Source organism: Streptococcus sp. VT 162, assembly GCA_000688775.2.
Lineage (GTDB): Bacteria > Bacillota > Bacilli > Lactobacillales > Streptococcaceae > Streptococcus.
On sequence record CP007628.2, the window covers coordinates 1903160 to 1960830 of the forward strand.

48 protein-coding genes and 1 pseudogene (2 of these 49 running past the window's edge) are annotated in these 57671 nt (G+C 42.8%); 8 read left to right on the forward strand and 41 right to left on the reverse strand.

Features of this window, described 5'->3' with window-relative positions:
• On the reverse strand, nt 1-2464 hold the 5' portion of the coding sequence (locus V470_09455) for an alpha-mannosidase (GenBank protein ID AHZ48632.1). 182 nt of this gene lie to the left of the window's left edge; only the first 2464 of its 2646 coding nucleotides appear in the window; the start codon lies at nt 2462-2464; its stop codon lies off the left edge, out of view.
• Nucleotides 2465-2564: 100 nt separating this feature from the next.
• Between V470_09455 and V470_10765 the strand changes: the two genes are divergently transcribed.
• Nucleotides 2565-2747, forward strand: a complete 183-nt coding sequence (locus V470_10765; GenBank protein AJZ74460.1) for a lysyl-tRNA synthetase — start codon at nt 2565-2567, stop codon at nt 2745-2747.
• A gap of 18 nt (nt 2748-2765) precedes the next feature.
• On the opposite strand, the gene V470_09465 is transcribed toward V470_10765, so the two are convergent.
• Entirely contained in the window at nt 2766-4046 is a 1281-nt protein-coding gene (locus tag V470_09465; protein ID AHZ48633.1) for a glycosyl hydrolase, read from the reverse strand.
• A 170-nt stretch (nt 4047-4216) separates the two neighbouring features.
• Between V470_09465 and V470_09470 the strand changes: the two genes are divergently transcribed.
• A complete protein-coding gene (locus tag V470_09470) occupies nt 4217-6304 on the forward strand; it encodes an alpha-mannosidase (protein AHZ48634.1) in 2088 nt (695 codons plus the stop codon).
• 36 nt (nt 6305-6340) lie between these two features.
• On the opposite strand, the gene V470_09475 is transcribed toward V470_09470, so the two are convergent.
• From V470_09475 to V470_09540, 14 genes are all read right to left on the reverse strand, one after another.
• On the reverse strand, nt 6341-8020 hold the full coding sequence (locus tag V470_09475) for an alpha-L-fucosidase (protein AHZ48635.1): 1680 nt from the start codon (nt 8018-8020) through the stop codon (nt 6341-6343).
• 524 nt (nt 8021-8544) lie between these two features.
• Entirely contained in the window at nt 8545-10050 is a 1506-nt protein-coding gene (locus V470_09480; GenBank protein AHZ48636.1) for a zinc-binding protein, read from the reverse strand.
• 9 nt (nt 10051-10059) lie between these two features.
• Nucleotides 10060-10866: a zinc ABC transporter permease gene (locus V470_09485; GenBank protein ID AHZ48637.1), complete on the reverse strand. Its 807-nt coding sequence runs from the start codon at nt 10864-10866 to the stop codon at nt 10060-10062.
• The gene (locus V470_09490) at nt 10859-11563 is read right to left on the reverse strand and encodes a zinc ABC transporter ATP-binding protein (protein ID AHZ48638.1); all 705 of its coding nucleotides are present in this window, start codon (nt 11561-11563) and stop codon (nt 10859-10861) included. Before V470_09490 ends, V470_09485 begins: the two co-directional genes overlap by 8 nt.
• Nucleotides 11563-12003 carry a MarR family transcriptional regulator gene (locus V470_09495; GenBank protein ID AHZ48639.1) on the reverse strand — a complete coding sequence of 147 codons (441 nt, stop codon included), beginning with the start codon at nt 12001-12003 and terminating at the stop codon, nt 11563-11565. The genes V470_09490 and V470_09495 overlap by 1 nt, the downstream gene beginning before the upstream one ends.
• A 150-nt stretch (nt 12004-12153) precedes the next feature.
• Entirely contained in the window at nt 12154-14205 is a 2052-nt protein-coding gene (locus V470_09500) for a metallophosphatase (GenBank protein ID AHZ48640.1), read from the reverse strand.
• 142 nt (nt 14206-14347) lie between these two features.
• A complete protein-coding gene (locus V470_09505) occupies nt 14348-15616 on the reverse strand; it encodes a D-alanyl-lipoteichoic acid biosynthesis protein (protein AHZ48641.1) in 1269 nt (422 codons plus the stop codon).
• Nucleotides 15609-15848, reverse strand: a complete 240-nt coding sequence (locus tag V470_09510) for an alanine-phosphoribitol ligase (GenBank protein ID AHZ48642.1) — start codon at nt 15846-15848, stop codon at nt 15609-15611. The genes V470_09505 and V470_09510 overlap by 8 nt, the downstream gene beginning before the upstream one ends.
• A 13-nt stretch (nt 15849-15861) precedes the next feature.
• On the reverse strand, nt 15862-17106 hold the full coding sequence (locus V470_09515; protein ID AHZ48643.1) for a hypothetical protein: 1245 nt from the start codon (nt 17104-17106) through the stop codon (nt 15862-15864).
• Nucleotides 17103-18653 carry an alanine-phosphoribitol ligase gene (locus V470_09520; protein ID AHZ48644.1) on the reverse strand — a complete coding sequence of 517 codons (1551 nt, stop codon included), beginning with the start codon at nt 18651-18653 and terminating at the stop codon, nt 17103-17105. Before V470_09520 ends, V470_09515 begins: the two co-directional genes overlap by 4 nt.
• Nucleotides 18654-19029: 376 nt before the next feature.
• Nucleotides 19030-19734 (reverse strand): glycerol transporter, encoded by a 705-nt coding sequence (locus V470_09525; protein AHZ48645.1) that lies wholly within the window; start codon nt 19732-19734, stop codon nt 19030-19032.
• A gap of 70 nt (nt 19735-19804) precedes the next feature.
• The gene (locus V470_09530; GenBank protein ID AHZ48646.1) at nt 19805-21631 is read right to left on the reverse strand and encodes an alpha-glycerophosphate oxidase; all 1827 of its coding nucleotides are present in this window, start codon (nt 21629-21631) and stop codon (nt 19805-19807) included.
• 41 nt (nt 21632-21672) lie between these two features.
• Nucleotides 21673-23181 (reverse strand): glycerol kinase, encoded by a 1509-nt coding sequence (gene glpK / locus V470_09535; protein ID AHZ48647.1) that lies wholly within the window; start codon nt 23179-23181, stop codon nt 21673-21675.
• A gap of 156 nt (nt 23182-23337) precedes the next feature.
• Nucleotides 23338-24765 carry a regulatory protein gene (locus V470_09540; GenBank protein ID AHZ48648.1) on the reverse strand — a complete coding sequence of 476 codons (1428 nt, stop codon included), beginning with the start codon at nt 24763-24765 and terminating at the stop codon, nt 23338-23340.
• A gap of 164 nt (nt 24766-24929) precedes the next feature.
• Between V470_09540 and V470_09545 the strand changes: the two genes are divergently transcribed.
• A complete protein-coding gene (locus V470_09545) occupies nt 24930-25802 on the forward strand; it encodes a molecular chaperone Hsp33 (protein ID AHZ48649.1) in 873 nt (290 codons plus the stop codon).
• Nucleotides 25789-26769, forward strand: coding sequence for a TIM barrel oxidoreductase NifR3 (locus tag V470_09550; GenBank protein AHZ48650.1), 981 nt, complete (start codon nt 25789-25791; stop codon nt 26767-26769). The genes V470_09545 and V470_09550 overlap by 14 nt, the downstream gene beginning before the upstream one ends.
• 56 nt (nt 26770-26825) lie before the next feature.
• On the opposite strand, the gene V470_09555 is transcribed toward V470_09550, so the two are convergent.
• Both V470_09555 and V470_09560 read right to left on the reverse strand, forming a co-directional pair.
• A complete protein-coding gene (locus V470_09555) occupies nt 26826-27512 on the reverse strand; it encodes a membrane protein (GenBank protein ID AHZ48651.1) in 687 nt (228 codons plus the stop codon).
• Nucleotides 27513-27637: 125 nt separating this feature from the next.
• Nucleotides 27638-28321, reverse strand: coding sequence for a lipoprotein (locus tag V470_09560; GenBank protein ID AHZ48652.1), 684 nt, complete (start codon nt 28319-28321; stop codon nt 27638-27640).
• 266 nt (nt 28322-28587) lie between these two features.
• Between V470_09560 and V470_09565 the strand changes: the two genes are divergently transcribed.
• Nucleotides 28588-28818: a hypothetical protein gene (locus tag V470_09565; GenBank protein AHZ48653.1), complete on the forward strand. Its 231-nt coding sequence runs from the start codon at nt 28588-28590 to the stop codon at nt 28816-28818.
• Nucleotides 28819-28887: 69 nt separating this feature from the next.
• Here V470_09565 and V470_09570 read toward each other — a convergent pair whose 3' ends face one another.
• The 22 genes and pseudogenes from V470_09570 to V470_09670 form a co-directional block, all read right to left on the reverse strand.
• Nucleotides 28888-29661 (reverse strand): DNA mismatch repair protein MutT, encoded by a 774-nt coding sequence (locus V470_09570; GenBank protein AHZ48654.1) that lies wholly within the window; start codon nt 29659-29661, stop codon nt 28888-28890.
• Nucleotide 29662: 1 nt separating this feature from the next.
• Nucleotides 29663-30442 carry a nicotinamide mononucleotide transporter PnuC gene (locus V470_09575; GenBank protein AHZ48655.1) on the reverse strand — a complete coding sequence of 260 codons (780 nt, stop codon included), beginning with the start codon at nt 30440-30442 and terminating at the stop codon, nt 29663-29665.
• Nucleotides 30443-30451: 9 nt separating this feature from the next.
• Entirely contained in the window at nt 30452-31510 is a 1059-nt protein-coding gene (locus V470_09580; GenBank protein ID AHZ48656.1) for a transcriptional regulator, read from the reverse strand.
• A gap of 146 nt (nt 31511-31656) precedes the next feature.
• A complete protein-coding gene (locus V470_09585; GenBank protein ID AHZ48657.1) occupies nt 31657-34089 on the reverse strand; it encodes a Clp protease ClpX in 2433 nt (810 codons plus the stop codon).
• 1 nt (nt 34090) lies between these two features.
• Complete coding sequence (locus tag V470_09590) at nt 34091-34549, reverse strand: CtsR family transcriptional regulator (GenBank protein AHZ48658.1); 459 nt, start codon at nt 34547-34549, stop codon at nt 34091-34093.
• A gap of 171 nt (nt 34550-34720) precedes the next feature.
• A complete protein-coding gene (locus V470_10770; protein AJZ74461.1) occupies nt 34721-35752 on the reverse strand; it encodes a hypothetical protein in 1032 nt (343 codons plus the stop codon).
• Between the two features lie 55 nt (nt 35753-35807).
• Nucleotides 35808-37448 (reverse strand): annotated as a pseudogene (locus V470_10775) (cell surface protein).
• Nucleotides 37449-37651: 203 nt separating this feature from the next.
• Entirely contained in the window at nt 37652-38380 is a 729-nt protein-coding gene (locus tag V470_09600) for a nitrate ABC transporter ATP-binding protein (protein AHZ48659.1), read from the reverse strand.
• Entirely contained in the window at nt 38380-39387 is a 1008-nt protein-coding gene (locus V470_09605; GenBank protein ID AHZ48660.1) for a nitrate ABC transporter substrate-binding protein, read from the reverse strand. Before V470_09605 ends, V470_09600 begins: the two co-directional genes overlap by 1 nt.
• A gap of 36 nt (nt 39388-39423) precedes the next feature.
• The gene (locus V470_09610; GenBank protein ID AHZ48661.1) at nt 39424-40182 is read right to left on the reverse strand and encodes a nitrate ABC transporter permease; all 759 of its coding nucleotides are present in this window, start codon (nt 40180-40182) and stop codon (nt 39424-39426) included.
• Nucleotides 40145-40435: a hypothetical protein gene (locus tag V470_09615; GenBank protein ID AHZ48662.1), complete on the reverse strand. Its 291-nt coding sequence runs from the start codon at nt 40433-40435 to the stop codon at nt 40145-40147. The genes V470_09610 and V470_09615 overlap by 38 nt, the downstream gene beginning before the upstream one ends.
• Nucleotides 40436-40715: 280 nt before the next feature.
• Nucleotides 40716-43349, reverse strand: a complete 2634-nt coding sequence (locus V470_09620) for a DNA polymerase I (GenBank protein AHZ48663.1) — start codon at nt 43347-43349, stop codon at nt 40716-40718.
• A 129-nt stretch (nt 43350-43478) separates the two neighbouring features.
• Nucleotides 43479-45320 carry a cell wall anchor protein gene (locus V470_10780; GenBank protein ID AJZ74462.1) on the reverse strand — a complete coding sequence of 614 codons (1842 nt, stop codon included), beginning with the start codon at nt 45318-45320 and terminating at the stop codon, nt 43479-43481.
• Nucleotides 45321-45436: 116 nt separating this feature from the next.
• On the reverse strand, nt 45437-46558 hold the full coding sequence (locus V470_09630; protein AHZ48664.1) for a choline-binding protein D: 1122 nt from the start codon (nt 46556-46558) through the stop codon (nt 45437-45439).
• 99 nt (nt 46559-46657) lie between these two features.
• The gene (locus tag V470_09635) at nt 46658-46924 is read right to left on the reverse strand and encodes a hypothetical protein (protein ID AHZ48665.1); all 267 of its coding nucleotides are present in this window, start codon (nt 46922-46924) and stop codon (nt 46658-46660) included.
• A gap of 1 nt (nt 46925) precedes the next feature.
• The gene (locus tag V470_09640; protein ID AHZ48666.1) at nt 46926-48278 is read right to left on the reverse strand and encodes a DNA helicase; all 1353 of its coding nucleotides are present in this window, start codon (nt 48276-48278) and stop codon (nt 46926-46928) included.
• 43 nt (nt 48279-48321) lie between these two features.
• Nucleotides 48322-48774: a 50S ribosomal protein L9 gene (locus V470_09645; GenBank protein AHZ48667.1), complete on the reverse strand. Its 453-nt coding sequence runs from the start codon at nt 48772-48774 to the stop codon at nt 48322-48324.
• A complete protein-coding gene (locus V470_09650) occupies nt 48771-50744 on the reverse strand; it encodes a phosphoesterase (protein ID AHZ48668.1) in 1974 nt (657 codons plus the stop codon). The genes V470_09645 and V470_09650 overlap by 4 nt, the downstream gene beginning before the upstream one ends.
• Before the next feature lie 145 nt (nt 50745-50889).
• Nucleotides 50890-52068 (reverse strand): acetyl-CoA acetyltransferase, encoded by a 1179-nt coding sequence (locus V470_09655; GenBank protein AHZ48669.1) that lies wholly within the window; start codon nt 52066-52068, stop codon nt 50890-50892.
• Nucleotides 52069-52149: 81 nt separating this feature from the next.
• Nucleotides 52150-52698 (reverse strand): ribosome-associated factor Y, encoded by a 549-nt coding sequence (locus V470_09660; protein AHZ48670.1) that lies wholly within the window; start codon nt 52696-52698, stop codon nt 52150-52152.
• Nucleotides 52699-52777: 79 nt separating this feature from the next.
• Nucleotides 52778-53440, reverse strand: coding sequence for a competence protein ComF (locus V470_09665; GenBank protein ID AHZ48671.1), 663 nt, complete (start codon nt 53438-53440; stop codon nt 52778-52780).
• Nucleotides 53437-54735, reverse strand: coding sequence for a helicase (locus V470_09670; protein AHZ48672.1), 1299 nt, complete (start codon nt 54733-54735; stop codon nt 53437-53439). The genes V470_09665 and V470_09670 overlap by 4 nt, the downstream gene beginning before the upstream one ends.
• Before the next feature lie 56 nt (nt 54736-54791).
• On the opposite strand from V470_09670, the gene V470_09675 reads away from it, so the two are divergent.
• The 3 genes from V470_09675 (at nt 54792) to V470_09685 (ending at nt 56909) form a co-directional block, all read left to right on the forward strand.
• Nucleotides 54792-55427 carry a Xaa-Pro dipeptidase gene (locus tag V470_09675; protein ID AHZ48673.1) on the forward strand — a complete coding sequence of 212 codons (636 nt, stop codon included), beginning with the start codon at nt 54792-54794 and terminating at the stop codon, nt 55425-55427.
• A 15-nt stretch (nt 55428-55442) separates the two neighbouring features.
• On the forward strand, nt 55443-55886 hold the full coding sequence (locus tag V470_09680) for a hypothetical protein (GenBank protein AHZ48674.1): 444 nt from the start codon (nt 55443-55445) through the stop codon (nt 55884-55886).
• Between the two features lie 96 nt (nt 55887-55982).
• Nucleotides 55983-56909 (forward strand): cysteine synthase, encoded by a 927-nt coding sequence (locus tag V470_09685; GenBank protein AHZ48675.1) that lies wholly within the window; start codon nt 55983-55985, stop codon nt 56907-56909.
• 103 nt (nt 56910-57012) lie between these two features.
• On the opposite strand, the gene V470_09690 is transcribed toward V470_09685, so the two are convergent.
• Nucleotides 57013-57671, reverse strand: partial view of an elongation factor Ts gene (locus tag V470_09690; protein AHZ48676.1) — the 3' portion only. The gene runs 382 nt beyond the window's last position; 659 of the gene's 1041 nt are visible here — the last part of the coding sequence; its start codon lies beyond the right edge, outside the window; it ends in the stop codon at nt 57013-57015.

Below are 57671 nucleotides of genomic sequence, written 5' to 3' on the forward strand. Positions count from 1 at the left end.
TAAAGGCTGTCGGGCAGACTTGTGGCAAGCTGAGCACCGCATGGCTCAAGAGGCTACCAGTCGCTGCCACACTTCCTTCTTGTTTAGCAACTTGAAGACTAGTGAATGGTGTTTGGAAGGCTTTGGCACGACGGAAAGCGGAGAAGCGCTCCCCTGCTTGGTGGCATTCAAGAGCAAACTCGACTTCAAACTCACGCAAGCACTGAGCCTCTGGTGTCGGGAAGTAACCCCAGTCACCTAACTCACCTGAGGCACGCAAAATGGTCACTGCAATAGTGTCGTCTCCAAGGATTTCATACTCGTGCAATCCTTTATTAGCCACCGTCACCCCTTTTTCATCATCATACAGACTGACAAAGGCTTGTTGGTGTTGAGGATTTTCAGGATTTTCCCATGAAGCCGCTGGTTTATTTGGTCGTGTCACCACCTCATAAATGCTTTCTGAATCATTGCTTGAACGCAGATTATGAGTCTTGACCAAGAGACGAATACGGTGGTCCTTGGCTGTGTTGGTAAAGCGAGTCTTGAAGCGGATTTGTGGATTGTCGACAAAGACGGTCATCTCTGTTTCAAGAAGAATGCTTGTCAATTCTTCTGAGCGCCCAGCTTCACGCGTCATAAACTCGATGATGCCCCTCTGTTCCGCATCCAGTTTTTCATCTGCACTTACTGGAATTGTCAATTTATGCTGGAGCAAGATCTTGGCAAAACGAGCTGTATTTTCCAAGACCTCATAGCCCTTAAGCTCTGCATAGATAGGCTCTGTTCCTTTTGGTTGGAAATAGATGTACTCATTTCCAATGTCACCACGGTCTTCAAAACGAAGAACATCTTCATAAGCTTCATGAGTTGTCTTGTCGTAGACTGTGATGTTTTCATCCACACTTACCGTTACAAATGGCGTATCAATCACTCCATTTTGGTAAATACCGTCACGGTGTTCTTGTTCTCCTTCGAGCAATTGGAAGGTTGTCCAAGAAAGTGGTGCCAGATGAACAGGCACTGTCACGCGCACTTGTCGAGCGATACGAGCCTGACGGAACTTGTCTTTTGGCAAATCATACTCAAAGTTAGCTCCCAGATCTTCGATTTTCGCTTCTACAGCATGCCCTTCCAAGTCTTCGACACGGTAGCTTGGCAAGGTCAAGGCTGCCATCTTCTTATAGCCTTCTGTTGGGTGCAATTCCTTGAAATCACAAGTCGCCACATCAATCACGGTGCTGACCGTATCAACCTTGTCGTGCAAGCCTGTGTTGATGACGGTAAAGAGATGGTCGCTTTGGGCTTCGTGGGTTGCGATTTTGCCCTTCCATTCGTTGAGAAGATTGGTCTTAACAAAGTTTCCAACTTGGTTAACCTTGGCAAAACGCGTTTCCATCTCACGGTGAACTTCGTCAACACTACAGCCACAGATACTATCATGGGGAGCATTTTGTAGAAGCACTTTCCAAGCATAGGTCAACTGGTCCTTGTGGTTGTGGCCGCCAGTGATGACAGTCAATGGCTCCACCACTTGTTCTAGGAGGTTGCTATTTTCTTGGAAGGCTTGTTTGAGGTAAATACGGGATGAAGAAGTGTTAGCAAGTGTATACCAACCGTCTGTTTCTTGACTGGTCAACTCACCTGTAACCGTAGATAGTTGCTCAGGCAGAGCACTTTCTACTGCGTGGATATAGTCATCAAAGGAACTATGCACAAAGGTCACATCTGGGAAGAGTTCATTTGCTACACGAATGGCTTCACTCATATTTCTCTGTACAGGCTGGTGGTCACATCCGTTCATCATCAACCATTGGTTGGTCGAAGCGTAGTCACGCACGTCTGACAATTTTTGTTTCCAGAAAGTTAGGGCCTCATCCTTATCAACTGGGATTTCATTTCCGTTACTGTACCAATTGGCAAATAGGATACCAAGAACGCGACTTCCGTCTGCACCCTGCCAGTACATTTCTGAAAACTGGGAAGTAAACTGCTCATCTTCGAGAACTTGGTTGTCAAATCCAATCGGCTTCACACCACGACCAAAAGCTGCTACGTGAATACCTGATTTTTGAAGGATTTGAGGAGCTTGTCCCATATTTCCAAAGGTATCTGGGAAGTAACCAATCTGAGTGGATTTGCCCCATTTTGCACATTCTGCTTGACCAATCAAGGTATTGCGGACGTTAGCTTCACTTGAAATCAAGTAATCATCCTGCAAGATGTAAAAGGGACCAATTTTGAGTTTGCCTTCGTCAATGTAACGTTGGACTTTGTCGCGATTTTCAGGGCGAATTTCCAAATAGTCATCAAGGACAATGGTTTGGCCATCCAAGTGGAAACTCTTGAACTCAGGGTCATTTTCAAAAAGGTCAAAAAGATTATCAAATAATTCCACCAACTGCATACGGTGGCTTTCAAAAGGTAAGTACCACTCACGGTCCCAGTGACTATGTGAGATAATATGTACAACAACATTTTCCATGAAGTAAAACCTCATTCTAACTTAAATTTTTTAACGTTTTAAATGTAAATTTGTGATTCTAACAAGAATCGATTGAGCGAAAGTGTGCTCCTTATACTAAATGAAAATCAAAGAGCAAACTAGGAAGCTGCCGCAGTCTGCTCAAAGCACTGCTTTGAGGTTGTGGATAGAACTGATGAAGTCAGCTCAAAACACTGTTTTGAGGTTGCAGATAGAACTGACGAAGTCAGTAACATCTATACGGCAAGGCGAAGCTGACGTGGTTGAAGCTGACGTGGTTTGAAGAGATTTTCGAAGAGTATTAACGGATACCCAAGTAATCCAAAACTAACTCACAGAACATCATGTTGGCCCAAGAAAACCATTCACGTGAGTAAAGCGTTGGGTCATCCACGTGGAAGCTTTCATGCATGACACCTGTGCCACCATCGCAGGCAACGAGCTGATCCAGCAAGAATTTCTTCTCTGCCTTATCTCTTGTTGTCAAACCTTGGATAGAAAGGGCGATTGGCCAGATATAGCGATAGAAGGTATGAGAACTTCCGAGACCGCTAGCGTATTCTCCTTGGTAGAAGTATGGATTTTCAGGGCTCAGAATGGTACGACGAGTTGCTTGGTAAACCTCATCGTCAATCGCACAGTAACCAAGATAAGGAGCAGCCAGTAGACTTGGGACGTTTGGATCATCCATGATGCTAGCATTTCCTAGACCATCCACTTCAAAGGCGTAAATCTTTTCACCCTTGCTGTTGGAGGTATAAGCGTAGTTTTCGATTCCTTCTTGAATCTCAGCTTGCAGACGTTTAGCGTCTGCGATGACACTCTCGCTATCAGCTAGATTCAATTCTGCAAAGATTTCTTGCACATAGCCCAAGACAACTACTGCAAACATATTGGACGGAATCAAATAGCTATACTGGCAGCAGTCATCACTCGGTCGGAAAGCTGACCAGGTCATACCTGTCACTGCAAAGTCAGGACCAAAGCCATCATTTACTAAGGTGTCTTCCTTGCGGTCTGTATCACGGACAAAACGATAAGGTGAATTCTTGTGGTCTTGTTCCACTGTCCAGAGATGAAGGATTTCCTTGGTCGCTGCGACAAAAGTCTCATCAAACTGACTGGTCTCGCCAGTCTCTTTCCAAAGGAGATAAGCCAACTGCAAAGGATAGCAAAGCGAGTCCACCTCGTACTTACGCTCCCAAATCCAGCCGTTAAGGTTTGTGTGGTCAGTCTCATGGTGCCCCTTCCAGTTCTCCTCAATGTTAAAGGAATTGGCATAAGGATCCTTGAGAATCAAGGTCATCTGACGCTTAACCAAACCTGCAATGGTCTGACGCAGGAGGACATCTCTTTTAGCCACATGAAGATATGGTCGTAGCTGGGCTGTCGAATCCCGAAGCCACATGGCAGGAATATCCCCTGTGAGCACAAAAGTTGAATCATCTTCTAAGATTTCAACTGTATTGTCCAAGGTGTCTGTATAGCAACGCTCGAAGACATCCACCCACTCCGGATGGTCCTTGGCCCGCTCTGCTACTTCATCCAGCCATTTTCTAACAATTTCTTTCGAATAAATCATCGTGCAGTTTCCTCTTTCAAACAAGTTTCATGTTCAGTATATAGTTTTTGAGACAGAAAATACATACACAAATGATAGTCATTTTTCTACAAAATTGCTTACTTTCGAACCCCATATCTAAAGGTCTCATTTTTCTGATATAATGTAGAAAAACAGCTAAAGGAAATACCATGAAACCACTACTTGAAACCATCGATACCCGCTTTGGAACTGCCAGCAAACATGCCTTTTCTCGGGGGAATACCCTGCCTTACACGGGCGTCCCTTTCGGGATGAATTATTTTGTGCCCCAGACCAGTGACCAGGAGGGAGCTTGGTTTTTCGATCCGCATCTGCCCATTTTTCAGGGGATTCGATTAACCCACCAACCCAGTCCTTGGATTGGGGACTACTCTTGGCTCCTTCTGACACCTGTTACAGGTCAGCTAGGTGGAGACAGCCTCTTCCATCGTCAGTCTTCCTATGATAGGGATAAGGCCTCTTTCCAACCTCATTATCTGAAAATTTTCTCCCTGCGCTATCAGATTGAAACCCAGCTTACACCGACATGCTATGGCGCTTCTATTCGTTTCAAGCAAAAGCAAGGCAAAGCCCTCTCCCTCTACCTTCACGCAGCAGATGAACTGACAGTTGAACAAATAGATAAGCGGACTCTTTCCCTACGACAAGAAGGTAAAACTGAGACTACCAAAAATCCACTGATACTGTTTACTGCCCTACAAATGAACACGGATATTCTTGCTATCACACAAGAAGAGGGAGACTGGCGAATTGACTTAGCAAGCAGTCAAGCCGAGATTCAACTAGCAACTTCTTTCATATCGCCTTCTCAAGCTCTGCTTAATCTACCTCAAAAGGACTTTGATAGCTGTAAAGCAAATGCCCAAGCAAACTGGGAAAATCTCCTCCACCGTTTTGATATCGTGAAGACAGGAGAGGCTGACCGAACCTTCTTTGATCACTGCCTCTACAGACTCTTCCTCTTCCCACAGACATTTTATGAGGTTAACGAGTCAGGGCAGAACATCCACATGGATTTGTCTACTAGTAGTGTCAAGCCTGGTGTCCTCTTTAGCAACAATGGTTTCTGGGATACCTTCCGCACCACCTTCCCCCTCTTTGCTCTTATCGTACCGGAACACTATCATCGCTTTCTAGAAGGTTTCCTCAATAGCTACCGCGATACTGGATTCCTGCCTAAATGGCTGGCCCCAGATGAACGTGGCATGATGCCAGGTACCCTGCTAGATGGCATTATCGCAGACAGCGCCTGCAAGGACATGGCCCCCGACTTGGAAGAAGAACTCCTCCAAGCCATGCTGGAGACAGCCACAAAGTCCGACCCTCTTGGCATCAACGGTCGCCACGGTTTAGCTCAATACCAAGAATTAGGTTATCTTTCAACCGACCACCACGAAAGCGTTAGCCACACCCTTGATTATGCCTATAGCGACTTTTGTATCGCCAGCTGTTCCAAAAAACTAGGGAAAACAGAGATTGCTGACACTTATAACACTTCTTCACAAAATTTCCGTCATCTCTTTGACGCCGAGACGGGCTACATGAGAGCGCGAGATAGCCAAGGCAACTTCCGCCCCGACTTCTCTCCTTATAGTTGGGGACGCGACTACGCCGAATGCTCTGCCATTCAAGCGACTTTAGGCGTCCTCCATGACATCCCAGGCTTAATCCAGCTTATGGGCGGAAAAGAAGCCTTCAGCAATTATCTTTTGAAAGCCTGTCAGGACGCTCCTCTCTTTGAAACCACCGGCTATGGTTACGAGATTCATGAAATGAGCGAGATGGCAACAGCTCCCTTTGGACAACTCGCCATCTCCAACCAGCCTAGCTTCCACATACCTTATCTCTTTCGCTACAGCGACTACACTGACTACACTGCTCTACTCATCAAAACCTTGCGTCAGAAAGCCTTTCACCCCAGCTGGGAAGCCTATCCTGGCGATGAGGACAATGGCAGTCTCTCTGCTTGGTATATCTGGTCAGCTCTTGGATTCTACCCGACCTGTCCGGGCAAACCAAGCTACGACCTCGGAATCCCTCTCTTTAACCATCTGCGTGTCTACCTAGCTAAGGAAAATAAATGGCTGGATATCCATGCCGAGCAAAACCACAGCCATTTCAACTTTGTCAAAGAATGCCGACTGGACCAGACCATAGTATCTAGCATTCAACACCAAGACCTCTTGAAAGCTGAGCAACTAACCTTTACACTTAGCTGGTTGCCAAATCACTCCTAACCAAAAGAACCTTTGCATCGCGCAAAGGTTCTTCTTTTATGAAACTTGGACCTGAAGCTGGTCAATCAGCTGCCCATCTACCGTCAGATTTAGATAAAAATCTAAACTTTTATCTCCTGCAAAATACAAGGTTGGTAGCGTCAGCCTTTTTTCAGTCTCGCCAACTTGAAACGCAAGGACTTGAATCTCGTCCCGATAAACAACACCATGCACACCCGTCCCTGGTTGAATCGAAATCTTAGCTTCTAAAGGACTGCTAGATTCTATGCGCTTCACTGTAAAGTGGACATTTTCTCCCTTGGTCACAGCTAGACTTTTTTCTGAAAACTCTAGTTGCTGAACAGCTTCTTTTTTTGACAAGCTAGGTGTTTTATAAAGTGAAATCTTAGTTAATACTGGCAAATCCTGTGCCTCTGTAATGGTCACGCGTATCTTCTGCGCCTCAACGACTGATCCTCGTAAGAGACGTTTGTAGCCAACAGTATAACCAGAGCCAAACTCCTGCCAGGCACCATCCAACTCTACCTGAACATGGAAAGCAGCGATGCGTTGCCCCAACTTCAAATCTTCTCTTAACTCAATCACATCAAAATTTTTAGGTGATCCTAAATCGAGCTCTAATTGGATTGGCAACTCTGCAACACTTGCCCAAGAACTGGTCTTCCGTCCATCTGTCAGATGATGACAGGCAAAGTCTGGTGATAGAGCAGGGCCAGATACCTTGGCTCCCAGAGCTAAATCTTCCCTATAGAGTGTGTCACGGTAGGCAGCAAATTCATACAGTCGCCGGATATCCTTTTCGTCAAAGAGTCCATCTTGGTTTGGCGGAATATTGAGTAAGAGTGGAGTTCCCCGCCCTACCGAGTGAAAGTAGATTTCGACCAACTCCTCGAGAGATTTGGGATCCTGATCCTCATGGTAAAACCAGCCTGGCCGAAGAGAAACATCTGCCTCACCGATTGAAAACAGCGTTCCCGAGGGGTCTCCGTGCTGTAGATAATCTAATTCCGCCTCTGTCCCCAACTGGTCTTGCTTGACTTTTTGCCACAAGGGATCCCCTGCATAGCCTCGTTCATTTCCAATCCAGCGAATACTGGTCCCTTCAGTTGAGAAAATCAAACAATCGCCCTGCAAGTCACGAATGGTTTCAAACCAAGTCTCAAACTCATAGTTGACCTTCTGGGCCCCTTCGCCTCGAGCACCATCCATCCACACCTCAGTGAACTTACCGGCATTCCCATAGGCAGGATTTGACAAGATTTCCTTCAATTGAGCCAGATAGTAGGCATTGTAGTCTGCTTCTCGGTCCACATGATAGAGGGGACTATGGGCATCCCAAGGAGATAAATAAACTCCCATATCCATGTCAAACTCAGTTACAGCTTTGGAAACCTCAAGGAGCAAGTCCCCCTTTCCATCCCTCCAAGGGCTAGCCTTGACCGAATAATCTGTATGGGCTGACGGATAGAGCACAAAACCATCATGGTGCTTCACCACCAAAATCAGCTTTTTAAAACCCGTTTCTTTGAGCACTCGAATCCATTCACGCGCATCCAACTTGGTCGGGTTAAAACGCTTGGGATCCTCTTGCCCACTTCCCCATTCTTGGTCATAAAAGGTATTGGGGCCAAAATGGATAAAGGCAGCTAGTTCATCCTCTAAATAAGCTAGCTGGGCCTGACTTGGTAATGGTCCATGTGGTTTTATTATTGTCATCATCTCATATCTCTTTCTCTTGTTCACAAAGTTATCCACAACTTGTGGATAAGAAAACATACCTAAAAACTAGTCTTTTCAGACTCCAGCTCTTAGACTTGGAAGCTTTCACCCTAAACAGACCTTTATCAAATAGCTTTGTACCAGGGTTTCTGCCAGCTCTCTAGCAAGTCACTAATATACGGAACTATTATCAGGATACTTCAACACCCAGAGTTGTATGTTATTTTCCCCTAGACTTATCCACAGACTGTGAATAAACTATTGTTCCAGACCGCTCTCTCCTTGACTATAACAAAAAGCGATAGTAGCGTCAATATGACTAAGATTTCTTCCTAAATCCCCTGAAAAGATTCTATAATTTGTACAATCGTAGCTTTTGTATTTGCCAGCTAGTTAGAATCAGCCAGTAGAAAATGACCTCTTTATCACATTGTGAACAGCACAACTGTGGTACTATAATACCTAACAACCTAATCGTTTCCAGCAAAAAATCCCGCAGATTTGCGGGATTCTCTCTTGCATCAATGCGCCAACATTTCTTGGGCGATTTCTTGGCCAGATAGGTTATCTGGGTAGTAGGTTGGCCAGTTTTCCATCTCTTCAAAGAGGGCTTCTTGGCTAGTACCTCCAAAGAAGATATGGAAATGTTCTGCCTTGACTGGGGCGATATTGTGGTCACTAAACTGAACGTACTTGAACTGTCCAGCATCCGCATCTGTCGCTTCAAAGAGGAAGCGCACGCCACGATTGCCTTTCTTATAAGTCAAGATTTTCTTGCCGACATACTTGTAGGTGAACTTCTTGCTTTGACCACCTTGAACAAATTCCATAGTGTTGTCCGTGATGTTGATCTTAGTCACATCTGTCTGATAGCCTTTTCTATAGTAGGCCTTGTACTCATCCTTGGTCATCTTACCAGTCAACTTAGCCTTGTAGTCAAAGACTTGATCAAAGGTCCCATCCTCAAGAAAAGGATAAACCGACTGCCAGTTGCCAACGTAGTCACTCAAGGTGCGGTCTTTGACATCTGCATCCTCAAAGTAACCATTGTGAACTGTCTTGGTGTTTTCTTCCTTCTCTGGTTCGATTTCTGGCCCTTCTTGGTCTGTTGTTTGTTTCAAAGCCTTGAGGTTTTTCTCCATCACGGAGATATAGTCCTCACCGGCCTTGGTTGCTTCTTCTGTCAGACTTTCTAGCGGATTGAGCACGTCTAGTTTGACACCTGTTTCTTTTGAAAGTGTATTGGCGAGGGCTTGTGAGGCATTTTCTTCAAAGTAGATATAAGAAATCTTGTTTTTCTTGATATACTCGGTCAATTCTGCCAAACGTGCTGCTGATGGCTCTGCATCTGGTGAAAGACCTGAGATGGATACTTGCTTGAGACCGTAGTCTAAGGCAAGGTAGTTAAAGGCAGCGTGCTGAGTCACAAAGCTCTTTTGTTTGGCTTGAGACAAGCCATCTGTGTAGGCCTTGTCCAATGCTTGCAATTTTTCAATATAGGCAGCTGCATTCTTCTCAAAAGTCTCTTTTTTATCAGGATAATCTGCTGACAAGCTGTCACGGATATGCTCTACCAGTTTGATGGCGCGTGCTGGTGAAAGCCAAACGTGGGGATCGTAGTCATGATGGTGACCCTCACCACCATGATCATGCCCTTCCTCTTCTTCCTTACCACCTGGTAAGAGCAGCATATCACCTGTCGCCTTGATGGTTTTCACCTTTTTCTTATCCAAGGATTCTAACAATTTTGGAACCCAAGTTTCCATGTTTTCATTTTCATAGACAAAGGTATCTGCATCTTGGATTTTGGCAACTGCCTTGGCAGACGGTTCATACTCATGGGGTTCTGTACCAGCACCGATTAGAAGTTCTACATTAGCAGTATCTCCTGCGACTTGCTTGGTAAATTCGTAGACAGGGTAAAAGGTTGTCACGATATTTAGTTTCCCATCTGCCTGTTTTTGATTGGAACAAGCCACTAAAAACAGGGCACATAGACTAGCCAGTAGTAAGCTCAGTTTTTTCATTTCATTCTCCTATTTGATAAAACGTTTCAGTAGACTGACTAACAAAAAGACAGCTACAAAGATAATGGTGATACTAGCGCTGGCAGGTGTTTCCGCATAGTAGGAAATATAGAGACCTGCCACCATTCCCAAAAAGCCAATAGCGCTGGCTAGTAACATAACGGATTTGAAGTTTTTCCCCAGACGAAGGGCAATGCTAGCTGGCAAGACCATAATGGTCGACACCAAAAGGGCTCCTGCAGCTGGAATCATAAGGGCAATGGCCACCCCTGTCACCATATTAAAGAGGATAGACATGGTACGAACTGGCAAGCCATCCACAAAGGCCGTGTCCTCATCAAAGGTCAGGATATACATTGGTCGCAAGAATAAGAAAGTCAAGAGTAAAACGACCGCAGCAATGGCAAAGAGGAACATCACCTGCTCCTGGCTAATGGTCACAATCGAACCAAAGAGATATTGGTCCAAACTCATGGAACTAGAACTTTTACCCTTACTCATCACGATAAGGGAGACTGCAAGCCCTGTAGACATGAGGATGGCAGTCCCGATTTCCATAAAGTTCTTATAGACTGTACGGAGATACTCCAGAAAAACCGCTGCAATCAAGACAATAGCAATGGTTGAAATCGTTGGAGAAATCCCCAAAACCAGACCAAAGGCTACACCAGACAAAGAAACGTGGCTGAGTGTATCACTCATAAGACTCTGACGACGTAAGATAAGGAAGGTCCCAAGAACTGGAGAAAAGAGACTCATGGCAATGACCGCCAAGAAGGCCCGCTGCATGAAGTCATAAGATAACAAACTAAGCATGGTCCACCTCCTGGTCGCTTTCGTGAACGTTAAAACAACGCCACGGCGAGTCTTGGTTACGCACTAGATGAATATTGCGATCCGCATAGTCCTTGACCTCCTCAGGATCATGGGTAATCATCAAAACAGCCTTGCCATGATGGTGGGCACTATGGTGCATGAGTTCGTAAAATTCATTTTTACTTCCAGCATCCATCCCTGTTGTCGGCTCATCCAGGACAAAGATATCTGGGTCAGAAGCAAACATCCGTGCAATAACCGCCCGTTGCTTTTGCCCACCAGAGAGGGAACCAATCCGTTTGTCACGGTGTTCCCACATACCAACTGAGTCTAGACTGGCCTTGATGTGCTCCTCATCATGGGCATTCAAGCGACGGAACCAGCCCTTTCGCGGATAACGACCCGACTTGACAAATTCATAAACTGTACTTGGAAAACCAGCATTAAAACTGGCTATCTGCTGGGGAAGATAGGCTATCCTAAGCTTTTTTCCATGAGTATTTGTCTTTGAGATGGTTACCTTACCAAATCTTGGTTGCAAGATGCCTAGACTCGCCTTGATCAGCGTCGTCTTGGCAGCCCCATTTTCACCAGTCAAGGTGACAAACTCCCCACTATCAACACTATAGTTGATATGCTCGAGGACAGGCTCTTTGTCATAATAGAAAGACAAGTCCTCTACTGTAATATACCTCATTATTTGATTTCTCCTACTAAAGCAGTTAAAAACCGCTGGATAACTTCTTGTTCATTTGGAGTAAACTGACTTGCTACTTGTTCATAGGCTAAGAGCGTGTGTTCATGATGATGGTGGTGTTCTGCCGCTACTGGTCGAGCCAGCTCTGTCAGTTGGTAAAAAATCACACGCGCATCCTTTGGATCTCTGGATGTCTCTAACATGCCCTCTTTGACCAAAGACTTGATAGCCTTGGTCACTGCCGCCTGACTGACATTGAGACGACGAGCCAACTCCGAGTTGGTTAGGGATTCTTCTGACAAGAGCATGAGGATGTGTTCCTGAGTATTGGTCAAGGCAACGTCACTTGTGCAATGCCCGATTAGAATTTCATGCTGGTTCTCAGATCTCAAGATCACCTCGTTTAAAAAGTTGTCGATTTCCTGTGCAAGCTGTCTCATGTGTTACTCCTTCCCTAGCTATCTTTTTCATAAAAAAAACTTAGATAGCTACCGATTCTTTACTGGTTAATTATATCATAAACCAAAAAAGAGTCAAGGGAAAAAGGCGTAAAAACGTTTCCCTAGACTCTTCTAGATGTAAAATTTAACCTATTTTATCTTTGGTTTTCGACTCGACAAGATACCTGCCAAACCAGCTACCATTCCCATTAAGAGCAAGAAGATGGACTGTTCGCTTCCTGTATTTGGGAGGGCTTTTTCTGAGACAACTGCTTTCTTGCTAAATTGACCTGCCACCTCATAAGTCAATGGCACATTTGTAGTCACATCGTTAGCAGCCGCATTCGTTTGAGGCGTTTCTACTGGTAGACTAAAGTTTTTAGAATCCACAGAAATCGTCCGTGAGTTCGGATTGATCTTTTCATACTGGGTCAAATCAGCAGTCTTCAGATACTCTTCAAAGGCTGCATCCATAGAAGGGCCTTCTTCACGCGCACCACCTAACATCGTGTAGCCATCACCACCCGCAGCTAGGAAATCATTGGTTGCAAGATAGTAAGTTTTTGCGAGGTCTAGGAGATCATAACGACCAGTCGTGCGGTTTTTGACCTGGATGGCCAAGACACGTTTACCTGATGGTAGGTTGGTATCATAGTAGACCTTCACACCTGAAACTTGCAAGAAACCACCACTTGGTTCTAACAATGGTTGCCCGTTCTCATCCAAGACCTTCTTGCCATCCTTATCGACCTGCAAGATAGATCCGAGTGATTTTTCAAACATATCCAAGACTTGTTGCCCCGTCACTTGGATTTGTGAGATGGTATTTCCAAACGGAAGAACGGCAATGACATTTCCTTTAGTAATTGGTTTGCCTTTTGCAATGGTTTCACGCAAGCCACCACCATTTGTCACAGCGATGTCTGTCGGATGGCTAAATCCTGTTTGACCATACTGATAGAGAGAGTCTGCCACGACGTTTCCGAGGTTGGTTTCACGAACCCGAACATTTTCACGATCACCGTTTAGTTCTACAGGGCTGTTTGAGACAATCTCAACCGCATTTTCAGCATCGTATTTTTGTTTAATGTCTTTGACTAGTTTTTCAACTGTAGGATTAGCTGGTAATTTTTTAGCATCTGCAGCCGGAATCTGAGTTGGATTGCCCAAAAGCTGACGTGATTTGTAGGTGATTTTCCCTACATTATGAAGGTAGCTTCCTGTTTGGTTATAGGTAACATTGTCTCCATAAGTCGTTGATTCTACTGTATGAGAGTGACCGTCGATTACTGTTACGCGTTTCCCTTTCAAACGAGGATTTTTAGACAAGGCTTCTGCCAAAGTTGAACCACGCCATTCTACTGGGGTTGTGGTATCCACACCCAAGTGAGCCAGCACAACATAGTGTTTGTAGTCCTTACCTTCTGCACGAGCCTTGGCTTGAACTTCTTCGATGACCTTATTGACTTCAGAGATTGGATCTGTAAAAGTTACCCCTTTAATGTTTTTAGGGTGGGTTTTTGTAGCGGTTTCAGGTGTTGTCACACCGATTACAACAAACTCATCACCTTCCACAGTCTTATCTTTATCAACGATTGTAGAAGCTTCAAAGAGACGAGCACCATTGACGTAGGTATTTGAACTAAGTAATGGGAATTTCAAGATTTCCTTGTATTTCTTAGCTTCGTCCAAACCAAAGTCAAACTCATGGTTTCCTACTGCCATGGCATCATACTGCATCTGATTGAGAATTTCAGCACGCGCTTCACCCTTCGTAGAGTTGGAAATCGGTAAACCTTGGAAAGCATCTCCCGCATCAACAACCAGAGTATTTTGATTTGATTTTGCACGCTCCTGCTCAATGACAGTCGCTAACTTGGCATCTCCAATTACTCCCTTTTCCTCTACAATACGACCATGGACATCATTAGTGTGTAAGATAACGGTGTCCTTTTCTTCGCTTTTAGGAGATTCAGCAGGAGCTGACGGAGTTTCTGCAGGTGCAACCGCTTCTGAAGTTTCCGAAGTTTCCGGTACCGCAGGGCTCTCAACAGGAGCTGGAGTCGCCGACGTAGCAGGAGTCGCTACAACAGCTGAACTTTCTGCAGGAGTTGTTGCTTCTTCAGCGTATACTTGTCCAGCTAAGAAGGCTGGAGCTAACAGGGCTGTCGACAAGACAGGTAACAAAGAACGTTTGTTCATTTTAAAATCCCTTTCTTTTCTTTTTCTCTTTTATATTATACGCTATTTCTAAAAATTTTGAAACTTTTGACCTATTTTTATCTTAAATATTCGCCATTTAAACAAAAAAGCTTGGGTTTAAATCCCAAACTTTTAACTCATTTTATTGGAAATCTTTGATGTTCCCATCATAGGTCGCCCAGTCCTTGCTAAAGAAGCGGTCATTCATCTTATAGTCTGGAGCTGGAGTCGGATCCGTCAAGAAGGGATTGACAACCTTATCAAAAGCTAGCCAACCCAACCAACCAATGTGAATGGTGTCCTTGACAAAGTAGGGATCTCCACCTTTTTTAGAAAAGTCAGCAATGTTGGTGAAACCTTGACTTTCTAATTGGTAACGAATTTTCTCCACTGCATGCTGGTACATCTCCTCGCTGAGCCCTGTGTACTCCATCCACTTCTTGTTAACCGGCTGAATGACAAAGAGCACATTGACATTCGACTTAGCAAATTGATTGAGAACCAGCTGCAAATCATTGTACTCGGAGGACTTGAGGAAGTTGTAATTTTTTTGATACCCTTCCCATTTTTTTAAATCCTTTTGAATCTCTCTCGTATAGAAATGATTTTCCATCCCCATATCGTTATTGGTCGTATTTGCTTCTGCGTCCTTACGAACAATTTTTTCTAACTCATCATAAGAAAATTGATCCGGAAGATCTTTTAAATAGTTCTCCACGTGTTCCTTGTACTTGAGTTGTCCTCGAATGGAGAATTGTCCAAAGAGAGCGGATTGTTTTTCGTTGAATCGCGCAAAAATATCAATAGCAACCTGATCAACATCTGATAATTCTTCACCCTTTGACAGTTTTTGAACAATGCCTTTCAATGCAACATTAGGATTCTGCTTTAACAATCGAATAGCCGCATGCTTTGCAGCAATGTCACCAGATTGATTTCCCAAAAAAGCTGTTAATTGGTCACTGTTAAAAAATCTCTGAAACGCTGCGGGTTCATAATCTGTCTCCGTAAACCACTGAGGCGAAATCACAAATACAGCCTGCTTATTCTCTATTTCTGGCAAAATTTGCTGTAGACCAAAATATTGATTGAGAGAGGCTGCTCCTGCTTGACCTAGAAAGTAAGGACGATAGGGACGATGGTATTTTTCTGCTAAAACAGCTGGATGGACACTATCAAATCGAATCCATTCACTGGACCCTAGAAAAGGAATAAAACGCATATTTGGATCCGTAAGAGCCCTTACTTTTTGGCTTCTCTCTTTAAAACTCTCTGCACTAACAGAAGCCGCCGAGTATTTCTCCTCCGTCAGATTATGGCTTGTTGTACCTGGATAAAAAAAGATGAGTAGAAGAACCAAAAATCCAGCAATGAAGATAGGCCCGAAGATCAGCCACAAGCGTTTAAGCATTCTTCAACTCCGTAATACCTTCTACGATTTTATTAGCCGTATTCCAGTCATCACGACCGAACTCCGTCACTGGAACACGAATGTCAAAACGGTTTTCAATCTCCACAATCAATTCAACCGTTCCCATGCTATCCAAGACACCGGCATCAAAAAGATCTTCATCCATCATGTCAGAAACATCTTCCATAAACAACTCATCAATAATTTCAATAACTTCTGATTTGATATCCATTTTTTATATCCTTTTATTTTTTAAACCATAAATCATTCAAAAATCCAGAAAAGATTAAGAATGAAACCATCACGACATGGAAGGTGACAACCATGCCAAGCAACTGAATCCAGCGATTCTCAGGTAAGGAACCCTTTCCAGCTTTTTTCCGTTCTTTATTGAGCGCTTTTTTCTTACGAACCCAAGCATCATTGATGACCAGCCCAATCCCATGAAAAAGTCCATAGGCGATGTAGTACCAGGTCACACCATGCCAAAATCCCATAATCAGCATATTGAGAATATAGGCTACACTTGAAGTGACATTGCGATTTTTAAAGACCTTCTTTCTGGTCAACACCATGACCATCCGCATAAAGACAAAGTCACGGAACCAGAAAGACAGACTCATGTGCCAGCGATTCCAAAACTCTTTTAAATCCCTTGACAAAAAGGGCTTGTTAAAGTTGATAGGACTATGAATACCCATCAAGTTTGAAATGGCTAAGGCAAACATAGAGTAGCCCGCAAAGTCAAAAAAGAGCTCCAGACCAAAGGTGTACATGACCGCTAAAGCGTAGAGGTTAAAGAAACCACCTGTCTGCAAGGCCAAATTTTTCAGCGGAGGCAATAATGTCTCTCCTAAAATGTGAGCCAAGATAAACTTGTAGAGGAAGCCAAGCATGATATATTTGACAGCCTCTTCTAGCATGTCCATCAACTCATCCCGTTCAGGAATGGTCTCGTAATTTTCATTGAAGCGTTTGAAACGATCAATAGGACCACTTGAGAAAGTCGGCATAAAGAGAAGAAAACGTAAGAATTGCCAAATCGTTAATTCCTTGATGACACCGTCTCTCAACTCAACGATAACCCCAACTGCACGAAAGGTCAAGTAAGAAATCCCTAAAAATCCAAACAAAGATTGAGGTCCATGAATAGCAGGAGATACTTTCACAAAGACGATTGGCAATAGGGATAGAAAGCTAACCAGGTAAAATATCCATTTACTATCCCGTTGTTTCCTGTACCTTTTGTAGAAAGATACAAGAAGTACTTGCCAGATAACATAAAGGATCAAAGCGCTTATTTGATTCGTCTTTCCACCGACCAACATGGTGAGGATAAAGAAGAGACTAACAAACACCTCGTACAAGGCAAAACGTTTCTTGAAAAAAAGACCAATAAAGATAGGTAAAGTCGCAGCAATTACGTATAAAAAGTACTGAAGATCACCATAAGGTTCCAAATGAGGTAGCTGTTTATAAAGCTCCATCATTGGCTGTTTACCTCATTGATCAAGCCCTTGATGTCAATTTTACCATTAGGCGTTAGTGGTAAACTATCTCGATAAAGAAACTTAGACGGCATCATATAGGACATCATGATATCTGCTAGGTCTTCCTTGATAGCCTTGGTAATATCGATATCACGCTCAAACTGCTGACGGACACCGTCTTTTAGGATGACATAGGCCAGTAGATTTTGTACCTTGTGGTCCTTGTTATAACGTGGGACAGCAACAGCCGACTCGATAAAGCGAGACTTGTTGAGGTTTTGAGAGACATCTTCCAGCTCAATGCGATAACCATTAAACTTAATCTGGAAATCCATGCGTCCACCATAGAGAAGCAATCCCTCATCTGTCATGGTTCCTACATCCCCTGTGTGGTAGGCTGGAAGACCTTCGAACTCAAAGAAAGCTTCTGCCGTTTTTTCAGGATTATTCATATAGCCTTTTGAAACAGCTGGCCCTGAAACAATGATTTCTCCTTGCTCACCATTTGGAACTTTCTTACCTTCCTCATCAATGATAAAGGTCGGAGAATCGGCCTTGGTATAGCCGATTGGCAGGCGTTTGAGAGTCGTCAACATCTCATCAGTGACGGCAACTGCTGACAAAGCTACTGTCGCTTCTGTTGGACCATAGGCATTGATAATACGAGCATCTGGGAATCGCTCGCGCAGTTTTTGAGCAGTTTTGACCGTCAATTCTTCACCATCAAAGTAGAAATGCGTGATGCCAGGCATTTTCTCGCTGTTAAAGTCTTCTGACAACATGGCCATATCTGCAAAAGACGGTGTTGAGGTCCAGATAGCGATTGGCAATGAAAAAATTGTCGCAAAGAGTTTTTTGAAATCCTGAGTAATGGCTGAAGGAAGAGCGAAAAGCGTGCCACCCAGTGCCAAGGTTGGCGCCCAATACATGACAGATAGGTCAAAAGAATAAGGGGGCTGAGCCAGCATTTGCGGACGACTTGGCGTCGCAAATTCCTTATCTGTAATCATCCAGTTGGTAAAGCTGAGGAGATTATCATGGGAGATCTGCACTCCCTTAGGCTTACCAGTCGTACCAGAAGTAAAGATGATGTAGTAGTTGTCATCTCCCTTGACTGGATGGGTCATCTCGTAGCTGGAAGCTTGAGCAAAAGCTTCATGGACTTGCTTTAAATTCAGCATCGGTGTGCTAGTTTGCTCTAATGGAAAATCTGAGATAGCAATAATCAAGCTTGGCTCTGCAACTTCTACGATAGCAGAAACTCGTTCCAAGGCCGAATGGCTATCAATTGGAATGTAGGCATGACCTGACTTAGTTAGCGCTACAAAGGTAGCTAACATCTCATATTCCTGACCACCAAAAACGACGACTGGAGATTTCTCAGACAAGCCTAGTTGGTCGATGGTTGCAGCCAAACTATCCGAATCAGCCTTCAGATCACCATAAGTATGCTCTTGCCCTAAAACATTGTAGACAGGATATGTTGGTTGCGTTTGAGCAAAGTGCTCAATCGTTTCAATCATATCTTTTATCGGTTTATTAGACACTGTTCCTCTTCTCCTTTAAACTAGAACTCATTATAAATAAAGGTGCCTTGGCTCTGACCAAGGTAACTAAAAAAATAAAGCAAACCAAGTAAGATTACAAAATATAGAGCCGTCCGGCCTAAGAATACATGTAAATTTCGTTGTTTTTTCATAAGCTATCCATTAATATATTATTTCTATTAACTATCAGTATGTATTGTTAGTATCTTATCTTCCTAACATTTTACCACTTTATCAACCTTTTTTTCAACTGTTTACCATAACTTAAAAATTGGTTTTAGCTTATTTTAAGATAAGTTAAAATATTAATGTTTTGGCCATCAAAAAAGAGCCTGAGATTTTCATCTCAAACTCTGTTGCCAATAACTCTTTTATCTTAGAAAAGTGAAAATACGAGAACTGCTAGGGCCGCTCCGAGGATAGGTCCTACAACAGGAATCCAAGCATAAGACCAGTCTCCATCTCCCTTGTTTGGAATTGGCAAGATGCTGTGCATGATACGAGGTCCAAGGTCACGGGCTGGGTTCAAGGCATAACCCGTTGTCCCACCTAGTGAAAGACCGATACCAACAATCAAGGTCCCCACTGCAAAGGTCCCTAAACCGGCTTGAAGGTCATAGAGCCCCAAGGCAAAGATTGTCAAGAGCAAAACAAAGGTTCCAAGGATTTCGCTGATCAAGTTGGATACTGTATTCTTGATTGCTGGTCCAGTACTAAAGGTCGCTAAGATATTCCCTGCATTTTCTTCTGCCTCATAATGTGGTTTGAATTGCAACCAAACCAAAATCTGAGCCACCATCGCTCCTGCGAATTGGGCTAGGATATAAGGGAAAACAGAACCCCAAGAGAGTGTTCCTTTTAAGGCCATAGCAAACGTCACAGCTGGATTTAGGTGGGCTGGACTGAGCGTGCCAGATACAAAGGCCGCAACGGCTACAGCAATTCCCCATCCCATAGTAATCACAATCCATCCTGAATTGTTGCTCTTAGTTTTGGGAAGAACCACACCTGCAACAACACCATTTCCTAGGAAAATCAGGATTAAGGTCCCCAAAAATTCTCCAAATAATTCTTTCATCATATCTTTGTCTCCATTTAAAAGAAGGAGAGAGAAGGCAAGGAAGGCTTGTCTCCCTCTCTTCTAGTTTCTCTTAATTTTTCAATTCCGCTAGATCGTTGTTAGTAAGGGCTGCTTCAACATCCGCACGATAAGTTGCTTTTTCTTCATCAGACCAGTCATAGAATCGTCCCATTTCATCCAGAACTGGCTCAACGATGCTATCTAAACTATCACGCATAAAGAGCATGTGGTTGGTACGACGAAGAAGAAAGTCAACTGGGCTCAGAGCCAACTCATTGCGCATTGCATAGTGAAGTGACAAAGTGTCTGCCAAGCTGAGTCCTGGCGCTTGTTCCAAGCTGTGAGCAAGGGCAAAGACTTTCGGTGCATTTGAACCGTAAAGATTTGCAAGATAGTGGGCTTCCTTGCTATCCAAACCACGTGAAACTCCAAGTTGAGCAAAGGCTTCGATTTCTGAGTCCACATTTGCTGGGTTCAATTCTCCACCTGAAACAGGATAAGTCTTCGAGTTAATGAGTTTAAAGCTGCGGTCAAATTCGGCTTTGAGGATGTCAACCACGCGCTCCATAGCTCCTTCAGCCATCTTACGGTAGTCTGTGATTTTACCACCAGCAAGGGTCAACAAGCCATTGTCATCACGATCCAAACTCGAACCACGAGAAACTGCAAATGGATCCAAATGTTTCTCAGATGTGCTGCTTTCAAGCTTGCTGACAGCAGATTCAACATCTTCACGCGTTTTTTCTTTCGATAGATAAGCTTCGACAGTCGCAATCAAGCTATTGAAGCTCTCATCGCTAATGGTTCCGTTATTTCCTCCATTGTAGTCAGAAGCGCTATTGCCTGCGATCAATGGACGAAGACCAGCCCAGCTGCTTTCGATATCATCAATGGTAATGTTTGCTTCTGGGAAGCGGTTGTTGACAATGCCAAGTAGATAATCCACATCTTCCTGCGTCACTTTTGGATGTTCCAAATCGCCTGTGTAGTCTGTATCCGTTGTACCAAAGTAAGTCTTGTTTTCACGTGGGAGAACAAAGACCATACGCCCGTCTCCCAAACCTGTATCAAAGTAAACCGGCTGTGAAACCTTGATCTTGCTTGAATCCACTACCAAGTGAACTCCCTTAGTTGGACGCATTTGTGAGAATTGTGTTCCCTGATTGGACAAATTACGTACCTTGTCGCTCCAAGGACCTGTCGTGTTGATAACCAGACGAGCCTTGATTTCAAAGACTTGGTCTGTCAACAAATCACGAGCTACAACACCTGTAATCTTGCCACTTTCGTTAAAGAGGAAGCCTTCTGCCTTAACGTGGTTGGCAATGAGGGCACCGTCTTGATTGGCACGTTTGATGTTTTCAATCACGAGACGCGCATCGTTGTTACGGAAGTCAAGGTAAACCCCGCCTCCTACCAAGCCTTCTTTCTTCAAGTTTGGCTGGCGTTCCAAGACTTGATCCTTGCTCAAGACCTTGTTAGCAGCTGGTGTGTTGCTAACACCTGCCAAAAGGTCATACAAGTCCATGGCTACTTTGAGACGGAAAAGGCTAAAGGTCGCTCCATCCTCATCGTAAACTGGCAAGAGCATTGGATCTGGTTTTGGAATATGTGGAGCAATTTGTTGAACCACCGCACGTTCAGAAACTGTATCTGATACCACTTCTACGTCGAATTGTTTGAGGTAACGCAGGCCTCCGTGGACCAATTTTGTTGAACGGCTGGATGTCCCTTCTGCGAAGTCCTGCATTTCAATCAAACCAGTATCAAGACCACTGGCTGCCGCCTGCAAGGCTACCCCAGCACCGGTAATCCCACCACCAATAATCAGGAGGTCCAGGGTGCGTTCCTGCATTTTTTTAATTGATAATTCTCGTGTTTTCTTTGAAAATTCCATATTTACACACTTTCTAACTGAGTCGCTTTATTCTTCCAGTATTAGTCATCGATTTCCGCAAAGACTTGAGTTGCTTTCACAGCCTTCTTCCAGCCCTTATAAAGTTGTTCCTTACGAGATTCGTTCATCGATGGTTCGAAGAGTTCTCCTGTCTCATTCAAGAGTTTCAACTCATCCAAATCCTTCCAGTAACCCACTGACAATCCTGCCAGGAAGGCTGCACCTAGGGCAGTTGTTTCCAAGTTTTTAGCACGGGCAATATCGATTCCCAAAATGTCAGCCTGGAACTGCATGAGGAAGTTGTTCATGGCTGCACCACCATCTACCTTCAAGACTTGGATAGCTGTCTGCGCATCCACTTGCATGGTGTCGATGATGTCGCGTACTTGGTAAGCGATGGATTGCAGAGTAGCCTTGATAAAGTCTTCTTTGCTTGTTCCACGAGTTAAGCCAAAGACTGAACCACGAGCATTTTGATTCCAGTATGGAGCCCCTAGACCTGTAAAGGCAGGTACGACATAAACTTCGTCATTGTTGTGAGAATTGAGAGCATATTTTTCAGACTCTGGTGAATTTTCAACCATGCGAAGTCCATCACGAAGCCACTGAATGGCACTTCCTGCGATGAAGATAGAACCTTCCAAGGCATAGTAAACCTTGCCGTTGATTCCGTAACCAATGGTTGTCAAAAGGTTGTTTTCAGACAACTGCATCTCTTCACCAGTGTTCATAATGATGAAAGAACCTGTTCCATAAGTATTCTTGACCATCCCTGGTTCAAAGGCCAACTGACCGAAGAGGGCTGCCTGTTGGTCCCCAGCCATACCTGAAATTGGCACTTCTCCACCGTAGAAATGGAATGGAGCAGTCTTGCCGTAGATTTCAGAGTTAGAACGAACTTCTGGAAGCATAGCCTTAGGAATGTTGAGGATTTCCAAAATCTCATCATCCCATTTAAGATCCTTGATGTTATAGAGCATGGTACGAGCTGCGTTTGAGTAGTCAGTTACGTGAGCTGCGCCGTCAGTCAATTTCCAAACCAGCCAAGTATCAATGGTACCAAAGAGCAATTCACCCTTTTCAGCTCGCTCTTGAGCGCCTTCTACATGGTCCAAAATCCAACGAACCTTGGTTGCAGAGAAGTAAGCATCGATGATCAAACCAGTCTTTTCATGGAATTTTTCCACATAACCTTGGCTTTTTAGTTGTTCAGCCAGAGGAGCTGTCTGGCGTGATTGCCAAACGATAGCATTGTAGATAGGGAGACCTGTTTTCTTATCCCAGACGACAGTTGTTTCACGCTGGTTGGTAATCCCGATGGCCTCGATTTGACTTGGTTTCACACCACTTTCGATGAAAGCACCCGCGATAACTGACTGAACAGAGTTCCAAATTTCATTGGCATTGTGCTCAACCCAACCTGCTTGAGGGAAAATCTGAGTGAACTCTTTTTGACTAGAGCTGACCTTTTCTCCTTTTTTGTTAAAAATGATGGCACGAGAACTGGTAGTTCCTTGGTCAATGGCCATGATGTATTTTTCTTGTGACATGTGCTGTCCTCCTGATAAAATCTTGAGGGGGTTCCTCTTTACAGTAACTAGTATACAAAATAAAGCGCTTTCTTGTTTATCAATTTTTTTTAAATTTTAAAAAAATGTGAGGAGATTGTGCGAATTTCACAAAAAAGACCTGAAAACTCAGGTCTTTTAGGCAAATAGCATCTGACGGATCGTAGCTAAATCTTCCATATCCAAATCATTTTTCAAATAGTAGATAGGTGTTTGTTCTTTCTTATGGATAGGGTTGTTAGTAATTAACAAATCATAATGTCGACTGGGGTCATAGGCTTCAATAGTAATGAAACGATTGTATTCCAAATACCGTTTCAAAATGGCAGCCATCCTAGAAAAGACAAGGAAACCAGATGTCAAATCCAGACCAATCCTCATATGTTGGCCACCATTTTCTGCCATATACTCTATCAACTGGAGCCATTCCCAGAGAATTTTCTTATCCAAATCCGTTCCCTGATGAAAGGCTGGCAAGATATGAAAAATTCTCTCTGCAGTCCCTTTAAAATCATGTTCCATCAGCAAATAGGGATGGCGATTCTCTGTCTGGTATCTGTACTGATCTTGTAAAATATAGCCCTTGTATAGATAAATTTGACCACAGAGCTGGCTGAGTTCATAGGTGACATGGTCCTCTGTGTAGTCCCCCAGCAGCTCCTCCTTCTTCATCTCTTGAATCAATTGCGTCAGCAAATCAGCTAATTGCCCACCAAAACCAAGGATATACTCCATAGTATGAAGGGGCAAAATACGATGGGAAAGGAGAAATGAAAAGAATACCATCATCTCACCATCCTCAGTTCCTAGAGGGATATGTTGCCCAGCAAAAAAGGACGAAGCCTTTCGAAGCAAACGAAGATAGAAAATATTGTCAAAATACCCTCGCATTTTTTCTTCTATAACCTGAAACTGACAGGCATTGACCCGAAGACGCTGTTGACTGATATGAGCCCAGAGAACCAAGTCCAATTTCTGCCCCGAAGACAAGCTAGCACCGCAGATTTCTTCTAGGGTAGCAATCTCTTGTTTTCTCTCAGCTTTCTGCATGTGACCTTCCCACTCCTGACTGGACCAAATCTTGCGGAAAAGACAGAAATAGAAATAGCGAATCTGATGCTCCGGACCTCGCCAACGGCCATTTTGGATGGATAAGTCAAACTCTGACAAAATCTGATTTAGACTAGCTAAGTGGCGACCAAGCGTGGCCTCGCTAATCATCAATTCTTGAGCCAACTGATGAGCTAGAAACTGTTGGTGATAGAGAAGGTAAACCAAAATTTGGTACTTAATGGCATTGTCTAGAAACAAGCTCCGAATCTCTCTCCCCTTGGTAGCTGCACCAATCGACAGACGCAGATTTTCATCTTCCAAATGGATGGTCAGCTCTAAACCTCTTTCCAAGGCATTTTCGTTAATCAGAGAAATGTACTTGGTTAAGGTCGCCTTTGAAAAACCTGTTTCTTCCATGGCTTCCTTGACGGTTGTCTGCGAATCTTGTAATAGAAAGGAAAGGACTAAAAATTGACCAGATTCTGCTTTTTCCATCAAATCGCCTAAATACATTTGTTACCCCTTTCATTTTCTCCTACAAGAATAGCATAAATCTTAGAAATGCGGAAATAATCTGTTTCTCATTTTATTTTAAAGTTGATTTCCTCGTCATTATTCCAGAGAAACAGCAAACACACGGCTCCCCCTTTGGGCATTTTTATGCTAAAATAGTAGCTATGGATAAAATTATTAAAACTATATCAGAAAGCGGAACTTTTCGTGCTTTTGTCCTTGATAGCACGGAAACCGTCCGCACTGCTCAAGAAAAACATCAAACTCAAGCCAGTTCAACCGTTGCACTTGGTCGCACCCTTATCGCTAGCCAGATTCTCGCAGCCAATGAAAAAGGAGATACCAAGATTACTGTAAAAGTTCTTGGAACGAGCTCTCTCGGTGCCATCATCACTGTCGCAGATACCAAGGGCAATGTCAAAGGCTATGTGCAAAATCCCGGTGTAGATATCAAAAAAACTGCAACGGGTGAAGTCCTAGTCGGTCCTTTTGTCGGCAATGGCCAATTTCTCGTTATCACAGACTACGGTACTGGAAATCCTTACAACTCCATGACTCCTCTCATTTCTGGGGAAATCGGTGAAGACTTGGCCTATTACCTGACTGAAAGCCAACAAACCCCTTCAGCAGTCGGGCTCAATGTTCTTTTGGATAAAGACGACAAGGTCGAAGTTGCCGGAGGTTTCCTTCTCCAAGTATTACCAGGAGCCAAGGAAGAAGAGATTGCTCGCTTTGAAAAACGCATCCAAGAAATGCCAGCCATCTCAACCCTTCTAGAAAGCGATGACCATATCGAAGCCCTTCTCAAGGCCATCTATGGTGACGAATCTTACAAACGTCTATCTGAAGAAGAAATCCGTTTCCAATGTGACTGCAGCAAAGATCGTTTTATGAACGCTCTTGCCAGCCTTCCAAGCTCAGACCTTGAAGAAATGAAAGAGGAAGACCACGGGGCAGAAATCACTTGTCAATTCTGCCAAACAACTTATAACTTTGATGAAAACGACCTGGAGGAACTCATTCGTGACAAATCTTAATACACCCTTTATGATTGGCAATGTTGAGATTCCCAATCGTACTGTTTTAGCGCCCATGGCTGGCGTGACCAACTCAGCCTTTCGTACCATCGCAAAAGAGCTCGGGGCTGGACTCGTTGTCATGGAAATGGTCTCTGACAAAGGAATCCAATACAACAACGAAAAAACTCTACACATGCTTCATATCGATGAAGGAGAAAACCCGGTTTCTATCCAACTTTTTGGTAGTGATGAAGACAGCCTCGCACGCGCAGCAGAATTCATCCAAGAAAACACCAAGACCGATATCGTCGATATCAACATGGGCTGCCCAGTTAACAAAATCGTGAAGAACGAGGCTGGCGCTATGTGGCTCAAGGACCCAGACAAGATCTACTCTATTATCAACAAGGTCCAATCTGTCCTTGATATCCCCCTCACTGTCAAAATGCGCACCGGCTGGTCTGATCCATCCCTAGCCGTGGAGAATGCTCTCGCAGCTGAGGCTGCAGGTGTGTCTGCCCTTGCCATGCATGGCCGTACCCGCGAACAGATGTACACAGGTCACGCAGACCTTGAGACTCTTCACAAGGTTGCTCAAGCTCTGACCAAGATTCCATTTATCGCCAACGGTGATATCCGTACGGTCCAAGAAGCTAAACAGCGTATCGAAGAAGTCGGGGCTGACGCTGTCATGATTGGTCGCGCTGCTATGGGAAATCCCTACCTCTTCAACCAAATCAACCACTACTTTGAAACAGGAGAAATTCTCCCTGACTTGACATTTGAAGACAAGATGAAAATCGCCTACGAACACTTGAAACGCTTGATTAACCTCAAAGGAGAAAACGTAGCCGTTCGTGAATTCCGCGGCCTCGCTCCTCACTACCTCCGTGGAACATCTGGCGCTGCCAAACTTCGTGGAGCCATTTCACAAGCTAGCACCCTAGCAGAGATTGAGGCCCTCTTGCAACTAGACAAAGCATAGTCTTACATCTACAACTCAAAAAAACGGCAAAGCTCAAAAATGAGTCTTGCCGTTTTTTATATATTTTCATCTTGTAAATCTAATTGCTTCACTCTAGCTATATAATAGGACATAATCAAAAACAAATTGAGGCTGACAATCCATATAGACCATTCATGAAGAAAATGCATCAATACAGCCAAGCTGATTGCGCCCACTATGAAACTTCCCACAACAATCCCATAATTTAAGGCCTGACGACGGTATTCTTGGATATTTCCTTCTCTTCTAGCAATGCGATACAAAGCAGTCAACATCTTTCGGTAATTTCCAGACGTCATAAAAATGACATAGGGATGATCTTCAATCAAACTGCCCGTAAATGTTAACATCATCATTCCTGTTCCAAAAGCGATGCAAGGAACTTCTAATAGAGGAAATCGTGAAAAGAAAGGGAGAATAAGAGTTCCAATAAATAAAGGGAGCAGCATCTTAACCCGCCAGTAAGCCGTTTTACGGTATTCTTTCATGTGCAATGCAAACAGAAATCCTAGAGAAAAGAAAATAATGGAGCAGAATCGTAGCATCGTATTGATGACATTTGAGTCGTGCCAATCAGATATCAGTAGGAGAATATTCCCTGTCTGTGTCGCTACCAAACTATGGTATTGAATATGGCAAAACACATCCAAAGAACCACCTACAAATCCAAGAAATACTCCCATCAATCGTGTGTTTTGAGGTAAGATTAATTCATCTGCCATGTATTATCACTCGTTCTCCTTTGATTTTTTATTATACCACTTTCTCTTGGAGAAACTAAGTGAAAAACAGTTGACTCACTCTTTTACAGAACGATTTCTAGTAAGAGTTAAAACACCAAATTTTATTATTGAATCAAGGCAACACTCGAAACTTTACCATCCGCACCTGTTGTAATTTGGATGATTTTTCCTCCACCGATTTTGGCATTATACTTGCCATCATCAAGAGTGTAAGAGTAGCCTCTGATAGAATAGTTTTCTTTCTTTCCATCTGCAGTTTCTACTGTAAATTGGCCCCCTGATGAAACTGTAATGGTTTCGCCATTCGCTCCCTTCCAGTTGCCTGCTGCAGCTGAGAAGTCACCATCCACCATGGTTAAAACTCCCTTGTAGCGTTTGTTGTGTTCTGCTTGCTTGTCTTGAAGTTGGCGGTCAGTTGTTGGATCATAAGTTGACTGGTTAGACTGGGCTTGAGAACCTTGCTGGGTTGACGGAGTCTGAGAAGGGGCTGGCTGACTAGGAGTTGCTTGTTCTTGTCTTGATTCAGGGGCTGGTTTCGCTTGTGACTGATCTGCTGTTGTAGAAGACTGACCTGAAGATGCCTGAGCCTTTTCAGATGAAGCTGAGCTTGAAGATTTTTGAGTCTTGCTTTCTTTGTTAGAAGAAGCTGCTTTAGAACTTGATGATTGGCTTGTCTTTGCAGAGCTGCTGGTTTGAGTGGTTTCATTTTTATTTCCACAAGCTCCCAGTAGCAAGGTAGAAGCCAATACAGTCGCTGCCATCAATTTGATATAGGTTTTCTTTTCCATTTTTCTACTCCTTTGTAACATTTTTGAAATGTTAAGAAATCTTTTTGTAATATAATTGTAACATTAGACCTTGAATCTGTCAACTATTTAGAGAAACTATTTTAAAAATTATTCTCTCTACTATTTCTATTCGTAATCGAAACGAAAAAATAGAAAATTTTTTAGATAAGAGTCCTATTTTTTGTATCGCTCTTGTGTAATCGCTTGCATTGTGTTAGACAAAGGAATATAATAACATTGAAATAGAATATAGGAGGTGCACTCTTATGCTAAATAAGTATTACAAGTATCTTCCTTGGTTGATTTTGGGAGCTATTGGCTCTTATCAATCAGCCACTTACTATGCGCGAACTGCATTTGATGTCTTCTATCTGACTGCAATCTTTATGATTGTTTATATCGCTTTGTTATTTTTACATGAGAACTATCTCAAGTATCGATATAAAGACTTCTTTACTCACATGTTGAGTAATCCTAAGAAAGATAGCCATACCTAAAAGCAATCGCAACAGCAAAGTAACTTAATAAGGGCAAACAAAGAGGTCGGGATTTTGGTCCCGACCTCTTTATTTCAATCGATAGGTTTTTCTTGGTTTCTTTTTGGGCACTCGTTTGAGTCCGACTTCTTCTACATATTCGCCGTATTTTACGAGAAAGTTATTGCTGACGATGGGCCGACCTGGGTTGATGAGATTGACCAGTTCAGTTCCTTCGTAGACAGTGAACTCCTCTTCCAGCAGATAAAGGAAGGTCGGATTCCAGTCGAGACGGCCTTGGATGCGTTTGATGGACTCTTGAATAATGGCATAATGGTCAAAGGCAAAGGCTCTCTCCTCCAACTCTACTCCCTCTAGGAAGCACTTGCCCGTCCGAAAATCCACATCTACAAAAACCACATCCTTGGCATCGTCTCCTGCCTGAACGAGGCCTAGGGCGCGACTAGGCAGATACACCAAGTGGGCAATGGTCACGGTCCAGCCCCGTGGATCACGACCGGGGGTCGATACGGTCATCAATTGCTCGATTTTTTCCAAAGGTAGATCGAGATTGACTTCTTCTCTCACCTCGCGTTGACAGGCATGCGCAGCATCCTCTCCCTTATCCATAAAGCCTCCAACCAGAGCCAAACAGTTTTGATAAGGGTGGGCCTTGCGACGGATTAGTAAGAGCTTGATCTTTCCTTCGACAAAGCAGTAAGCCACCATATCTACTGTCACACTTGGTTTTTCATATTGAGGGAGTTCCTGCTTGTAGTACCAATCCAAAAACTCCTCCTGACTGGCATGGATTTCATAATATTCTTTTTCTGTCATCCCGGCTGGAATCATCGTATCTGCCATCTTATGCCTCCTTTCGAACTGCCTTGGTCCATTGGTACCAACCCACTAGACTGTTGAGTGTGTAAACCCAGTACATCCCTTGAATGTGGATATTTTCACCCCACCAGAGATAGATACTAAAGAGATTGGTTGCAATCCAGAAAATCCATTGCTCACGGTAGAGACGTGTCATCAAGAACTGACCAACACCATTGGTCGCATCGGTTACACTATCACGGAAAGGTCGAGCACTATTGATACTTTGATAAGCCAAGCCCATACCAATCCAGATAATGGCAGTCAAGACCAAGTACTTAAGCCAGTCAAGAACAGATAATTTCTTAGCTTCAAAGTGGGATTCTTCTGGTTTTCCTTGGTCATTGATACGATTGGACAGCCAAGCATAGAGACCAATCGGCTGCATGACAAAGAAGTAAACGGTCGTCAAGACTTCGCCATAAAAAGTCGCATTCATGGCCAAAATCAAATAGATAGCCGAGTTAATAGCTCCAAAGAGATAATTGCTTGCACGCCCTTCTGCTACCAAGATAACACAGACAATCCCAGTCCAAGATGCAAACAAGCTCAGCCAATCATGACTTTCCGTATTTTGTGTGAATTCCAAGATCAAGGGAACACTTGACAGGGCGATGAGATACAACCACTGGAAAAGGCTACGGCCGACAAAGAGATCTTTCCAGAGCAAACGCATGATTCCTACAAAACCGATCTTGCGAGCTTCGGCATGGACATTTTTAAAATTTTCAATAAATTGTGTGATTTTTTTAGTTACTGTTTTCATAATTTTCTCCTAATCTGCTTGGTAAATGGCATCGATAGCCACTTTGGCTGCTTCATAATTGCCTAGATAATCCTCCGCTAGATAAACTAGTGGAATGGTGGTTAAGTATCGCTCTCTCATCTGGTCCAAATGCTGGGAAAAACTGTAGCGAATGTGGTCCTCTGCCATGGTCATATCTCTAAATCCGTCATTGACATAGGAGCCGACAGGTTGCACAAAGAGAATCAAATCCCATTTTTCCTTGGCCAAGATAGAGGCAAAGAGATTGTCAAAGGTTTCTCCTGATAAGCCCTCTTGGTCCTCAGTCTCCATGTAATAGTCATAGTAGCCCTTGGTTACCAAGGAGTTGGTATCGGCTATCACAAGGCCTCGATTGGCATTGCTATCGATTAACTTGGAGGTCTGGTCATACTGTCCCAACAGGAGATAGTAGTAATCCTTTGGAGTCAATTCATCGTCGCGGACATTGTTTTTGATCTGGTACTCACGCGCGTATTCCAGACTAACGGGCGCATCGTAATACCTTGCCAAATCCTTGGCCAGAGTGGTCTTCCCATTACTAGCACTTCCCATGATCAAGACTTTCTTGGTAAACTGACGACGGAAGGGTTGAGCGATGTATTTCCAATATTTGCTTGGATTTTCTCGAATCATAGTCGCTGAGATACCAAACTTTCTTTCTTGCAAGACGGTGCCAAATCCACGTTTAGCTAGTTCTTGCTGGTATTCTTCTTCTCCCACAAAGAAGATCAGTTCTTGCTGGATTTCATCATAGGAAATCTCCGCTAACATCTGGTCCAACCACTCCTGCCAGCCCATAGGGTAACGGGGAAGGTTGGTCTCATCCAGCTTGCAGACAGAGGTCAATTCGTCATCACGAAAAGCCTCTCGGATATAGCGAAATCGTTTTTGAAGACTTAAACCTACCTGCTCCCCTCGGTCTCCCTCATAGCCTGACACGACTACCCAGACCTGGTCATACTGACGCTTCGCTCGCTGGATCAGATCGATATGACCCTGATGAAGAGGGGCAAAGGTCCCAAATACCACTGCTGTTTTCTTTTTTATAAACGTTTTACCTTTTTATAATTTTTGATATTTTTATTTTCTATGTTTTTATTATATACTATATTTTTGTTTTGTCAATAGTTTTTTATCATTTTTTATAAAAAAGTAGCAAAAAAAGAATCAGGACTGCTCCTGACTCTCCATTTTTAAGCAATATCAAATTTTAATTGACCTGCTTTGACACCAATCTTGAGAGTCTTGCCTGCCACTAATTCTCCCTTAAGAAGAAGTTCTGCCAACTTGTCCTCCACTTCTGTTTGCAGGGTTCTGCGAAGTGGGCGAGCTCCCATTTCTGGATTGTAACCGTGACTAGCTAGCAACTTCAGGGCCGAAGCTTGCAGTTTCAAGTCGATGCCTTTCTCTGCCAGGCTAGCAATCAATGGTTTAACCATAATCTTGACAATTTCATGCATATGTTCGCTATCCAAGCTATGGAAGACTACCTTTTCATCAATACGGTTGATAAACTCTGGTCGATAAGTTTTTTTCAGCTCTTCAAAGATGCGTTTTTCCATATTTTCCTGGTCAAAACGAATGTCTTTCGCGCCAAAGCCGACCGTCTTGTCATCACGAAGGGCTGTTGCACCAAGGTTTGACGTCATGATGATAATGGTATTTGAAAAATCCACCTTGCGTCCCTTGCTATCTGTCAAGACACCGTCGTCCAGAACCTGCAAGAGGACATTAAAGATATCTGGGTGAGCCTTCTCTACCTCGTCAAAGAGGAGCACAGAGTAAGGTTTGTTGCGAACTTTCTCGGTCAACTCCCCACCTTCCTCGTAGCCCACATAGCCAGGAGGTGCTCCATTGAGACGGCTAGCCGCAAATTTCTCCATATACTCACTCATATCAAAGCGGATAAGGGCTGATTCGTCATCAAAGAGGACTTCTGCCAGAGCCTTGGCCAATTCGGTCTTACCGACTCCTGTCGGCCCTAGGAACATAAAGGAACCAATCGGACGCTTGTGACTACGAATACCTGACTGGTTGCGGCGAATGGCACGGCTAATGCTTGAAACAGCTTGATCTTGGCCAATGACACGTTTGTGCAATTCCGCTTCCAAATTAAGGTATTTCTTGGCATCCGTTTGCGTCAGTTTTTGGACTGGGATACCTGACAAGCGACTCAAGGTAGTCAAAATTTCAGATTCTGTTACCAAGTCTTTATAGACAGGGACTTCCTGCTCTTTTGCGATTAGCTGAGCAGCTTGTTTCCACTTGCCATCCATCAAGGCCTTGTCAGCTGGAGTCAAGTCGGATTCGTCTGTTTTCACATGCTTGGATTTGTTTTGCACTGTTGCTGCTGCTTCATCTAAGAGGTCGATAGCAGAGTCTGGCAAGTGACGACTGGTCAAGTAACGATGCGCCATCTTAACAGCTGTTTCAACAGCTTCATCTGTGATTTGCACACGATGGTGTTTCTCATAGGTAGCCTTCAAACCTTGCAAAATGATCATGCTGTCAGCTAAACTTGGCTCTTCAATCGTCACTTTGGCAAACCGACGAGAAAGGGCAGCATCTTTTTCGATGTGTTTTTGGTATTCTTCCTGAGTGGTTGCACCAACCGTTCTCAAAGTTCCACGAGCCAAGGCTGGCTTCAAGATATTAGCCGCATCCAGAGTCGAGTCAATACCGCTACCAGAACCCATGATGGTGTGGAGTTCATCGATAAAGAGGATCACTTTGCCATCTTCCTCTATATCCTTGATGATATTGTTCATGCGCTCTTCAAAATCTCCACGGAAACGTGTCCCCGCAACAACATTCATCAAATCAAGCTCTAGAACACGCATCTTTGCCATTTCCGCAGGCACATCCCCACTAGCAATACGCTGGGCAAGTCCAAGTGCTAGAGCTGTTTTCCCGACACCAGCATCACCAACCAAGACCGGATTGTTCTTGGTCTTTCGACTCAAAATCTGAATCATACGTGAGATTTCCTTGTCTCGACCGATAACTGGCTCTAACTTGCCAGAGCGCGCTTGCTCCGTCAGATCATGCGTGTAATCCTCTAGACCACCACTTTGAGCTTGAGGCATGCCCATCATATTGGCCATGGAATTTTGCTTGTCAGTTACTGTGCGATGACGTTGACGCAAAGCCTTAAGATCTTCTCTTGTCCAACCAGCACGTTCTTCTAGATTGCGACGAAGAGCAGCAATTCTGACCTGATCTTTCTGGTCTTCATAAGAGAAACCTGCTCTCTCCAAGATGCGAGTCGCCAAGGCATTGCCGTCATGCAAAATCGCATAGAGGACATGCTCTGTCCCTAGCACCTTAGCATGGACCACTGAGGCTACATACTCTGCTTCCGCAAAGAGGACCTCCAAACGATGGGAAAAGGGTAATTCCGTAAAGGTTTCATCTTGGCTATAGTCGGTTTCAGTCAGTTCCAACGCAACCTCTTCTAAACGGTCCATCTCGTATGGGTAATCATTTAGAGTCGCACCTGCCACACTGTAACTGTGATTAGACATGGCAATCAATAAATGCCAAGACTCTAGATAACGGGCTCCAAAATGGCTCGCAACCATGTAGGCACTTTCGATACATTCATTCAATGCTTTTGAATAGTTCATCTTACTTCTCTTTTCTATCTACCTCTTGCAATAGCTGTCGGAGCATATTGGCACGGACAACTGGGGATTCTTCCCCTAGGACACGATCCGTTGCTACAGCAGTCAGCAAGGTCATCTCCTGCTTGGTCATCAAGTCCTGCTCCACCAAAAGCTGGAGGATATCCTCATAAATCTCCTGACTAACTCGCTCACCAATCGAGTAAAGCAAATCGCGGAGCATCTCATGATGACTGGAAAATTCAATCCGCCCTATGCGAATGTAGCCTCCACCACCACGCTTGCTCTCAACCAAGTAACCTCTACTTTCCGTAAAGCGGGTCTTGATGACATAGTTGATCTGACTCGGTACAACCTGGAAGGTATCTGCCAACTGGCTCCGTTGCAATTCCACAATACCAGATTGGTCTAAAATCGCCTTGATATAGGCTTCGATATGATCTGATGTATTTTTAAATCTCATAGTAAATCAAACTCCTTCTTTGAACCTTGACTATCTTTGACTATTATACCGAAATTTTTGATTTTTTTAAAGGAAAAGGGAGCGAGTTGCGAAGATTATTATAAACTATCCAAAACAAAAAGATGGGACCGTAAAACGGTCACCATCATTTTGCTTTATTCAAAGTTGAGATTAGTCAACTTTTTTAGCACGGTATACAAGTCCTGCCAAAGCTGCAAGAACTAGACCAAGAATAGTAGAGAATGCTGTAAAGTCTGCTCCACCAGTGTTTGGCAAATCTCCCTTAGGCTGTTCACCCTTAGGATCTTCCTTAGGATTTTCCTTAGCAGTGTACGTGTTAGTGATTGTTGGGTTGTTACCTGTAACTGTTGCTACAAGTTTGCCTGCACCGTTGTCAACCACTTCAACTGTCACTTTGTAAGAATTCTCATCATATTTGATATTCTCATCGTTACCTTTTACTTCAGTAATAGTGTAAGTGTAGACACCTGCTTTGGCGAAATCTTTTGCTTTGAAAGTAACCGTACCGTCTGCAGCATTTGTAACTGTTTCGATTAATTTGTCACCTTCTTTAAGTTCAAACTTAAACTGACCTGCTGCAAGTTCTTTACCGTTACCGTTCAAGACTTTCTTAGCTGTGAAAGTTACTTGTGTTGAAGATGCAACATAAGTGTTGGTGAAGGTTGGGTTGTTGTCAGTTACAGTCGCAACAAGTTTGCCTGCACCGTTGTCAACAACTTTAACAGTCACTTTATGTGTAGCAGTGTCATATGTCACACCTGCTTCGCTACCTGATTTTTCAGTGATAGTGTAAGTGTGGTCGCCTGCTTCTTTGTACTCAATACCTGCGAAAGCAACTGTACCGTCTGCAGCGTTTGTCGCTGTTCCGATTACTTTTTCACCTTCTTTAAGTTCAAACTCATATTTGCCAGCTTCAAGGGCTTTACCTTCTAAGACTTTCTTAGCGGTAATATTTACAGTTGTTGAAGCAGCTTTATAAGTGTTAGTGAAGGTTGGGTTGTTACCTGTAACAGTTGCAACAAGTTTTCCTTCCCCGTTATCTTTAACGTTCACCTTAACTTCGTGTTTGGCAGTATCGTATGTCACACCTGCTTCACTACCTACTTTTTCTGAGATAGTGTAAGTGTGGTCGCCTGCTTCATTCACCTTTTTTAAGTTCGAATTCGTATTTATCAGCTTCAAGCTCTTTACCGTTCAAGACTTTAGTAGCTGTGATAGTTTCTTTAGCTGGTTTAGCTTTATAAACGTTCGTGAAAGTAATGTTCTTTGTATCTGGTGTTGCAACAAGTTGACCTTGACCGTTATCTTTAACGACTACATTTACTTCATAAGCATTTGGATCGTATTCAACTCCGGCTACATCACCTGCTTTTTCAGAGATAGTGTATGTATAAGTTTTTTCTTCTGTGAGCGTAAGTTCTGGGAATTGAATCTTACCGTTTGCATCGTTTGAAACAGTGTGGAGAACTGTTCCATTTTCTTTCAACTCAAATTCAAATTGGCCAGCCTCGATAGCTTTACCGTTCAAGACTTTCTTAGCTTCAAGTTGAAGTTTTGCTTCTTTAGCAGCGTATGTGTTTGTAAATTCTTTCTTAGAATCTTTATATTTAACACTTGCAATCTTTTGACCATACACGTTTGCTACAGTAACTTCTGCTTCAAGTACTGAATCATCGTATGTATAGCCAGGTTTGTTGTCATTTACTTCTTTAATTTGGTATTTGAATGTACCTTCATTAGAGAATTTAACTGCTGGGAATTTAACATTTCCTTCAGCATCGTTTTTAGCTTCAGTTACAGAACCATCTGGAGCAATCAATTGGAAAGTAAATGCATCTGCCTCAAGAGTTTTTCCTTCAAGTTTTTTCTTAACTTGGAATTCAACCTCATCAGACTTCGCACCTGAACCGATACCTTCTGTAGTTGTCAAAGCAGCAAATCCATGAACATCAAATGTTTCTTGATCGGTTGTCGCTTTTACATCGTTAAATGCTTTTTTAGTTGCATTGTCAACTGGAGCAGTTAGACGAGTTTTATATAGAATATAGAGACCTTGTCCGTCCATTGTACCATCACCGTTTGGAGTGATTGTAAAGTGATTTCCATCAACAACGTTGATATGGGCAGCTTCTAGTCTTGGACGAGCTTCAGCTTTGTTCCACTCAGTAAAGTAGTAACCAGTAATTTCACTTGCAAGAACTTGTCCTTCTGGAATCGTATCTTCGAGTTTAACCCCTGTGTAAGATTTTGCATAGCGGTTAACACGGATACGCCAATTTACGTAGTTAGGGTCGTCTGAGTCTTGAACTCCCCATTTAGTAAATCCAGTTGGGTCATCATCTGGGACGATACGAGTCAAAGTATAAACTTGGTCACCTGGGATATTAATTTGATAAGGAGTGTTTAGTTTAACACTATCTGCCCAAACGACTGTAAACAGGGCAGTAATCTCCTTGTTCTCTGACAAATTAGCAAAGTAAGCAGCATTTGTCACTTTGACAGTAGCTGTGTTATCTGCTTTACTAGTTGTCAATTCAGCAATAGTTGTTTGCCCATCTGGTGCTTTCAATTCCGTAACAGAATCTTTTTCAATCTTAAATTCGTTCGGAACATGATACACCATGTAATCCCCATCTTTGAGGGTTACATCATTTGGGAAACTATAAGTTGGTTGAAGATAGAATTTACCTTCCCCGTACTTAGCGCCATCAACAAGTTTGTTATTGTTGATTTTTGAAACAGTCTTCATTGTGTAACTGCTCGCTGGTAGTTCCTCCGCTTTAACAACATTGCTAACTTTAAGTGCAGGCAAAAAGACCGACACAACCAGTAGCAAGGCCATCAAGCCATGAAAGAGTTTACTAGTTCTCTTTTTCACCACATTATCCTCCTTATTGTCTATAATGGTTCAATTATATTATACAGTTCCATTACAAAATGTCAACTAAAATTTAATTATTTTTATATTAACTTACCATTTCTTTAAATATTAAGCCTAATCATGCATGTTCATCAGCTTTGAAACAAAAAATACAAGCAAGGATTTCGCTTGTATTTAATATATACTAATTTCTTAAAAGGCTACGTATTTAATCCCAATTCTGCTAATATTTGACGCTTATAGGCAATCTTTTGGACTTCCTTGTCCTCGTCTCCAGACCAATCTAGTTTAATTTCTGAGACAATCTGTCCCGGCCGATTTTTTAGGATGTAGATGCGGTCGCTAAGATTGAGGGCCTCTTCAATACTATGTGTGATGATCAAGGTCGTTAGTTGCAACTGCTTGTGAATCTCAAGGTACCAAGCGTGGAGTTCCATCTTGGTCATCTCATCCAAGGCACTAAAGGCCTCGTCTAGAAGAAAGAGCTTGTGCCCGAAAAGGTAGGTCCGAAGCAAGGCTACACGCTGGCGCATCCCTCCACTGAGCTCATGAGGATACTTATCCCGTACGGTTGTCAGCTGGAAGGTCGCAAGGATGTCATCCGCTCGAGCAATAGCCTCCGCCTTATCCACCTTTTGAATCAAGAGAGGCAGGATGATATTGCCAAGCACCGTCTTGTGCTCCAAAAGCAAATCCTTTTGCAACATATAACTCACGCGCCCCTTAGGATTTTCCTCGCCGTCAAGGACAATTCGCCCAGACTGGACTTCTAAAATCCCAGCGATTAGGTTAAAGAGGGTTGTCTTTCCTACACCACTTGGACCTAGAATAGAGACCACTTCACCCGAAGTCACCTGCAGGTTGATGTCCTCTAAAATCTTTTCATCGCCATAGGCATAGCCTACGTGTTCTAGTCTAATTTCTGTCATTATTTCACAAATTCGTTAGTGAAGCCCTTGTCTGTCAAGTCTTCTTTAAGGATACCATTTTCTTTATCCCATTTGTAGAAGGCATTCCAGCGGTCAGCGTCAAATTGTCCCCATTTTTCCTTGTCGCTTGCGTATTCTTTTGACAAGTATTTTTGAGATTCGATGACAAAGTCACGTTTTTCCTTGAGTTCAGGTGCATTCTTGATGAGAATATCTGCAGCTTCTTCTGGGTGTTCCATAGCATATTGGTAGCCTTTTTTGATAGCTTGGATGACTTTGCGAGCTTCTTCTTTGTTGTCTTTTAGATAGTCGTTGTTTGCGATGATAACGGGTGAGTAGTAGTCAAACTCCTTGACATAGTCTTTCAAGTACATGAAGTTGGCGTCTACACCTTGCGATTTAGCAAGGATACCATCCCAACCGTAGTAGATCCAAGCAGTGTCAAAAACACCATTGGCAATCGGTGTGATGGAGTTTGAGTCGTTGTTTGGTACTTTTTCAACCTTTTCAAAGTCTCCACCTTGTGATTCTACCAAGGTTTTCAACATAGCAAGCTCCGTTGGGTCATTCCAGGTTCCGTATTTCTTCCCAACTAAGTCCTTTGGACTGCTGACATTGTCCGATTTACGTGAGATGATTCCAGATGTATTGTGCTCAACGATAGCTGCAACGGCAGTGATTCCTGCACCTTTTTCCAATTTCTTAGCCATGTAGTCTTGGAAATAGATAGCAAACGGCGCCTTGCCATTGATCACCAAGTCAGACGAGCTTTCTTCAGGTGGCAATTTCAAGTCAACATCCACTCCAGCTTCTTTGAAATAACCTTTTTCCTTGGCAACATACAGCCCTGTGTGGTTAGTATTTGGCGTCCAGTCTAGGATAAAGTCAATCTTCTTGAGTTCTGCTTCTTTGTTGTCCTTAGAAGCAGTTCCTTGGCCACAAGCCACCAGTACGACAGCTACAAGAGCTGTTACAAGCGTTAAAAACACTTTCCATGTTTTCTTCATTTTCATTTCCTCTTTTCTTTTTCTAAAACGCTCTATTTAAGTACGTTTCCATTTAATCACGTATTTTTCACTAATATCGACCAACTTCATACCCAAAAGGCTGATAATCGACACCAGAATAATAATGGCAAACATGGTATCATACTGAAACAGTTTTTTAGACTGAATCATGTAGACACCTAGTCCTTCAAAACCTCCCAGCCACTCCGACACCACGGTTGTGATAAAGGCGTAAGAGACACTGACCCTCAGACCTGCATAAAAGTAAGGCAGACTGACTGGGATTTTAAAATGCCACAAGATTTGCCAAGGTTTGGCCCGCATCAGACTAAACAAAGTCAGCATATCCTTGTCACAATGCCTAAATCCATCCAAAATACTAACGATGATAGGGAAGGTTGTCGTCAGGATAATCAAGACAATCTTGGGCAAAATTCCATAGCCTAGCCACAAGACCAGGATAGGGGCTATGGCAATAGTCGGAATGGTCTGAACAACCACCATCATAGGGTAAATCAGGTCATTGAGCCAAGTTAGACTGTCCATAAGCACAGCCATGATACAGGCAATCAAGACACCCAGCACTAGACCGAGTAAAGCCACTCTCAAGGTTGCCCAGCTATGGTGCCAGAGAAATTCTCTGTCACGAACAAAGGACTGGAGAATCTCAAGAGGAGTTGGCAGGATAAACTTGGGTAAAAGTTTGAATATTCCCGCTAACTGCCAGACCGACAAGACTCCAAGAAATCCCAAAAGACTAATCTGTCGTCTCATCATACTTTTCAAGTTTCTCATCTATGCTTAAAATCTCTCCTACATTTATTTTGACATTGGCAAAGACATTATCTGCCTCCTGCCCAGCCACTTCAAGCGCTTCTTTGAGAATGCGCATGAGCTCATCAAACTCTCCTTCCAAGACCGTTTCAAAGGGTGTCACCACCATGGTCACGGACTGAGCTTGCAGATAAGCAATCACTTGATCGATAATAGCAATTCGATCAACCCCCTGTGATAGGGGCAAGACCTGCAAGGCAATGCTTGCTTTCATAAAAACCTCCTCTTCTCTGTTTTTCTTTTTGACAAAAAGAAAAACCTTTCCCATATATACGGAAAAGGTGCAGAATTCGACTAAGTATCCTTCCCTACGCTGGCATTACCCAGATCAGGTGCGGTCGAAGCTTAACACTTCCTCTCAGACTGTACACAGACTCCCGTATCTTATATGGACATATAGTAACGCAAACACAAGGAAAAGTCAAGGAAACTGCTTACAGAAAACCATGAAAAAGAGTTTGAAGGCAAATGCTTCAAACTCTTTCATAACTTTCTTATTTAGCCTCGTACCAGGTTGCCCCTTCGTTTTCATCTGCGATAAGGGGAACACGGAGTTGGATGGCTTCTTCCATGGTTTGTTTCACTAGAGTTTTGACGGCTGCTAGTTCTGATTTCGGAACCTCGAGGACGATTTCATCATGCACTTGCAACAGCATCTTGGTCTGATAGCCACCTTCAACTAGAGCTTTGTCTAGCTGGATCATAGCAATCTTGAGGATATCTGCTGCCGAACCCTGGATAGGAGAGTTGATGGCAGTCCGCTCTGCAAAACCACGAATGTTGAAGTTGCGCGAATTGATATCTGGTAACTCACGACGACGCTTGAAGAGAGTCTCTACATAACCCTTATCACGCGCCTCACGCACCACCTCGTCCATGTAGTTTTTAATACCTGGGAAGCGTTCAAAGTAAGTGTCAATGTAGGCTTTTGCTTCCTTACGGCTGATGCCCAGATTATTAGACAAACCAAAGTCTGAAATCCCGTAAACCACTCCAAAGTTTACCGCCTTGGCATTACGACGGTCGTTTGGAGTCACATCTTCAGGACGTTCAATTCCAAAAACCCGCATGGCCGTCGAGGTATGGATATCTGCTCCCTCTTGAAAGGCCTTAATTAAGTGCTCATCTTTAGAAATATGAGCCAAAACGCGCAACTCAATCTGCGAATAATCCGAGCTAAGAAGAACACTATCCTCCCATTCAGGTACAAAGGCCTTACGAATGAGACGGCCTTGTTCCAAACGAACAGGGATATTTTGCAAGTTTGGATCTACACTAGACAGACGTCCGGTCTGAGTCAAATCTTGCACGTAACGCGTGTGGATCTTGCCATCATCCAAAATCCAGTCTTGCAAACCAATCACATAGGTAGATTGGATCTTAGCAATCTGACGGTAGTCGAGGATTTTCTTAACAATCGGAGCAATAGGAGCTAGACGCTCTAGCACATCCACGGCCGTCGAGTAACCTGTCTTGGTTTTCTTAGTGTACTCTAGAGGAAGACCCAGTTTTTCAAAGAGAAGCACGCCCAACTGCTTAGGGGAGTTGATATTAAACTCCTCACCAGCTAGCTCATAAATCTCTTGAGTGAGTTGCTCAATGACGACCTCATTTTCAGCCTGCATCTCAAGTAGGGTTTCTTTTTTGACCTTGATTCCAGCAATTTCCATCTTGGCAAGGACAAAAGCCAGAGGTTGCTCCATGTCATAGAGAAGGTCTAATTGCCCATGTTCACTGAGTTTTTCAAGTAAAACCGGCTCAGTCTCAACCAATACAGCAACCTTGCGAGCCAAGTGCTCCAAGAATTTCTCTCTCTCAGGGATGGCTTTCTTGACACCCTTACCGTAGAAAGTCTCATCATCAGCCAGATAAGTCTGGCCGTAGAGACTCGCAATGGTTGAAATTTCATTGTTCTCGACTGTTGAGAGTAAGTATTTTGCCAAACGACTGTCAAAAGCAGGTGCCTGGAGATTCAAGCCCAAGCGATTTAAAAGAACCTTCGCTTTCTTAAAGTCATACACTTTCAGAGGTGTTTTTTCTAGAAATTCCTTGAGGATCGGATCCTGCAAGAGCTCAAGTTTATCTGTAGTGTAAAGTTTATCCCCACAGGACCAGGCAAAACCAACCAAATCATCTGTATGGTAGTTTTCCCCAAAGAGTTCAAAGTGGAAGATAGAGTCGGCACTCAGCATGTCTTGACTGACGTGGTCAACGATAGTGAAATCCAAACTTTCAGGCACATCTGTCGATGAAATATTTAAAGCTTGTTTGAGCTGTTTGAAGCCCATCTCATCATAGAATTTCCCAAGTTTTTCCACATCTGGGCCATTATAGACCAAATCATCTAGTCCAATCTCAATTGGTGCCTGAGTCTCAATGGTCGCTAGTGTTTTAGATAAAAAGGCCTGTTCCTTGTCATTGATGAGATTTTCCTTCATCTTAGAAGCCTTCATCCCATCGATATTTTCATAAATACCCTCGAGCGAACCATGTTCCAGCAAGAGCTTGATACCCGTCTTTTCACCGACTTTCGTGACACCAGGGATATTATCAGACTTATCCCCCATGAGGGCCTTAAGATCAATGAACTGAGCTGGCGTGAGGCCCATCTTTTCCATGAGATAGTCCGGCGTAAAGGCCTCAAACTCAGCCACACCTTTTTTGGAAATCTCTACCACCGTATGCTCGTCCGTCAACTGGATCAAATCCTTATCTCCGCTAACGATTGTCACATCAAAAGAATCCTTCTCAGCCAAACGGCCTAAAGTCCCGATGATATCATCGGCTTCATACTGGGCCAACTCATAATGGCGAATCCCAAGATGGTCTAACAACTCACGAATGAAGGGAAATTGCTCACGAAACTCATCTGGAGTTTTAGCACGGCCACCCTTGTAGTCTGCATACATCTCTGTTCGGAAAGTCGTCTTACCAGCATCAAAGGCTACCAAAACATGACTGGGGTCAACCCGCTCTAAGACATGATTCAACATGAGTTGAAAGCCATAGATTGCATTGGTATGAAGGCCATTAGCATTTTTAAAACGATCCAACTGCTGATAGAGCGCAAAAAAAGCTCGAAAAGCAACAGAAGATCCATCAATTAATAATAATTTTTTCTTGTCCATACACCCATTATAAAGGAAAGCAAGGAAAAATACCATCGGAAAGAGCTGAAAAACGTGGACTTGTCCCTATTTCACCATAAAAAAGAAAAGGACTATTCAAATCCTTTTCTTTTATTGATTTCATGCGATTTATTTGTTTAATTTTCTCTTTGCAAATGGTAGCAAACCAAGAAGGAGACCAACAAATCCTAGCGATGCGATTGCTGAAGCATCTTGGCTTCCTGTATTTGGAAGGAGTTGCTCATCCGTTGCTGCAGGCGCTTTGTAGGTACGATCTTGTTCTGTTCCAAGAGTAGGGTTTGTAGCCAAAGGAGCTACACTGCCAGTGTATTCTGGAACTTCATTTACTGCAGGTTCAATCTTTTCAGCATAGGCTGGAATATTGGCCACTGCTGGGGCACCACTTTCTGCATAAACTGGAACATTTGCTAGGGCTGGGGCACCACTTTCTCCATAAGGAAGAGCATTGTTTACTATTGGTGTACCGCTTTCTCCGTAAGCTGGAACATTCACTACGGCCGGGGCGCCACTTTCTGCATAAGGCAGAGTATTGTTTACTATTGGTGTACCGCTTTCTCCGTAAGCTGGAACGTTCGCTACGGCTGGAGCGCCACTTTCTGCATAAGGAAGAGTGTTGTTTACTATTGGTGTTCCGCTTTCTCCGTAAGCTGGAACGTTCGCTACGACTGGAGCGCCACTTTCTGCATAGGCTGGGAGTTCATTTACAGCAGCTTCTACCGCATTTACACCTTTGTTGTATTCTGGCAACTCTGCAGTTGCAGCTTCTACTGCGTTCACCCCACCTTTAAAGTCTTCAATTTCAAGAACAGCCGACATGACACTGCTTAGAGTCTTAATAGCATCCTCATAGTCTACTAAAGCTTGTTGCAAGTCTTTGACTTGACTATTCTTGTCACCAGAAACTTGTAAACTTGATAATTGTGCTTTAATCTTAGCAACTTGCTCTTCTAATTTACTTAGCTCAAGTTTTTTCGCATTACTATTTTCTTCTGCTGCTTCCTTATCTGCTGCGGCGAGTTTTGCTTGGTCTTGGCTTGAGAAATCTTCTTGGCTCATCGCTTCAATTTTTTCTAGGGTAGCGATTAAATCTGAGCGAACTTTAGCTGCATCAACCTGAGCCTCTTTATCAGCTTCGTCTAACTTAGCTTGGTCTTCATCTGTGAATTCTGATACAGGTTCAGCTACTGTTTTGTGCTCGCTCGTATCTGCTGGCCAGTCTACAATAACATCCCCAATCTCCAAATTCTCATCTGCGATAGCCTTCAAAAGATCTTCTTTACCAATCTCTTCTTTGGCTTCTTTGATAGCCGCTTCTTTATTGGTGATTGAAGCGTCTTTTTTAATATCTTCAATTACAGCATTTTCAAGAGATTCTAGGGCTTGAACCAGGGCATCAGTCGCTTGAGAAACTTGTTCTTTGGCATCTTTTTCAGCCTGGTCTAGTAGAGCCTTCTCCTCAGTAGATAATTTTTTATTAGTTTGAGCTTCAGGACCTGTTACCACAGCCTTATCTTCTGCACCTTCTGGCAATTCAGCGATGATATTATCTAAGCTGAGCTCTCCAGACTCAAGAGTATCTGAAATATACATCTTACCGATATATTCCTTCACAGCTTCAGCTGCATCCTCTTTGTCCTCAATCGCTTCCTTATCCTCAATATCACTAATAGCCTGTTCCTCAAGTTCATCCAAAGCCTTCATCAACTCTTCTTTGGTCATTTTAGCTGGATTTGTCGCACCAGGATTAGCTGGACTAGCGTTTTCTGATCCCTTTTCAGTTTGAGCACCGCTCTCCCCTTCTGTTCCAGCTTGTGGTTGTGCAGGAGCAACTGCCTGCTCTTCTGCTTTCCCTTCATCTGCCTTAACTACTGAAGGCTGTGAAACGAGTACACTAGCACCCAATACAGCTGCACTTGCTAAACTTGTTAAAATAACTTTCTTCTTGTCCATTAGACAAAGCCCCTTTTATAGTTTTTAATGTTATTATATTATACTATTTAAAGAACGTCAACTAATTCGATATCCATTTTAAAATTTTATGAACAAGAAGAAAGCTTGTATGATGTTTAAGAAACACTTCCTATCCTTACCCCATCACTGTCTAGTCTGTAGCCATCAATAATCGTATTAACAGCTAAGGCTCCCGAAGCATCAACATAGTAATGTTTACCCGAGACTTGGAACCATTGACTAGCTTTCATCCGGCCAGATTCCTCTAAGTAATACCAAGTTCCCTTGTCTTTAAGCCATCCCGTCTGCATCTCACCCGAAGCCTTTAGATAATACCAGTGAGAGCCATCCTTAACCCAGCCAGTTGACATGGCCCCATTTTCTTTTAAATGATACCAATTGCCATTAACTTTTTTCCATCCTGTTGCTAGCTTACCATTCTCGCGATAATACCAACTCCCTCCTTCTTTTTTCCACCCATTCTCTGTATTGCTTAACTCTGCATACTGCACATATCTTCTAGCACCACTGTAGGATAGATAGCCGAGCCACTTATAACCGTCCTTTTCAAGAACTTGATCATAACTCACACTCTCACCAGCATAATAGTAGTCAATAACCTGTCCTGTACTTGACGGTTGGTCCATAATAGGCGATTTCCCCGTGAATACCATTGTCCCACTAGACGGAAGCTCTGAGCTACGAGCATTCTCACCCGCACTATGGCTAGTAGATAAATCCTTGAAATGAATAAAACCTGTCATCGAAATAGCCTTGACTTTTCGACGGTTATACTTTTCCCGAACCCCATAGTTATACTCTTCGATTTCAATCGTATCCCCTGACACATTTGATACCCAGGCCACGTGCCCATAATAACCTTCTGTCGACCAAGCAATAGCCCCAACTTCTGGCTTAGTATCCACACGATAACCTTCACGACGAGCACGATGTCCCCATTCATTCGCATTTCCGTAGGCAGGAGGAATCTCAAAGCCATTTACACTACTCAAACGAAAGGCCGCAAAAGAGGTACACTGGCGAGAATACATCCGCCACTGATCGATTTCTACACTACCATTCTTGTAGTGAAGCGGATAGTCATCTCCACGCGCTACACTGTCGGCTTGAACCGATTCCCCACCAAACAAAAAGGTACTTGTAACAAACAAAGTAGCCAGCCCTACACTCAACTGAGTACATCTACTCTTCTTAACTCCTGATTTAAAAAACGTCATTCATTCTCCTTAATAATATAAATTTCCGAGGTTCCCCTCGTTTATACTATTCGGGAGAAAAAGAAAAAAGTGAGCAAAGCTCACTTCATTTTAGGATTCTTAGTCTAGATAACGAATCAAGTTCTTTTCTGTCAAGATATCTGAGTAGGTGAAGGATTCAACGTAGACATTGGCTTGTTTGTCTCCTTCAACATCCCCAAATTCAACGATAAATAGAGATGGATACACCTCAATTAGCTTACCCAATCTATTTTTTTGGCGCTTACGGCCATTCTCCAAAGTCATTTCAACGACTTGTCCCTCATGCGCCTTGATCTCTTCTTTGATTTTTTTCATCTTGGCTACATCTGTAAATGCATCTGACATCTTATGCCTCCCTCTTTGAGATACTTGAAAATTTATTGTATTCTTTTTGGAAAATCAATTCCACCGTTCCACGAGCTCCACTACGGTTTTTCTCAATGATAACCTCAACCTTGTTATTTGGAATTCCTTCCTCTTCTTCACCCGCACGATCGTAGTAGTCGTCACGGTATAGAAAAGCTACGATATCCGCATCCTGCTCGATAGAACCCGATTCACGAATATCAGACAAGACTGGTCTCTTATCCTGACGCTGTTCCACTCCACGAGATAACTGACTGAGAGCAATGACTGGAACCTTTAGCTCTTTAGCTAGAATTTTCAACTGACGAGAAATTTCAGAAACTTCTTGTTGACGGTTCTCACGACCAGTCCCTGTAATAAGCTGTAGGTAGTCGATCAAAATCAATCCTAGATTGCCCGTTTCTTGAGCTAGTTTGCGTGAACGAGAGCGAATTTCCGTGATTCGAATCCCTGGTGTATCATCGATATAGATACTCGCGTTAGCTAGGTTCCCTTGAGCAATGGTATACTTTTGCCACTCCTCATCAGTCAATTGACCTGTACGGATAGAATGGGACTCCACTAATCCTTCGGCCGCCAACATACGGTCTACTAGACTTTCCGCACCCATTTCCAGTGAAAAGATGGCAACCGTCTTGTCCAACTTAGTCCCAATGTTCTGAGCAATGTTCAAAGCAAAGGCCGTCTTACCAACCGCTGGACGAGCCGCTAGGATAATTAGTTCCTCCTCATGGAGACCTGTCGTCATATGGTCCAAATCACGGTAGCCCGTTGCAATACCAGTGATATCCGTTGTTTGTTGTGACCGAACTTCTAGGTTCCCAAAGTTGATATTTAGAATATCACGGATGTTCTTGAAACCACTACGATTGGCGTTTTCGCTAACATCAATGAGTCCCTTTTCAGCCTGAGCGATGATTTCATCTGCAGGCTTAGAAGCCTCATAAGCTTGGTTGACAGACTCTGTCAACTTGGAAATCAAGCGACGAAGCATAGCCTTTTCAGCTACGATTTTAGCATAATATTCTGCATTAGCTGAAGTTGGTACAGAGTTGACAATTTCAACAAGGTAAGACAAGCCACCAATATTTTGGAGATCCCCTTGACTATCCAAAATCGTCCGAACCGTCGTCGCATCAATCGCTTCCCCACGATCCGACAAATCTACCATCGCTTGGAAAATCAACCGATGAGCATACTTAAAGAAGTCACGAGAATCAATGTATTCTCGGACAAAAACGAGCTTACTCTCATCTATAAAAATAGCCCCCAGAACAGATTGTTCTGCTAAAATATCCTGAGGTTGAACTCGCAGTTCCTCTACTTCTGCCATCTGACTTTCCTTCCTTTTACAATCTTGTCAAGAAGTTGTAAACTTAACCTTCTTTTACACGAAGATTGATGATACTTGTAACATCTTGGTAGATCTTCACTGGTACATCAATCAAACCTACTGCTCGAATTGGTGCTTGCACTTGAATATTGCGTTTGTCAATCTTGATACCAAATTGCTTAAGCAATTCTTCTGCAATCTTCTTGTTGGTGATGGATCCAAATGTACGACCATCTGGTCCAACCTTTTCAACAAACTCTACAACCGTTTCTTCTGCTTCTAGCTTGGCTTTGATAGCCTTTGCTTCAGCAATCATCTCTGCATGAGCTTTTTCTTCAGATTTTTGTTTTCCACGCAACTCACCCACTGCTTGAGCAGTCGCTTCCTTAGCCAAATTCTTTTTAATCAGGAAGTTTTGAGCGTAGCCAGTTGGCACTTCCTTGATTTCGCCTTTTTTCCCTTTTCCTTTGACATCTGCTAAAAAGATTACTTTCATTCTTCTTTCTCCTTTTCCTTTACTTCTTCCAAGATTAGTTGAGTCAATTTTTCTCCTGCTTCTGTTAGACTCATATTCTCGATTTGCGCGGCAGCTAGATTAAAGTGACCACCGCCACCCAACTCTTCCATAATGCGTTGCACATTGATTTTACTACGACTTCGAGCCGAGATAGAGATAAATCCTTGTGTATTTTTTGCTAGAACGAAGCTGGCTTCAATACCTGACATAGCCAGCATAGCATCGGCAGCCTTACTGATAACAACTGTGTCATAAGACATTGAGTCCTTAGCTCGGGCAATCAAGATATCTGAACCTAACTTACGACCTTGTAAAATGAGTTCATTTACCTCACGGTACTCTTCAAAATCTGTCGCAGCAATCTCCTGGATAGCAATACTGTCACTTCCCCGTGTTCTCAGATAGCTAGCCACATCAAAGGTTCGGCTCGTCACGCGAGATGTGAAATTCTTGGTATCCAGCATCATACCAGCCATCAAAACACTGGCCTGCATACGACTCAAACGATTCTTCTTAGAATTTTGGAACTGAATCAATTCTGTTACCAACTCACTGGCACTACTTGCCCCACTTTCAATATAGGTGATGACTGCATTCTCAGGGAAATCCTGATCACGTCTATGATGGTCAATAACAATAGTTTGAGTGAACAAATCATAAAAATCTTTTGACAAGGTCAGAGCCGTCTTGGAATGATCCACCAGAATCAATAATGAACGGTTTGTAACTAACTTCATCGCATCTGTAAGAGATAAAAGCTTCGTAACATCTTCCTTCTTCAAGAACTGAATAGCACGTTCGATATCTGCTGGCATATGGTCTGCATCATAGACAGCATAACTGTTCTCAATAATATTACTTGCAAACAACTGCATACCAACAGCAGAGCCCAAAGCATCCATATCTAGATTTTTATGACCGACTACAAAAACTTGGTCAACACTTCGAATCTTATCAGAAATGGCTGTCATCATGGCTCTGGTACGTGTACGAGTACGTTTGATAGATGCAGCAGTTCCTCCACCAAAGTAGACAGGATTCTTGGTTTCGTTATTTTCCTTGACCACCACCTGGTCACCACCGCGAACTTCTGCTAAGTTCAAGTTGAGCAAGGCAATTTTCCCTATCTCTTCATGGTTTCCATCACCATAAGAAAATCCCATACTTAAAGTTAGGGCTAGCTGCCTCTGTTTTGATTCTTCTCGGAAAGTATCAATAACAGAGAATTTATCATTCATCAATTCCTCTAGTACTGTGTAATCTGTGAATACATAAAAACGATCCATCCCCACACGGCGAGAGAACATAGCATACTTACTAGCAAATTCTGAAACAAAATTAGCTACAAAGCTATTGATATGACTGATATCGGAGTCAGATGTCGCATCCTCCAAATCATCATAGTTATCTACCGAGATGACTCCAATGACTGGACGGCTAGTTACCAATTCGACAGTTGCTTCGTACTCTCCAGAAACATCAAAGAAATACAAAACACCTGAAGCCTTGTCCATATGGACAGCATATCGTGTTTCGCCTAAGGTAGCATACGAACCTGGATTCCCAACAGAAGCCTTGATGATGGTTTGAATTAACTCAACATCAATTTCCCCTTCTTCAGTAGTTAAAATCAGCTCAGCATAGGGATTAAACCATTCCACTTCTCCGCTTGATAAGTCTAATTTCAGGACTCCCACCGGCATTTGATCAAGCAAAGTACTCAAGCTATTTTCGGCTTGGTGATTTACATATTGGATTTGTTCAATTTCGCTCTTTTCATACTGTTTTTTTTGCCAAACGAATAAAAGCAAATAAAGCAGTACAAATAAAAACAAAACAGTGATTGTTACAGCAAGATTATGTGAAAAAATAATCAGCAAAGTTAAGATTCCGAAAGTTGCAAGTCCTAGCAAGACTGCAGAAAACGGGATTAAATTATTTTTTTTCATTCTAAACCTCTTGCGCATTATTATATCATAAAAACCCTTAAAAAGCGACCTTTTAAAAGATGCAAGCCCTTCATTTCTCTAACCTCAGACACAAAAAGAGGAGGGAATCATCACCCTCCTACCCACGTGTTCAGATCACTAACACCTAACGTTCAACGATGAGGGCTGTTCCCATCCCTCCTCCGATACAGAGAGTAGCTAAACCAGTTTTAGCATCACGTTTCATCATCTCATGTAGCAGCGTTACTAGGATACGGCAACCGGAAGCCCCAATTGGGTGACCAAGAGCAATGGCGCCACCATTGACATTGACAATATCTGTGTTGAAACCAAGTGTTTTACCAACCGCACAAGCCTGAGCAGCAAAAGCTTCATTTGACTCAATCAAGTCGAGATCTTCAACTGTCAAATTGCCTTTTTCAAGAGCCTTGCGAGTCGCATAAATCGGTCCACATCCCATCATCTTAGGATCCAAACCTGCACTTGCATACGAACGAATGCGGGCAATCACTGAAAGCCCTAATTCTTCCGCTTTTTCAGCGCTCATGACCAAGACAGCCGCTGCTCCATCATTGATACCTGAAGCATTTCCCGCTGTGACAGAACCGTCTTTTTTGAAAACCGGACCTAGCTTAGACAAGCTCTCCAAGCTAGCATCTTTTCTAGGATATTCATCTGTATCAAAAACGATAGGATCGCCTTTGAGTTGAGGAATGACAACTGGCACAATCTCTTCTTTAAAGTGTCCAGATTCTATAGCTGCAACTGCTCGTTTTTGTGACTCTAAAGCAAGAGCATCTTGCTCTTCTCTACTGACACCATATTCTTCGGCCACATTTTCAGCTGTAATCCCCATATGGTATTCATTAAAGGCATCAGACAAACCGTCCTTAATCATGGTATCTACCACTTTTGAATCTCCCATACGGCCACCCCAACGAAAGCTTGGCAAAACGTATGGAGCCTGACTCATGTTTTCTGCACCACCAGTTACGATAATATCTGCATCGCCACATCGAATCGCTTGAGCAGCCAACTGCACGGCCTTCAAACCGGAACCACAAACCTTATTGATGGTAAAGGCTGGTGTAGATTCCGGAAGTCCCGCATGAATGCTCATTTGGCGAGCCACATTTTGCCCTAAACCAGCGCCTAGGACATTCCCCATAATCACTTCGTCTACTAGCTCTGGTTTGACATTGGCTTTTTCTAAAGCACTCTTAATAACCAAAGCTCCCAAATCAACAGCTGAAACATTCTTCAAACTTCCTCCAAAGGAGCCTATTGGAGTTCGCACTGCCGAAACAATCACCACGTCTTTCATAACTGCCCCCATATATACCTTTTATAATGACGCAATACAAAAGTGGTTTACACTGGTGTAAACCACTTTAAAAATTCTATTTTATGATTCTTTCACTTCTAACAAACCAACTTCACCATCTTCACGGCGATACAAAACATTAGTTGTTTGATCTTCTACATCTACATAGATAAAGAAATCATGTCCCAATAAATCCATTTGGAGAAGAGCTTCTTCTAAATCCATTGGCTTCAAATCAATTTGTTTTGAACGAACGACTTTTGGTTGCACAACATTTGCATCTTCAACTAGAGCGTCTGTAAAGAGTTGACTTGTCGCAACTTTATTTTTATTCTTACGTTCGATTTTAGTTTTATTTTTACGAATCTGACGTTCAATTTTATCTGTTACAAGATCGATAGAACCATACATATCTTGAGAAATATCTTCAGCACGAAGAGTGATAGATCCAAGCGGAATTGTTACTTCAACCTTTGCTGTTTTTTCACGGTAAACTTTCAAGTTCACACGTGCATCCAACTCCTGCTCAGGTTGAAAATACTTTTCGATCTTTTCGAGTTTAGAAACTACATAATCACGAATTGCTTCTGTTACTTCTAGGTTTTCACCACGGATACTATATTTAATCATATAAGTACCTTCTTTCTAAACATTTTTGTTTTTCTAATTATATTATAACGCTTTCATTTTCATTTTGCAAATTTTTTCCTCATCTTACAAGGGAAAAAGTTTTAACTTCCAAAGCACCTGCTTCTGCCAAAAGTCGTTTCACACGATTCACAGTTGCCCCTGTTGTATAGATGTCATCAATCAGCAAAATCTTCTTGGGAAGCGAGATACCATCTTTAATAAAAAATGGAATTTCAGTAGCTAACCTTTCCAAACGGCTTTTAGAAGAACTAGCGCTCTCTTCTCTTTTTCCTAATATATCTTTAAAAGAAAAGCCTGCTGCCTCAACCAAACCTTCAACCTGGTTAAATCCCCTCTCAAGCAATCTTTCAGGACTTAGGGGAATCAACACAAATTGATAACCTCTATACTTTTTCAACTCCTCAGCAAGAACGGAAGCAAAAACTTTTCTAAGCAAAAAATCTCCATCAAACTTATATCTACTGAAAAAGTCTTTCATAGCTTGATTATAGGTAAAGATTGCCTTATGATCAACCTGAATTCCTTCTTTACACCAAAGTTTACAATCTTGACACTTAGTTGACATGCCTGTTTTCATACAGTTTGGGCAATAATTCTCACCAATCTTCTCAAAACTAGAAGCACAAGCTGAGCAAAGATAACTGCAGTCATCCTTCAAAAGGAAAAGACTACTAAAAGTTAACTCACTCTTTGTAGTCTGACCACATAGTAAACAGTTCATAATCCCGCCTCCTTGTTCATCTTCTTGATTTCCTTGATTGCCTTTTTGATGGAAGCATTTAATCCATCATGAAAGAAGAGCAACTCACCAGTTGGTCTGTCCATACTGCGTCCAACTCGCCCTCCAATCTGAATCAAACTAGACTTGGTAAAGAGACGATGATTAGCTTCTACTACGAAAACATCCACACAAGGGAAGGTAACTCCGCGTTCCAAGATTGTCGTACTGATCAGTATTGTTAGTTCTCCATCTCGAAAAGCTTGCACTTGCTCTAATCGGTCTTCTGTGACAGAAGACACAAATCCGATATTCTCATTCGGGTACTGCTCCTTCAAGATTTTTTTTAGTTTCTCGCCTTTTTTAATCTCTGATGCAAAAATCAGCAAAGGATAACCTGTTCTTCTCTGTTTCTCAATGTAGGTCTTTAACTTGGATGACAACTGACTTTTCTCTAAACAACGATTAAAATCCGATAACCAGACAGGTTTAGGAATAATCAAAGGATTTCCATGAAACCGTCTTGGCAAGCTTAATCGTTTTAATTCCCCTGTGCGAACCTTCCTATCTAACTCATCTGTAGAAGTTGCTGTAAGGAATATCCTCAATCCATCCTCCTTTACACTATTCTTTACAGCATAGTAAAGTATAGTGTTGTCAACATAAGGAAAGGCATCTACCTCATCCACTATCAACAAATCAAAAGCATGATAAAATTTTAATAACTGATGAGTTGTTGCAATTACTAAGGGAGTTCGAAAATAGGGCTCTGATTCGCCATGGAGTAGTGCTATATCGCAAGCAAAGTCATTCTGCAGTCGCTTATACAGTTCTAAACATACATCAATTCGAGGACTGGCCAAACAAACTGCACCACCATCATCAATCACTTTAGCTACAACTTGATAGATCATCTCTGTCTTTCCAGCACCTGTCACAGCATGAACTAAAGTCGGTTCTTTCTTTTCGACTGCTCGAACCAACCCCTCTGATACCTTTTCCTGAAAAGGGGTTAACTGACCACGCCATTTGAGAACATCTTGCTTTGGAAAATCTTCCTGCGAAAAATAGTATAAGGCTTGATCACTCCTGACTCGCTTCATCAGCAAACACTCCCTACAATAGTAGACGCCGATAGGCAAATACCATTCTTCTAGAATCGAACTATTACAACGTTGACAAAACAGTTTCCCCTTCTCTTTTCTCATTGCTGGCAGTCTCACTGCTACCTGTCGTTCTTCTTCAGTTAATTCTTTCTCAGTAAACAAGCGACCGAGATAATTTGGATTTACTTTCATACTTTAATATTCGTAAAAATCTAGCACTTTAGGTGTTTTTTTAGTACAATTAAATCATGGAATTTAGAACAATTAAAGAGGATGGGCAGGTCCAAGAAGAAATCAAAAAATCACGCTTTATCTGTCATGCCAAGCGTGTCTATAGTGAAGAAGAAGCTCGTGACTTTATCACTGCTATCAAAAAAGAACACTACAAAGCCACCCATAACTGCTCTGCTTTTATTGTAGGGGAACGCAGTGAGATCAAGCGTACGAGTGATGATGGCGAACCTAGTGGTACTGCTGGAGTCCCTATGCTTGGCGTCTTAGAAAATCATAATCTTACGAATGTCTGCGTAGTAGTTACTCGTTACTTTGGTGGAATTAAGTTAGGCGCTGGAGGTTTGATTCGTGCTTACGCAGGAAGTGTAGCCTTGGCTGTCAAAGAAATAGGCATTATTGAAATCAAAGAGCAAGCTGGCATAGCCATTCAGATGTCTTACGCTCAATACCAAGAGTATGGTAATTTCCTTAAAGAACATCATCTCATGGAGCTGGATACAAACTTTACAGATCAAGTTGATACAATGATCTATGTTAATAAGGAAGAGAAAGAAAATATCAAGGCTGCTCTTGTGGAATTTTTTAATGGAAAGGTTACTTTAACAGATCAAGGTTTACGAGAAGTTGAAGTTCCTGTAAACTTAGTGTAAACAAAGGAGAAATACATGGCTTTTGGGAAATTTATTCAAGGACTTGCTGGAAATTTTAGCGAGGAAAACAAAGAGACTCTTATTAAAGAATATGGACAATATCTACTAGAGAATGAAGAAATTCAAAGCGGGTATAAACTTATTCGAGATTCAATCATCTTTACAAATATCCGTATTATTTTTACAGATAAGCAAGGTGCTACTGGCCGCAAGACGTCTGTTAAGTCACTCTTTTTGATGAACATTGTAAACGTTGAAATGGAAACTGCTGGAGCAGGTATAGATGATAGTGAGATTACAATCACTTATTTAGAAAATATCTTTCTAAAAGCACACAATGATCACCTGAGTTTCCATAAATTTGAATTCCCTAAAAAAACGGACATCCTCCCTCTTTACACCTATTTATTAGAATTGGCTTATCACAATCGATTAAAAATTAATGGCTTAGACCTTTGATATAAAAAAATCCTATCACTTTGATAGGATTTCTATATTTTACAAATAGCCTTAAGCGCGTTATACTAGTATCATCTTATACAAAGAGGTATATCTATGACTATTTATAATAATATCACTGAACTTATTGGACAAACACCGATTGTTAAACTCAACAACATTGTTCCAGAGGGTGCTGCAGACGTCTATGTTAAACTAGAAGCTTTTAACCCTGGATCGTCAGTAAAAGACCGTATTGCCCTTAGCATGATTGAAAAAGCAGAACAAGATGGTATTCTAAAACCGGGAGCTACTATTGTTGAAGCAACGAGTGGAAACACTGGTATCGGTCTTTCATGGGTTGGTGCCGCTAAAGGATATAAAGTTGTTATCGTCATGCCTGAAACGATGAGTGTGGAACGACGCAAGATTATCCAAGCCTATGGTGCTGAACTCGTCCTTACTCCTGGTAGCGAAGGAATGAAAGGGGCTATTGCCAAAGCTCAGGAAATCGCCGCTGAACGAGACGGCTTCCTTCCACTCCAATTTAATAATCCAGCTAATCCAGAAGTACACGAAAGAACAACAGGAGCTGAAATACTGGCTGCTTTCGGTTCTGATGGACTAGATGCTTTTGTAGGTGGTGTTGGCACCGGTGGAACGATCTCAGGTGTTTCTCACGCTCTTAAAGCAGCAAATTCAAACATTCAAGTTTATGCAGTTGAGGCAGACGAGTCAGCTATCTTGTCTGGTGAAAAACCAGGACCTCACAAAATTCAAGGCATCTCAGCTGGATTTATTCCTGAAACACTTGATACAAAAGCCTATGATGGTATCGTTCGCGTAACGTCAGATGATGCTCTAGCGCTTGGCCGTGAAATTGGTGGAAAAGAAGGCTTCCTGGTTGGGATTTCTTCAGCTGCAGCAATTTACGGGGCAATTGAGGTTGCCAAGAAATTAGGTACAGGTAAGAAAGTCCTTGCTTTAGCACCAGATAACGGCGAACGTTATTTGTCTACAGCACTCTATGAATTTGAAGTGTAACCTCCTAAATACACTTAGCCCTTATTAAAGGGCTTTTTGTTTACTCATACAGAATCTACTCTCTAGACCAAAAGAAAAAGGAAGCAATTTGCTTCCTTTTCTATTAGTTATTCAAGGCTGCTGCCATTGTAGCTGCAACTTCTGCTTCAAAGTCGTTTGCAGCTTTCTCGATACCTTCACCAACTTCAAAGCGAGCGAACTCAACTACTGAAGCATTTACTGATTCAAGGTAAGCTTCAACTGTCTTGCTGTCATCCATGATGTATACTTGTGCAAGAAGTGTGTATGCTTGGTCAACTTTGGTGTTGTCAAGCATGAAGCGGTCCATTTTACCTGGGATGATTTTGTCCCAGATTTTTTCTGGTTTGCCTTCTGCAGCCAACTCAGCTTTGATATCAGCTTCAGCTTGAGCAATCACTTCATCAGACAATTGTGCTTTTGATCCATACTTCAAGTGTGGAAGAGCTGGTTTACCAACCATTGCACGGCTTTCGTTATCTTGGTCGATTACGTGGTTCAATTGTGCCAACTCATCTTTAACGAATTGCTCATCCAATTCTTTGTAAGAAAGAACTGTTGGTTTCATCGCAGCAATGTGCATTGAGATTTGTTTAGCAAGCGCTTCGTCTCCACCTTCGATTACAGAGATAACACCGATACGTCCACCATTGTGTTGGTATGCTCCGAAGTGTTGTGCATCTGTTTTTTCAAGCAAAGCAAAACGACGGAATGAGATTTTTTCACCGATTGTAGCTGTTGCAG

What these genes read in the sequence shown, in the direction of transcription:
- V470_10765 (AJZ74460.1), top strand. Translation starts at nt 2,565, where the DNA reads ATGAAAATCAAAGAGCAAACTAGGAAGCTGCCGCAGTCTGCTCAAAGC.
- V470_09465 (AHZ48633.1), bottom strand. Translation starts at nt 4,046, where the DNA reads ATGATTTATTCGAAAGAAATTGTTAGAAAATGGCTGGATGAAGTAGCA.
- V470_09470 (AHZ48634.1), top strand. Translation starts at nt 4,217, where the DNA reads ATGAAACCACTACTTGAAACCATCGATACCCGCTTTGGAACTGCCAGC.
- V470_09475 (AHZ48635.1), bottom strand. Translation starts at nt 8,020, where the DNA reads ATGACAATAATAAAACCACATGGACCATTACCAAGTCAGGCCCAGCTA.
- V470_09480 (AHZ48636.1), bottom strand. Translation starts at nt 10,050, where the DNA reads ATGAAAAAACTGAGCTTACTACTGGCTAGTCTATGTGCCCTGTTTTTA.
- V470_09485 (AHZ48637.1), bottom strand. Translation starts at nt 10,866, where the DNA reads ATGCTTAGTTTGTTATCTTATGACTTCATGCAGCGGGCCTTCTTGGCG.
- V470_09490 (AHZ48638.1), bottom strand. Translation starts at nt 11,563, where the DNA reads ATGAGGTATATTACAGTAGAGGACTTGTCTTTCTATTATGACAAAGAG.
- V470_09495 (AHZ48639.1), bottom strand. Translation starts at nt 12,003, where the DNA reads ATGAGACAGCTTGCACAGGAAATCGACAACTTTTTAAACGAGGTGATC.
- V470_09500 (AHZ48640.1), bottom strand. Translation starts at nt 14,205, where the DNA reads ATGAACAAACGTTCTTTGTTACCTGTCTTGTCGACAGCCCTGTTAGCT.
- V470_09505 (AHZ48641.1), bottom strand. Translation starts at nt 15,616, where the DNA reads ATGCTTAAACGCTTGTGGCTGATCTTCGGGCCTATCTTCATTGCTGGA.
- V470_09510 (AHZ48642.1), bottom strand. Translation starts at nt 15,848, where the DNA reads ATGGATATCAAATCAGAAGTTATTGAAATTATTGATGAGTTGTTTATG.
- V470_09515 (AHZ48643.1), bottom strand. Translation starts at nt 17,106, where the DNA reads ATGATGGAGCTTTATAAACAGCTACCTCATTTGGAACCTTATGGTGAT.
- V470_09525 (AHZ48645.1), bottom strand. Translation starts at nt 19,734, where the DNA reads ATGATGAAAGAATTATTTGGAGAATTTTTGGGGACCTTAATCCTGATT.
- V470_09530 (AHZ48646.1), bottom strand. Translation starts at nt 21,631, where the DNA reads ATGGAATTTTCAAAGAAAACACGAGAATTATCAATTAAAAAAATGCAG.
- glpK (AHZ48647.1), bottom strand. Translation starts at nt 23,181, where the DNA reads ATGTCACAAGAAAAATACATCATGGCCATTGACCAAGGAACTACCAGT.
- V470_09540 (AHZ48648.1), bottom strand. Translation starts at nt 24,765, where the DNA reads ATGTATTTAGGCGATTTGATGGAAAAAGCAGAATCTGGTCAATTTTTA.
- V470_09545 (AHZ48649.1), top strand. Translation starts at nt 24,930, where the DNA reads ATGGATAAAATTATTAAAACTATATCAGAAAGCGGAACTTTTCGTGCT.
- V470_09555 (AHZ48651.1), bottom strand. Translation starts at nt 27,512, where the DNA reads ATGGCAGATGAATTAATCTTACCTCAAAACACACGATTGATGGGAGTA.
- V470_09560 (AHZ48652.1), bottom strand. Translation starts at nt 28,321, where the DNA reads ATGGAAAAGAAAACCTATATCAAATTGATGGCAGCGACTGTATTGGCT.
- V470_09565 (AHZ48653.1), top strand. Translation starts at nt 28,588, where the DNA reads ATGCTAAATAAGTATTACAAGTATCTTCCTTGGTTGATTTTGGGAGCT.
- V470_09570 (AHZ48654.1), bottom strand. Translation starts at nt 29,661, where the DNA reads ATGGCAGATACGATGATTCCAGCCGGGATGACAGAAAAAGAATATTAT.
- V470_09575 (AHZ48655.1), bottom strand. Translation starts at nt 30,442, where the DNA reads ATGAAAACAGTAACTAAAAAAATCACACAATTTATTGAAAATTTTAAA.
- V470_09585 (AHZ48657.1), bottom strand. Translation starts at nt 34,089, where the DNA reads ATGAACTATTCAAAAGCATTGAATGAATGTATCGAAAGTGCCTACATG.
- V470_09590 (AHZ48658.1), bottom strand. Translation starts at nt 34,549, where the DNA reads ATGAGATTTAAAAATACATCAGATCATATCGAAGCCTATATCAAGGCG.
- V470_09600 (AHZ48659.1), bottom strand. Translation starts at nt 38,380, where the DNA reads ATGACAGAAATTAGACTAGAACACGTAGGCTATGCCTATGGCGATGAA.
- V470_09605 (AHZ48660.1), bottom strand. Translation starts at nt 39,387, where the DNA reads ATGAAGAAAACATGGAAAGTGTTTTTAACGCTTGTAACAGCTCTTGTA.
- V470_09610 (AHZ48661.1), bottom strand. Translation starts at nt 40,182, where the DNA reads ATGAGAAACTTGAAAAGTATGATGAGACGACAGATTAGTCTTTTGGGA.
- V470_09615 (AHZ48662.1), bottom strand. Translation starts at nt 40,435, where the DNA reads ATGAAAGCAAGCATTGCCTTGCAGGTCTTGCCCCTATCACAGGGGGTT.
- V470_09620 (AHZ48663.1), bottom strand. Translation starts at nt 43,349, where the DNA reads ATGGACAAGAAAAAATTATTATTAATTGATGGATCTTCTGTTGCTTTT.
- V470_10780 (AJZ74462.1), bottom strand. Translation starts at nt 45,320, where the DNA reads ATGGACAAGAAGAAAGTTATTTTAACAAGTTTAGCAAGTGCAGCTGTA.
- V470_09630 (AHZ48664.1), bottom strand. Translation starts at nt 46,558, where the DNA reads ATGACGTTTTTTAAATCAGGAGTTAAGAAGAGTAGATGTACTCAGTTG.
- V470_09635 (AHZ48665.1), bottom strand. Translation starts at nt 46,924, where the DNA reads ATGTCAGATGCATTTACAGATGTAGCCAAGATGAAAAAAATCAAAGAA.
- V470_09640 (AHZ48666.1), bottom strand. Translation starts at nt 48,278, where the DNA reads ATGGCAGAAGTAGAGGAACTGCGAGTTCAACCTCAGGATATTTTAGCA.
- V470_09645 (AHZ48667.1), bottom strand. Translation starts at nt 48,774, where the DNA reads ATGAAAGTAATCTTTTTAGCAGATGTCAAAGGAAAAGGGAAAAAAGGC.
- V470_09650 (AHZ48668.1), bottom strand. Translation starts at nt 50,744, where the DNA reads ATGAAAAAAAATAATTTAATCCCGTTTTCTGCAGTCTTGCTAGGACTT.
- V470_09655 (AHZ48669.1), bottom strand. Translation starts at nt 52,068, where the DNA reads ATGAAAGACGTGGTGATTGTTTCGGCAGTGCGAACTCCAATAGGCTCC.
- V470_09660 (AHZ48670.1), bottom strand. Translation starts at nt 52,698, where the DNA reads ATGATTAAATATAGTATCCGTGGTGAAAACCTAGAAGTAACAGAAGCA.
- V470_09665 (AHZ48671.1), bottom strand. Translation starts at nt 53,440, where the DNA reads ATGAACTGTTTACTATGTGGTCAGACTACAAAGAGTGAGTTAACTTTT.
- V470_09670 (AHZ48672.1), bottom strand. Translation starts at nt 54,735, where the DNA reads ATGAAAGTAAATCCAAATTATCTCGGTCGCTTGTTTACTGAGAAAGAA.
- V470_09675 (AHZ48673.1), top strand. Translation starts at nt 54,792, where the DNA reads ATGGAATTTAGAACAATTAAAGAGGATGGGCAGGTCCAAGAAGAAATC.
- V470_09680 (AHZ48674.1), top strand. Translation starts at nt 55,443, where the DNA reads ATGGCTTTTGGGAAATTTATTCAAGGACTTGCTGGAAATTTTAGCGAG.
- V470_09685 (AHZ48675.1), top strand. Translation starts at nt 55,983, where the DNA reads ATGACTATTTATAATAATATCACTGAACTTATTGGACAAACACCGATT.